Annotated in this window: 50 protein-coding genes; 30 read left to right on the top strand and 20 right to left on the bottom strand. The window is 71.0% G+C overall.

Annotation, left to right across the window (positions count from 1 at the left end; translation table 11 throughout):
* Nucleotides 1–136: 136 nt before the first annotated feature.
* From ACFV20_RS14370 to ACFV20_RS14380, 3 genes are all read right to left on the bottom strand, one after another.
* Nucleotides 137–712, bottom strand: coding sequence for a calcium homeostasis/redox stress adaptation protein (locus ACFV20_RS14370; protein ID WP_385656119.1), 576 nt, complete (start codon nucleotides 710–712; stop codon nucleotides 137–139).
* 147 nt (nucleotides 713–859) lie between these two features.
* The gene (locus tag ACFV20_RS14375; RefSeq protein WP_234845262.1) at nucleotides 860–1,318 is read right to left on the bottom strand and encodes a peroxiredoxin; all 459 of its coding nucleotides are present in this window, start codon (nucleotides 1,316–1,318) and stop codon (nucleotides 860–862) included.
* 109 nt (nucleotides 1,319–1,427) lie between these two features.
* Nucleotides 1,428–1,865, bottom strand: coding sequence for a DUF3052 domain-containing protein (locus tag ACFV20_RS14380; protein ID WP_062926619.1), 438 nt, complete (start codon nucleotides 1,863–1,865; stop codon nucleotides 1,428–1,430).
* Between the two features lie 418 nt (nucleotides 1,866–2,283).
* On the opposite strand from ACFV20_RS14380, the gene aceE reads away from it, so the two are divergent.
* Nucleotides 2,284–5,031: a pyruvate dehydrogenase (acetyl-transferring), homodimeric type gene (gene aceE / locus ACFV20_RS14385; RefSeq protein WP_385656121.1), complete on the top strand. Its 2,748-nt coding sequence runs from the start codon at nucleotides 2,284–2,286 to the stop codon at nucleotides 5,029–5,031.
* A 71-nt stretch (nucleotides 5,032–5,102) separates the two neighbouring features.
* Complete coding sequence (locus tag ACFV20_RS14390; RefSeq protein ID WP_385656123.1) at nucleotides 5,103–5,852, top strand: potassium channel family protein; 750 nt, start codon at nucleotides 5,103–5,105, stop codon at nucleotides 5,850–5,852.
* A gap of 51 nt (nucleotides 5,853–5,903) precedes the next feature.
* Here the strand turns inward: ACFV20_RS14390 and ACFV20_RS14395 are convergent, their stop codons facing one another.
* Both ACFV20_RS14395 and ACFV20_RS14400 read right to left on the bottom strand, forming a co-directional pair.
* On the bottom strand, nucleotides 5,904–6,212 hold the full coding sequence (locus tag ACFV20_RS14395) for a small hydrophobic protein (RefSeq protein ID WP_385656124.1): 309 nt from the start codon (nucleotides 6,210–6,212) through the stop codon (nucleotides 5,904–5,906).
* A 233-nt stretch (nucleotides 6,213–6,445) separates the two neighbouring features.
* The gene (locus ACFV20_RS14400) at nucleotides 6,446–8,065 is read right to left on the bottom strand and encodes an MFS transporter (protein ID WP_385656125.1); all 1,620 of its coding nucleotides are present in this window, start codon (nucleotides 8,063–8,065) and stop codon (nucleotides 6,446–6,448) included.
* Between the two features lie 115 nt (nucleotides 8,066–8,180).
* Here ACFV20_RS14400 and ACFV20_RS14405 point away from each other — a divergent pair, with 115 nt between their 5' ends.
* The 3 genes from ACFV20_RS14405 to ACFV20_RS14415 all read left to right on the top strand — a co-directional run bounded on the left by ACFV20_RS14405 (nucleotide 8,181) and on the right by ACFV20_RS14415 (nucleotide 11,023).
* Nucleotides 8,181–8,813 carry a TetR family transcriptional regulator gene (locus tag ACFV20_RS14405; RefSeq protein WP_385656127.1) on the top strand — a complete coding sequence of 211 codons (633 nt, stop codon included), beginning with the start codon at nucleotides 8,181–8,183 and terminating at the stop codon, nucleotides 8,811–8,813.
* A 73-nt stretch (nucleotides 8,814–8,886) separates the two neighbouring features.
* Nucleotides 8,887–10,095 carry an alpha/beta hydrolase gene (locus ACFV20_RS14410; protein ID WP_385656129.1) on the top strand — a complete coding sequence of 403 codons (1,209 nt, stop codon included), beginning with the start codon at nucleotides 8,887–8,889 and terminating at the stop codon, nucleotides 10,093–10,095.
* Between the two features lie 76 nt (nucleotides 10,096–10,171).
* Nucleotides 10,172–11,023 (top strand): DUF4429 domain-containing protein, encoded by an 852-nt coding sequence (locus ACFV20_RS14415; protein ID WP_385656131.1) that lies wholly within the window; start codon nucleotides 10,172–10,174, stop codon nucleotides 11,021–11,023.
* Nucleotides 11,024–11,101: 78 nt separating this feature from the next.
* Here ACFV20_RS14415 and ACFV20_RS14420 read toward each other — a convergent pair whose 3' ends face one another.
* Nucleotides 11,102–12,118, bottom strand: a complete 1,017-nt coding sequence (locus ACFV20_RS14420; protein ID WP_385656133.1) for an aldo/keto reductase — start codon at nucleotides 12,116–12,118, stop codon at nucleotides 11,102–11,104.
* Entirely contained in the window at nucleotides 12,115–12,579 is a 465-nt protein-coding gene (locus ACFV20_RS14425; protein WP_385656135.1) for a MerR family transcriptional regulator, read from the bottom strand. The genes ACFV20_RS14420 and ACFV20_RS14425 overlap by 4 nt, the downstream gene beginning before the upstream one ends.
* A gap of 98 nt (nucleotides 12,580–12,677) precedes the next feature.
* Here ACFV20_RS14425 and ACFV20_RS14430 point away from each other — a divergent pair, with 98 nt between their 5' ends.
* Nucleotides 12,678–13,148: a GNAT family N-acetyltransferase gene (locus tag ACFV20_RS14430; protein WP_385656137.1), complete on the top strand. Its 471-nt coding sequence runs from the start codon at nucleotides 12,678–12,680 to the stop codon at nucleotides 13,146–13,148.
* Between the two features lie 18 nt (nucleotides 13,149–13,166).
* Entirely contained in the window at nucleotides 13,167–14,000 is an 834-nt protein-coding gene (locus ACFV20_RS14435) for a serine hydrolase domain-containing protein (protein ID WP_385656138.1), read from the top strand.
* Here the strand turns inward: ACFV20_RS14435 and ACFV20_RS14440 are convergent.
* Nucleotides 13,997–14,647, bottom strand: coding sequence for a pirin family protein (locus tag ACFV20_RS14440; protein ID WP_385656140.1), 651 nt, complete (start codon nucleotides 14,645–14,647; stop codon nucleotides 13,997–13,999). The genes ACFV20_RS14435 and ACFV20_RS14440 overlap by 4 nt on opposite strands.
* Before the next feature lie 62 nt (nucleotides 14,648–14,709).
* Between ACFV20_RS14440 and fasR the strand changes: the two genes are divergently transcribed.
* The 5 genes from fasR to fabF all read left to right on the top strand — a co-directional run bounded on the left by fasR (nucleotide 14,710) and on the right by fabF (nucleotide 19,650).
* Nucleotides 14,710–15,915 (top strand): fatty acid biosynthesis transcriptional regulator FasR, encoded by a 1,206-nt coding sequence (gene fasR, locus ACFV20_RS14445; RefSeq protein WP_385656142.1) that lies wholly within the window; start codon nucleotides 14,710–14,712, stop codon nucleotides 15,913–15,915.
* A gap of 89 nt (nucleotides 15,916–16,004) precedes the next feature.
* Nucleotides 16,005–16,934, top strand: a complete 930-nt coding sequence (locus ACFV20_RS14450) for an ACP S-malonyltransferase (RefSeq protein WP_385656143.1) — start codon at nucleotides 16,005–16,007, stop codon at nucleotides 16,932–16,934.
* Nucleotides 16,935–16,959: 25 nt separating this feature from the next.
* Nucleotides 16,960–17,961, top strand: a complete 1,002-nt coding sequence (locus ACFV20_RS14455; protein ID WP_385656145.1) for a ketoacyl-ACP synthase III — start codon at nucleotides 16,960–16,962, stop codon at nucleotides 17,959–17,961.
* 81 nt (nucleotides 17,962–18,042) lie between these two features.
* Nucleotides 18,043–18,291: an acyl carrier protein gene (locus ACFV20_RS14460; RefSeq protein ID WP_003989952.1), complete on the top strand. Its 249-nt coding sequence runs from the start codon at nucleotides 18,043–18,045 to the stop codon at nucleotides 18,289–18,291.
* Between the two features lie 87 nt (nucleotides 18,292–18,378).
* On the top strand, nucleotides 18,379–19,650 hold the full coding sequence (gene fabF / locus ACFV20_RS14465; protein WP_385656148.1) for a beta-ketoacyl-ACP synthase II: 1,272 nt from the start codon (nucleotides 18,379–18,381) through the stop codon (nucleotides 19,648–19,650).
* Nucleotides 19,651–19,778: 128 nt separating this feature from the next.
* On the opposite strand, the gene ACFV20_RS14470 is transcribed toward fabF, so the two are convergent.
* Nucleotides 19,779–20,273, bottom strand: coding sequence for a DUF3145 domain-containing protein (locus tag ACFV20_RS14470; protein WP_385656150.1), 495 nt, complete (start codon nucleotides 20,271–20,273; stop codon nucleotides 19,779–19,781).
* Between the two features lie 259 nt (nucleotides 20,274–20,532).
* Here ACFV20_RS14470 and ACFV20_RS14475 point away from each other — a divergent pair, with 259 nt between their 5' ends.
* From ACFV20_RS14475 to ACFV20_RS14485, 3 genes are all read left to right on the top strand, one after another.
* On the top strand, nucleotides 20,533–21,420 hold the full coding sequence (locus tag ACFV20_RS14475) for an SGNH/GDSL hydrolase family protein (RefSeq protein WP_385656152.1): 888 nt from the start codon (nucleotides 20,533–20,535) through the stop codon (nucleotides 21,418–21,420).
* Nucleotides 21,421–21,435: 15 nt separating this feature from the next.
* Nucleotides 21,436–22,407, top strand: a complete 972-nt coding sequence (locus ACFV20_RS14480) for an aldose epimerase family protein (RefSeq protein ID WP_385656153.1) — start codon at nucleotides 21,436–21,438, stop codon at nucleotides 22,405–22,407.
* 518 nt (nucleotides 22,408–22,925) lie between these two features.
* On the top strand, nucleotides 22,926–24,200 hold the full coding sequence (locus ACFV20_RS14485; RefSeq protein ID WP_385656155.1) for a pyroglutamyl peptidase: 1,275 nt from the start codon (nucleotides 22,926–22,928) through the stop codon (nucleotides 24,198–24,200).
* Here ACFV20_RS14485 and ACFV20_RS14490 read toward each other — a convergent pair.
* Entirely contained in the window at nucleotides 24,151–24,978 is an 828-nt protein-coding gene (locus ACFV20_RS14490) for an EI24 domain-containing protein (protein WP_385656156.1), read from the bottom strand. The two genes, ACFV20_RS14485 and ACFV20_RS14490, sit on opposite strands and share 50 nt — an antisense overlap.
* Before the next feature lie 318 nt (nucleotides 24,979–25,296).
* On the opposite strand from ACFV20_RS14490, the gene ACFV20_RS14495 reads away from it, so the two are divergent.
* Complete coding sequence (locus ACFV20_RS14495; protein ID WP_385656158.1) at nucleotides 25,297–26,442, top strand: serine hydrolase domain-containing protein; 1,146 nt, start codon at nucleotides 25,297–25,299, stop codon at nucleotides 26,440–26,442.
* 80 nt (nucleotides 26,443–26,522) lie between these two features.
* Here ACFV20_RS14495 and ACFV20_RS14500 read toward each other — a convergent pair whose 3' ends face one another.
* Both ACFV20_RS14500 and ACFV20_RS14505 read right to left on the bottom strand, forming a co-directional pair.
* Nucleotides 26,523–26,942 (bottom strand): organic hydroperoxide resistance protein, encoded by a 420-nt coding sequence (locus ACFV20_RS14500; RefSeq protein WP_385656160.1) that lies wholly within the window; start codon nucleotides 26,940–26,942, stop codon nucleotides 26,523–26,525.
* Nucleotides 26,943–27,054: 112 nt separating this feature from the next.
* Entirely contained in the window at nucleotides 27,055–28,077 is a 1,023-nt protein-coding gene (locus tag ACFV20_RS14505) for an NADP-dependent oxidoreductase (protein ID WP_385656161.1), read from the bottom strand.
* Between the two features lie 96 nt (nucleotides 28,078–28,173).
* On the opposite strand from ACFV20_RS14505, the gene ACFV20_RS14510 reads away from it, so the two are divergent.
* Complete coding sequence (locus ACFV20_RS14510) at nucleotides 28,174–28,623, top strand: MarR family winged helix-turn-helix transcriptional regulator (protein ID WP_385656163.1); 450 nt, start codon at nucleotides 28,174–28,176, stop codon at nucleotides 28,621–28,623.
* 72 nt (nucleotides 28,624–28,695) lie between these two features.
* Here the strand turns inward: ACFV20_RS14510 and ACFV20_RS14515 are convergent, their stop codons facing one another.
* Nucleotides 28,696–29,667, bottom strand: a complete 972-nt coding sequence (locus ACFV20_RS14515; protein ID WP_385656165.1) for a hypothetical protein — start codon at nucleotides 29,665–29,667, stop codon at nucleotides 28,696–28,698.
* A gap of 269 nt (nucleotides 29,668–29,936) precedes the next feature.
* Here ACFV20_RS14515 and ACFV20_RS14520 point away from each other — a divergent pair, with 269 nt between their 5' ends.
* The 8 genes from ACFV20_RS14520 to ACFV20_RS14555 all read left to right on the top strand — a co-directional run bounded on the left by ACFV20_RS14520 (nucleotide 29,937) and on the right by ACFV20_RS14555 (nucleotide 40,528).
* Entirely contained in the window at nucleotides 29,937–31,100 is a 1,164-nt protein-coding gene (locus ACFV20_RS14520) for a mandelate racemase/muconate lactonizing enzyme family protein (RefSeq protein WP_385656166.1), read from the top strand.
* A complete protein-coding gene (locus tag ACFV20_RS14525) occupies nucleotides 31,097–32,101 on the top strand; it encodes a zinc-binding dehydrogenase (protein ID WP_385656168.1) in 1,005 nt (334 codons plus the stop codon). Before ACFV20_RS14520 ends, ACFV20_RS14525 begins: the two co-directional genes overlap by 4 nt.
* Nucleotides 32,102–32,212: 111 nt before the next feature.
* A complete protein-coding gene (locus ACFV20_RS14530) occupies nucleotides 32,213–33,181 on the top strand; it encodes a hypothetical protein (protein WP_385656170.1) in 969 nt (322 codons plus the stop codon).
* A gap of 140 nt (nucleotides 33,182–33,321) precedes the next feature.
* Nucleotides 33,322–34,434 carry a multiple monosaccharide ABC transporter substrate-binding protein gene (chvE, locus tag ACFV20_RS14535; protein ID WP_385656171.1) on the top strand — a complete coding sequence of 371 codons (1,113 nt, stop codon included), beginning with the start codon at nucleotides 33,322–33,324 and terminating at the stop codon, nucleotides 34,432–34,434.
* Between the two features lie 47 nt (nucleotides 34,435–34,481).
* Nucleotides 34,482–36,032, top strand: coding sequence for a multiple monosaccharide ABC transporter ATP-binding protein (gene mmsA / locus ACFV20_RS14540; protein WP_385656173.1), 1,551 nt, complete (start codon nucleotides 34,482–34,484; stop codon nucleotides 36,030–36,032).
* The gene (mmsB, locus tag ACFV20_RS14545; RefSeq protein ID WP_385656175.1) at nucleotides 36,029–37,273 is read left to right on the top strand and encodes a multiple monosaccharide ABC transporter permease; all 1,245 of its coding nucleotides are present in this window, start codon (nucleotides 36,029–36,031) and stop codon (nucleotides 37,271–37,273) included. Before mmsA ends, mmsB begins: the two co-directional genes overlap by 4 nt.
* A gap of 54 nt (nucleotides 37,274–37,327) precedes the next feature.
* A complete protein-coding gene (locus ACFV20_RS14550) occupies nucleotides 37,328–38,476 on the top strand; it encodes an aldose epimerase family protein (protein WP_385656177.1) in 1,149 nt (382 codons plus the stop codon).
* A gap of 171 nt (nucleotides 38,477–38,647) precedes the next feature.
* Nucleotides 38,648–40,528 (top strand): pyridoxal phosphate-dependent aminotransferase, encoded by a 1,881-nt coding sequence (locus tag ACFV20_RS14555; RefSeq protein WP_385656179.1) that lies wholly within the window; start codon nucleotides 38,648–38,650, stop codon nucleotides 40,526–40,528.
* Between the two features lie 226 nt (nucleotides 40,529–40,754).
* Here the strand turns inward: ACFV20_RS14555 and ACFV20_RS14560 are convergent, their stop codons facing one another.
* The 3 genes from ACFV20_RS14560 to ACFV20_RS14570 are packed head-to-tail and all read right to left on the bottom strand — an operon-like array spanning nucleotide 40,755 to nucleotide 42,929.
* On the bottom strand, nucleotides 40,755–41,813 hold the full coding sequence (locus tag ACFV20_RS14560; protein ID WP_385656181.1) for a hypothetical protein: 1,059 nt from the start codon (nucleotides 41,811–41,813) through the stop codon (nucleotides 40,755–40,757).
* The gene (locus ACFV20_RS14565; protein ID WP_385656183.1) at nucleotides 41,810–42,322 is read right to left on the bottom strand and encodes a PPOX class F420-dependent oxidoreductase; all 513 of its coding nucleotides are present in this window, start codon (nucleotides 42,320–42,322) and stop codon (nucleotides 41,810–41,812) included. Before ACFV20_RS14565 ends, ACFV20_RS14560 begins: the two co-directional genes overlap by 4 nt.
* A 58-nt stretch (nucleotides 42,323–42,380) precedes the next feature.
* Nucleotides 42,381–42,929: a YciI family protein gene (locus ACFV20_RS14570; RefSeq protein ID WP_385656185.1), complete on the bottom strand. Its 549-nt coding sequence runs from the start codon at nucleotides 42,927–42,929 to the stop codon at nucleotides 42,381–42,383.
* Between the two features lie 64 nt (nucleotides 42,930–42,993).
* Here ACFV20_RS14570 and ACFV20_RS14575 point away from each other — a divergent pair, with 64 nt between their 5' ends.
* A complete protein-coding gene (locus ACFV20_RS14575; RefSeq protein WP_385656187.1) occupies nucleotides 42,994–43,767 on the top strand; it encodes an alpha/beta fold hydrolase in 774 nt (257 codons plus the stop codon).
* An 82-nt stretch (nucleotides 43,768–43,849) separates the two neighbouring features.
* Here the strand turns inward: ACFV20_RS14575 and ACFV20_RS14580 are convergent, their stop codons facing one another.
* The 3 genes from ACFV20_RS14580 to ACFV20_RS14590 form a co-directional block, all read right to left on the bottom strand.
* Complete coding sequence (locus tag ACFV20_RS14580) at nucleotides 43,850–44,404, bottom strand: hypothetical protein (RefSeq protein ID WP_385656189.1); 555 nt, start codon at nucleotides 44,402–44,404, stop codon at nucleotides 43,850–43,852.
* 340 nt (nucleotides 44,405–44,744) lie between these two features.
* Entirely contained in the window at nucleotides 44,745–45,401 is a 657-nt protein-coding gene (locus ACFV20_RS14585; protein ID WP_385656191.1) for a DUF4360 domain-containing protein, read from the bottom strand.
* Between the two features lie 323 nt (nucleotides 45,402–45,724).
* Nucleotides 45,725–46,183, bottom strand: coding sequence for an RrF2 family transcriptional regulator (locus tag ACFV20_RS14590; RefSeq protein WP_385656193.1), 459 nt, complete (start codon nucleotides 46,181–46,183; stop codon nucleotides 45,725–45,727).
* Between the two features lie 131 nt (nucleotides 46,184–46,314).
* Here ACFV20_RS14590 and ACFV20_RS14595 point away from each other — a divergent pair, with 131 nt between their 5' ends.
* Nucleotides 46,315–49,323 (top strand): beta-galactosidase, encoded by a 3,009-nt coding sequence (locus tag ACFV20_RS14595; protein WP_385656195.1) that lies wholly within the window; start codon nucleotides 46,315–46,317, stop codon nucleotides 49,321–49,323.
* A 144-nt stretch (nucleotides 49,324–49,467) separates the two neighbouring features.
* Here the strand turns inward: ACFV20_RS14595 and ACFV20_RS14600 are convergent, their stop codons facing one another.
* Nucleotides 49,468–50,979 carry an alpha-N-arabinofuranosidase gene (locus ACFV20_RS14600; protein ID WP_385656197.1) on the bottom strand — a complete coding sequence of 504 codons (1,512 nt, stop codon included), beginning with the start codon at nucleotides 50,977–50,979 and terminating at the stop codon, nucleotides 49,468–49,470.
* A gap of 268 nt (nucleotides 50,980–51,247) precedes the next feature.
* On the opposite strand from ACFV20_RS14600, the gene ACFV20_RS14605 reads away from it, so the two are divergent.
* From ACFV20_RS14605 to ACFV20_RS14615, 3 genes are all read left to right on the top strand, one after another.
* Entirely contained in the window at nucleotides 51,248–51,859 is a 612-nt protein-coding gene (locus ACFV20_RS14605) for a toxin-antitoxin system, toxin component family protein (RefSeq protein WP_385656199.1), read from the top strand.
* On the top strand, nucleotides 51,856–53,085 hold the full coding sequence (locus tag ACFV20_RS14610) for a DUF6545 domain-containing protein (protein ID WP_385656201.1): 1,230 nt from the start codon (nucleotides 51,856–51,858) through the stop codon (nucleotides 53,083–53,085). Before ACFV20_RS14605 ends, ACFV20_RS14610 begins: the two co-directional genes overlap by 4 nt.
* A 224-nt stretch (nucleotides 53,086–53,309) precedes the next feature.
* Nucleotides 53,310–54,710 (top strand): NAD(P)/FAD-dependent oxidoreductase, encoded by a 1,401-nt coding sequence (locus ACFV20_RS14615; protein WP_385656203.1) that lies wholly within the window; start codon nucleotides 53,310–53,312, stop codon nucleotides 54,708–54,710.
* Nucleotides 54,711–54,974 lie beyond the last annotated feature (264 nt).

Below are 54,974 nucleotides of genomic sequence, written 5' to 3' on the forward strand. Positions count from 1 at the left end.
TGTTGCGCCCCCACCCCTGGGGGCAACAGGCCGTTGGGTTTTACGGTGGTGGTCCTGCCCGCCGGGCGCCGCACGTAAACCGTGCGGCGCCGGACGAGAAGACCTTCGGGCCCCGGCGTCGGGGCCCGCGCGGTGATCAGACGTTCACACCGAAGTCCTGCGCGATGCCGCGCAGGCCCGAGGCGTAGCCCTGGCCGATGGCACGGAACTTCCACTCCGCGCCGTGCCGGTAGAGCTCACCGAAGACCATGGCGGTCTCGGTGGAGGCGTCCTCGCTCAGGTCGTAGCGGGCGATCTCCGTCTCGCCGGCCTGGTTCACGACGCGGATGAAGGCGTTGCGGACCTGGCCGAAGGACTGCTGGCGGGTCTCGGCGTCGTAGATCGAGACCGGGAAGACGATCTTCTCGATGTCGGCCGGGACCGCCGCGAGGTTGACCTTGATCTGCTCGTCGTCGCCCTCGCCCTCACCGGTGATGTTGTCACCGGTGTGCTCGACGGAGCCGTCCGGGCTCTTGAGGTTGTTGAAGAAGATGAAGTGCTGGTCGCTGCCGACCTTGCCGGAGCTGTTCAGCAGCAGCGCGCTGGCGTCCAGGTCGAAGTCCGTGCCGGTCGTGGTGCGGACGTCCCACCCCAGACCGATGATGACCGCGGTCAGGCCCGGCGCCTCCTTGGTCAGCGATACGTTGCCGCCCTTGCTGAGGCTGACTCCCACGAGTCCTCCATTGGTGTCCAGGGGCGGGATGCCCCGTTGTGCTCGGATGTCGGATCAACGAGTCGATCCTAGTGACGGGTTCCCGCCCCACCCAGGCCCTGAGGCCCCGAATTCGGCGGGTGTCGGGCGCGTGCCGCCCGACCGGCGTCACAGGGAGTCGAGCGCCTTCACGTAGTCGTTCAGGTCGCGCGCGTCCGGCAGGCCGTTGACGACGGTCCACCGCACGACGCCCTCCTTGTCGATGACGAAGGTGCCGCGCACCGCGCAGCCCTTGTCCTCGTCGAAGACGCCGTAGGCGCGCGAGACGTTGCCGTGCGGCCAGAAGTCCGACAGCAGCGGGTACTCCAGGTTCTCCTGCTCGGCGAAGACGCGCAGGGTGTGGATGGAGTCGTTGGAGACGGCGAGCAGCTGGGTGTCGCGGTCGGAGAACTGCGGCAGGTTGTCGCGCAGCTCGCACAGCTCGCCGGTGCACACGCCGGTGAAGGCGAAGGGGTAGAAGAGCAGCACGACGTTCTTCCGGCCCCGGAAGTCGGACAGCCGCACGGGCGCGCCGTGGTTGTCCTTGAGCTCGAAGTCGGGGGCCTTCTCGCCGACCTGGATCGCCATCGCTGTGGGTGTCCCTTCGTGGGGCTTTTCGGGTGGGACCACCCTACGCAGGCACCGGTACAGACCGGTGGGCGGGCCGACAGCGCCGGCCCGCCGCACCGCCGTACGGCTAACGCTTGGACTTGGCGGCCTTGGGCGTCGCCAGCCGGCTGCCGCTCCAGTCCTTGCCGACGCTGACGCTCTTGGACGCCGTCAGACCCGCCGTGGTGGCGGCTTCCGAGATGTCGCTCGGCTCCACGTACCCCGAACGGCCGGTCTTCGGCGTCAGGAGCAGGATCGCGCCGCCCTCTTCGATGTACGTGGTGGCATCCACCAGCGCATCCGTCAGGTCGCCGTCGTCGTCACGGAACCACAGCACAACGGCATCGGCCACGTCGTCGTAGTCCTCGTCCACCAGGTCGGCCTCGATGATGCCCTCGATGGCCTTGCGGAGCTCCTGGTCCACGTCGTCGTCGTAGCCGATCTCCTGGACCACCTGCCCGGGCTGGAACCCCAGCCTGGCGGCAGGGTTCGTCCGCTCCTCCGCGTGGTCCGCGGTCGCGCTCACGGGTTGCCTCCTGATCATGTCTTGGGAATAACTCAGCCACGCGCGTGCGCGAAGCATTGGCCGTAGTCCACACGGGCGGGACGGATCGCGCAAGTACCCGGCCGTTCAGACCGCCGAAACGGTGACGATCCTGGCCGTGTCACCGCAACTCCAGGCACACCATCATGGTCCGAGGTGATGCACACCACACCTTTCTGCCCTGTTTGGGCGTTTGGGAATCGTCTGTGGGTACGAGACTCGAAGGTATTCGCCCCCCAGGTCACGGAGTCGACCTCACGTCTGGGTTACCGGTCGGTAGAGATGACGTTTCCCGGCCGCGAGGTGGACCATGGACAGCGGCGCGCCCCCCAGCGACGACGCCCCGGCGACGACAGCGAAACAGCGGCCCTCGCAGGCCCTCTGACAGGTAAGGAACAGCGTGGCTTCCGCATCCGATCGCAACCCGATCATCATTGGCGGCCTTCCGAGTCAGGTTCCTGACTTCGACCCCGAAGAGACCCAGGAGTGGCTCGACTCCCTCGACGCCGCCGTCGACGAACGCGGCCGGGAGCGCGCCCGCTACCTGATGCTGCGCCTGATCGAGCGGGCCCGCGAGAAGCGCGTGGCCGTGCCGGAGATGCGCAGCACGGACTACGTCAACACCATCCCCACCAAGAGCGAGCCGTTCTTCCCGGGCAACGAGGAGATCGAGCGCAAGGTCCTGAACGCCACCCGCTGGAACGCCGCGGTGATGGTCTCCCGGGCCCAGCGCCCCGGCATCGGCGTCGGCGGCCACATCGCCACGTTCGCGTCCTCGGCGTCCCTCTACGACGTCGGCTTCAACCACTTCTTCCGCGGCAAGGACGACGGTCGCGGCGGCGACCAGGTCTTCTTCCAGGGGCACGCCTCGCCGGGCATCTACGCCCGCGCCTTCCTGCTGGACCGGCTCAGCGAGCAGCACCTGGACGGCTTCCGCCAGGAGAAGTCCAAGGCGCCGTACGCGCTGTCGTCGTACCCGCACCCGCGGTCGATGCCGGACTTCTGGGAGTTCCCGACGGTGTCGATGGGCCTCGGCCCGATCGGCGCGATCTACCAGGCGCGGATGAACCGCTACATGGAGGCGCGCGGGATCGCCGACACCTCGGCGTCGCACGTCTGGGCGTTCCTCGGCGACGGCGAGATGGACGAGCCGGAGTCGCTGGGACAGCTGTCCATCGCCGCCCGTGAGGGCCTGGACAACCTGACCTTCGTCGTCAACTGCAACCTCCAGCGCCTCGACGGCCCGGTGCGCGGCAACGGCAAGATCATCCAGGAGCTGGAGTCGATCTTCCGCGGCGCCGGCTGGAACGTGATCAAGCTGGTCTGGGACCGCAGCTGGGACCCGCTGCTCGCCCAGGACCGCGACGGCGTGCTGGTCAACCGGATGAACACCACACCGGACGGGCAGTTCCAGACGTACGCCACGGAGACCGGCGCGTACATCCGCGACCACTTCTTCGGTGACGACCACCGGCTGCGCGCGATGGTCGAGGGCATGACCGACGACCAGATCCTGCACCTGGGCCGGGGCGGTCACGACCACCGGAAGATCTTCGCGGCGTACAAGGCGGCCGTGGAGCACAAGGGCCAGCCGACGGTGATCCTCGCCAAGACGATCAAGGGCTGGACGCTGGGCCCGAACTTCGAGGGCCGCAACGCCACGCACCAGATGAAGAAGCTGACGGTCGACGACCTCAAGCGCTTCCGCGACCGTCTGCACCTGCCGATCCCGGACAAGGAGCTGGAGTCCGGCGCGCCGCCGTACTACCACCCGGGCCGGGACTCGGAGGAGATCCAGTACATGCACGACCGCCGCAAGGGTCTCGGCGGTTACGTGCCCACGCGCGTGGTCCGCTCCAAGCCGCTGGCGCTGCCCGAGGACAAGACGTACGCGACCGTGAAGAAGGGCTCGGGCCACCAGTCCATCGCGACGACGATGGCGTTCGTCCGGCTCCTCAAGGACCTCATGCGGGACAAGGAGATCGGCAAACGGTTCGTGCTGATCGCGCCCGACGAGTACCGCACGTTCGGCATGGACTCGTTCTTCCCGAGTGCGAAGATCTACAACCCGCTGGGCCAGCAGTACGAGTCGGTCGACCGTGACCTGCTGCTCGCCTACAAGGAGTCGCCGAACGGCCAGATGCTGCACGACGGCATCTCGGAGGCGGGCTGCACGGCCTCGCTGATCGCCGCCGGCTCGGCCTACGCCACGCACGGCGAGCCGCTCATCCCGGTCTACGTCTTCTACTCGATGTTCGGTTTCCAGCGCACCGGCGACCAGTTCTGGCAGATGGCCGACCAGCTGGCGCGCGGTTTCGTCCTGGGCGCGACCGCCGGCCGCACGACCCTGACCGGTGAGGGTCTCCAGCACGCGGACGGCCACTCCCAGCTGCTGGCCTCCACGAACCCGGGCTGCGTGGCGTACGACCCGGCGTTCGGCTTCGAGATCGCGCACATCGTCAAGGACGGTCTGCGCCGGATGTACGGCGCCTCCGAGGAGCACCCGCACGGCGAGGACGTCTTCTACTACCTGACCGTCTACAACGAGCCGATCCAGCACCCGGCCGAGCCGGAGAATGTGGACGTCGACGGCATCCTCAAGGGCCTCTACCGCTTCAGCGAGGGCACGGCCGGCTCGATCCCGGCGCAGATCCTGGCGTCCGGCGTCGCGCTCCCCTGGGCGATCGAGGCGCAGAAGATCCTGGCCGAGGACTGGAACGTCAAGGCGGACGTCTGGTCGGCGACCTCCTGGAACGAGCTGCGGCGCGAGGCCGTGGCCTGCGAGGAGCACAACCTGCTGCACCCCGAGGAGGAGCAGCGGGTGCCGTACGTGACGCGCAAGCTCGCGGACGCGCAGGGGCCGGTCGTGGCCGTGTCCGACTGGATGCGGGCGGTCCCGGACCAGATCGCGCGCTGGGTGCCGCAGACGTACCAGTCGCTCGGCGCGGACGGCTTCGGCTTCGCCGACACCCGGGGCGCGGCCCGGCGGTTCTTCCACATCGACGCGCAGTCGATCGTGGTGGGTGTGCTGACCGAGCTGGCCCGTGAGGGCAAGGTCGACCGCTCCCTGCTCAAGCAGGCGATCGACCGGTACCAGCTGCTCGACGTCTCGGCCGCCGACCCGGGGGCCGCGGGCGGCGACGCGTAGGGGCACCGAGGACCGCGTCCGTGGGGCGGCACCCGAGGGGTGCCGCCCCACGCGTTCCCTACCATGCTTCCATGACGCTCCCGATGACCGCCTCGACCACGCTGGCCCGTTGGGAACGGCGCACCCAGGGCCCGCTGCTGGCGCTGGCCGTGCTCTTCGCGATCGCCTACGCCATACCGATCGTGGCCCCGAGGGCTCCGCAGGACCTCCTGACCGCATGCCATGTCACCAACTGGGCGGTGTGGGCCGCTTTCGCCGCCGACTATCTGGTCCGCCTGTGGCTGGCCGAGGACCGGCTGCGGTTCGTGCGCGGCAATCCGCTGGCGCTGCTGGCCGTGGTTGTGCCCCTGGCTCAGCCGCTGCGGCTGCTGAAGCTGGTGTCGATGCTGTTCCTCGCCGGGCAGCGGGCGCGGATGGCGTCGCAGGTACGGGTCACCACGTACGTCGCGGGATCGTGCCTCGGACTGCTCGTCTTCGGTGCGCTGGCTGTGCTGGAGGTGGAACGGGACGAGCCCGGTGCCTCCATTCACACCCTGGGCGACGCGGTCTGGTGGGCGTTCACCACGATGACCACGGTGGGGTACGGGGACATGGCGCCGACCACCGGGCTGGGGCGGATGCTGGCGGTCGGGCTGATGCTGTCCGGGATCGCGCTGCTGGGTGTGGTGACGGCGAACATCGCCGCCTGGTTCATCGCCCGGTTCGAGAAGGACGACGTCGAGGAGCGGCGGCAGACCGAGGCGATCCGGGAGCTGACGGAGGAGGTCCGGGCGCTGCGGGGCGAGTTGGCGGCGCTGAAGAGGACCTCGGTGGAGCCATGAGAGGGCCCCCGGCCGGACAGGCCGGGGGCTCTTCCCACATCTTCACCCGGGTCAGAACATGCCCACACCCGGTGTGGCCGCTCCGGACAGCCAGATGACGGCCAGGAGCGTGTCGATGGCGCCCAGGACCAGGGCGATCACGGCCGCGGTGGGGCGGGACCCCGACCAGGTGCGGCCCATGGCGAGCCAGCCGCAGACCATCGCGGCGGGACCGAGGACGATCCCCAGCACGAAGAAGCCCGCTACGGCGCAGATGACTCCGATGAGTCCGAGTGTCGCGCGATCCGTCCCGGCCCGTGACCACGTCCGGCCACGTGAGCGGGGGTGCCTGCGCGTACCGTGTCCGAAGCTCGCCATCATCGACTCCCGTAAACCCTCGGTCGGTTGGGGTTCTCTTCGGTGTGACATGGCGGGTACCCCGTCGGCACGCTTCAATGCCGCTGCCTGCGCGCTGCCCCCCTCCGGCAGCGCGCCGCAGCGTCCGTCCTCCATGCCCTGCGGAGGACTTGACCCACTGTGACCTGCGGCATGCGCCGGAGGGGAGGTTCGGCGGCTTCGTTCACCCTGATGAGCGAACGGGCCGCCGGAGAGCGTCAGATGTGCGCGGCGCCCGCACCGGCCTCGGCGTTCTCGCCGCGCTTGGTGAGGAAGGCGACGAACACGGCCACGGCCGCCACGCCCGCGGCGGTCAGGGAGGCCAGGCTCATGCCGTCGATGAACGTGCTGTGCGCGACCTCGGCGATCTTCGCGGCGATCTGCTCGGGGGTGCCCGGGGGCACCGGGGCGACACCCTGCTGCACGGCCAACGCGGCCTGTTCGGACTGGGCCGGGGTGAGCGGCGGCAGCCCCGCGTCCGCCCAGTTGCCCGCGAACTCGTGGTCGACCTTGGAGGCCATCACGGCGCCCAGCACGGCCGTACCGAGGCTGCCGCCGATCTGCATGGCGGCCTGCTGGAGACCGCCCGCGACGCCCGACAGCTCCATCGGGGCGTTGCCGACGATGACTTCGGTGGCACCGACCATGACCGGCGCGAGACCGAGGCCCAGCAGGGCGAACCAGACGGACATGACGCCGCTGCCCGTGTGCGCGTCCAGCGTCGACATGCCGTACATGGCGATCGCGGTGCACGCCATGCCGCCGGCCAGCGGGACGCGGGGGCCGAGCTTGGTGATCAGCACGCCGGCGAGCGGGGAGCCGACGATCATCATGCCGGTGAGCGGCAGCAGGTGCAGACCGGCGTCGATCGGGCTCATCCCGTGCACGTTCTGAAGGTAGAACGTCACGAAGAACAGGCCGCCCATGAAGGCGATGGCCATCAGGACCATGAGGACGACTCCCGCCGACAGCGGGACCGAGCGGAAGAGCGCCAGCGGGATCAGCGGCTCCTTCACCTTCGTCTCCCAGACGGCGAAGAGCCCGAACCCGACGAGCGAAGCGATGATGAACGCCCAGGTCTTCAGGTCGCCCCAGCCCCACTCGGGGGCCTTGATCAATGCCCAGACGAGGCAGAACATCGCGCCGGACAACAGGGCGATGCCCAGGAGGTCGAAGGAGCGCGGGGCGTTCTCGGCGCGGTGGTCGACCAGGATCAGCACACCGAGGACGACGGCGAGGACACCGACCGGCACGTTGATGAAGAACACCGACTGCCAGTTGACGTGTTCGACGAGCACACCGCCGAGGATCGGGCCGCCCGCGGTGGACGCGCCGATGACCATGCCCCAGATGCCGATGGCCATGTTCAGCTTCTCGGCCGGGAACGTGGCCCGCAGCAGGCCGAGCGCGGCCGGCATCAGCAGCGCGCCGAACAGGCCCTGGAAGACGCGGAAGACGATGACCGCCGTGATGCCCTGGGACAGCCCGATGGCGCACGAGGAGGCGGCGAAGCCCGCCACACCGATGAGGAAGGTCTGCCGGTGACCGAAGCGGTCACCGAGCTTTCCGGCGGTGATGAGGGAGACGGCGAGGGCGAGGAAGTAGGCGTTGGTGATCCACTGGAGATCCGACCAGGAGGCGCCCAGGTCCTTGCCGATCGCGGGGTTGGCGATGGCCACGATGGTGCCGTCGAGGGCCACCATCATGACCCCCACAGCGACGGTGATGAGGGTGAGCCAGGGGTGCCCTCGCAGCCCCTTGCCCGGCGTCGCGTCCGACGGACCCGCCGGTGTTTTGCCCCCCGACCCCGTCGTGTCGATGGTGGTCTGACTAGTCATACCGGGAGGCTAGTGACAGCCACTGACAGTTGACAAACCAATTCACCAGTCGGTCACTGACACGACATCTCCGTATAGCCTGAGCTGGGCAAACACCGAGGACGAGAGGCACGTTGTGAACCTGCGCGAACGCAAGAAGCGGCGCACCCGGGACGCACTGCTGCGGGCCGCGCTGGAGCTCTTCGCCACGCGCGGGTACGAGGAGACGACCGTCGACGACATCGCCGCCGCCGTGGACGTCTCGCAGCGCACCTTCTTCCGCTACTTCGCCGGCAAGGAGGAGACGGCGTTCTTCGTGCCGCGCCTCGCGGAGACGCTCGTCGTCGAGGCCCTGCGCACCCGCCCGCCGGACGAGGCGCCGCTGGAGGCGCTGCGCCGGGCCGTGCTGGAGAGCTGGGACACGATCAACGAGGCCGTGGAAGAGCTCGTGCCGATCGAGCTCCACATGCGCGTGTACCGGGTGATCGAGTCGACGCCCGCACTGCTCGCCGCCCATCTGCGGCGTTCGGCGGAGCTGGAGGAGCAGCTCGCGTGCATCATCGCCGAGCGCGAGGGGCTCGACGTGGACCTGGACCCCCGGCCGAGGATCGTCGTCGCCCTGTTCGGCGGGGTGATTCGCGTCACCGAACGCTTGTGGTCCGCGGGGGACGACGTCACCCTCGACGGAATGCGCCGACTCACCACCACATACCTGGATCAGGTGGGTCCCGCACTGGCCGGGAACTGGCGTGCGGGGCAGTCCCCTTAACAGATCCACCGAAACGTGATCCCGGTCACTTGGTTAACGCGAGACCCTCTCGTTCTCCTAGTGTGTCCTTTCAGTGACTTCCTTCGACACCTCCCCGCAACTGAACGTCTGGCGCGCACTGCTCGCGCTGGCCGTCGTGTTCGTGATGCTGGCGACCACCGGCTGGACGGCCCTGCGCAACCAGCGGGGCGACACGCCGCTCCAGGCCTCGCTCTCCGCCTGGGAGCACGGCCGGGTCGGCGGGCACCGGCTGCCGGACCCGCAGTCCGAGCCGGCGAAGCTGGCCCGCTTCTTCTCCTCGCTGACCGAGCAGGACCGTTCGGCCCTGGTCCGCACGTACTCGCTCGCGGTGGGCAACATGAACGGCGCGCCGGTCGAGCTGCGCTACCGCGCCAACCGTCTCGCCCTCGCCGAGGCGCGCCAGGTCGAGCGGGAGCGCATGCACGACGAGCGCCTCACCGCGGCCGGACAGCACGAGGCGGGCCGCAGGATGCACCGCTTCGAGGACCTCATGGAGCCGGGCCGGAAGATCCTGGCCTTCGACCCCGAGGGCTCGGGCCGGGTCGCGGAGGTCTTCGGCAACCTGCGCAGGGCGGAGCGGGTCTCGGTCGTCGTCCCCGGCGTCGACACCGACCTGCTCACCTTCCAGCGCACCCAGCGCAAGTACTCCGCGCCCGTCGGCATGGCCAAGTCCCTGTACGCGGCCGAGCGGCAGGTGAGCCCGTCGACCCGCACGGCCGTCATCGCCTGGGCCGACTACACGGCGCCCAGCGGACTCGGCATCGACTCGGCCACGGCGATGCGCGCCGAGGACGGTGCCGTGCGGCTGGACGCGCTGGTGCGTGCGCTGCCGGGCCGCTCGCCGGTCTCGCTGTTCTGCCACAGCTACGGATCCGTGGTGTGCGGGGTCGCGGCGCACACACTGCCGGACCGGGTGGCCGACATCGCGGTCGCGGGCAGCCCCGGCATGCGGGTCGAGAAGGCGGCGCAGCTGCGGACCGGCGCCCGGGTGTGGGCCATGCGGGACTCCGACGACTGGATCCAGGACGTGCCCTACCTGGAGCTCGGCGGACTGGGCCACGGCGCGGACCCGGTGTCCTCCGGGTTCGGCGCACGGGTGCTGTCGGCAGCGGGCGCGAAGGGTCACGCGGGCTACTTCGAGCCCGGAACGGCAAGTCTGTTCAATTTCGCAGAGATCGGCGTCGGCGCATACCGCTCGGTGCACTGCGCGCACGAAGACGGCGTCTGCCGTACCGGTTTGTCCGGCACGGCAGCGGCCTGACGCGCGTAGAGCCCGAAGAAATTGCGGTCTGCTCGGGAGGGGGACGGAGGAGCGCGTGCCGCATACGATGAGCCGCATGGGTGACGTACTGGCCGGATTGCATGCCGTCTGGGAGTTCGAGTCCGACTCCGTGCTCATCCGTTACGAACGGGGGATTCGAACACCCAAGCTCTTCCAGGCCCTCGGGGAGCGTCGTGTGCCCCTGGAGGCGATAGCGGGAGTCACCTTGACCCGGGGGAAGCGCGGCGCGGTCGTGCTGCGGGTCGAGCCACGCCCCGGGGCGGATCCGTTGATGGAGGCGGCCGCCGGGCAGCTGAAGGAGAACGTCGACCCCTACCGGCTGGTGCTGCCCGCCGAGCGCGAGGTCCTCGCGGAGTACTACGCCGACGAACTGCGGGGCCTGCTGACGGAGTCCGGGCCCGCGGACCGTTTCCTCGTGAAGCCGCCCGAGGGGCCGCTGTCGTTCAAGGCGTACGACGGCAAGGCGACGTTCGACGGACGCACCGTGAACTTCCGGTGGTTCTGGACGGGGGCGTCGTCGGCGAAGTGGAAGGCGGGCGACCAGACCTTCTCCGTCGGAGAGCTGAACGGGGTGGAGTGGCGGTCGCCGGAGGTCTTCGAGGGGCATTTGCGGCTTTTGCGCCGAGATGCACCGGTGGCGGCGCCGAGCCAGGCCGATCTGGATCCCGCCGCGGTGGTGTTCGGACTGGGGTACGGCCCCGTGCACGAGTCGTTGCCGTTCGCGGCGGCGGTGCTGGCCGCGGTGCGGACGTCCAGTCCGGTGCCGGCCGTGCCGGCCGGCGGGCCGCGGCGTGATCCCGCGGACATCGCCGAGCGGATTCGCCACCTGGGCGAGTTGCATCAGGCCGGCTTGGTGACGGATGAGGAGTTTTCGGTCAAAAAGGCCGAGTTGCTGGCGGAGCTCTAGCGTCCGCCGGGTCTCGCCGTGGGCGGGCGCGGGTGCGTGCGCGGGTGCCCGCGCAGTTCCCCGCACCCCGGGGAGGCTCTACTCACGGCCCGCCGACGTGAACGCCATGTCCGCATACCGCGTGCCCGCCACCTGGGCCGCGATGCCGTCCAGGAGGTCCAACTCCTCGTCGGTCAGGACGATCCTGGTCGCCGCCGTGTTCTCCTCGACCCTGGAGGGCTTGCGGGTGCCGGGGATCGGGATGACCGGGAGGCCGTGGACCGTCGCCTGCTGCTGCGCCCAGGCCAGGGCGATCTGACCGAGGGTCGCGTCGTGCGCCTTCGCCACCGCGCGGATCAGCTCCAGCAGGGTCGCGTTCGCCGTGGCGTTGTCGCCCGTGAAGCGGGGCTGCTGGCGGCGGAAGTCACCCTCGCTCAGGTCCTGGTCGGCGTTCCGGAAGGAGCCGGTGAGGAAGCCCCGGCCGAGCGGCGAGTACGCGACGAGGGCCACGCCCAGCTCACGGGCCGCGGGGACGACGTGCTCCTCGATGTCCCGGCTGAACAGCGACCACTCCGACTGCACGGCGGCGATGGGGTGGACGGCGTGGGCGGCGCGCAGTTCCCCGGCCGTGGCCTCGCTCAGGCCGAGGTGCTTGACCTTGCCCTCGCGGACCAGGTCGGCCATGGTGCCGACGCTCTCCTCGATCGGCACGTTCACATCGCGCCGGTGCATGTAGTAGAGGTCGATGGCGTCGACGTCCAGGCGCTTCAGGCTCGCCTCGACGGCCTCGCGGATGTAGGGCGGGTCGTTGCGGACGATCCGGCGCGTGGGGTCGTCCGGGGGGATCGACAGGGCGAACTTGGTGGCGATGACGACCTCGTCGCGGTGGGCCCTGAAGAACGGCGACAGGAACCGCTCGTTCTCACCGGCTCCGTACGCGTCGGCCGTGTCGTAGAGGGTGACGCCCAGTTCGAGCGCCCGCTCCAGCGTGGCCCGGGACGCGTCCGCGTCCGCCGGGCCGTAGCCGAAACTCATGCCCATGCAGCCCAGGCCCTGGACGCTCACCTCGGGACCGTGGTCGCCGAGCTTCGCCGTCGTGATCCTGTCGTCCGTCATCGGGACCTCTCCGACGCCAGGGCACGCCCGGCGTCCGCGTAGAAACTGATCTTCCGGTCGAGCACGGCGAGCGTGCCGCGGAGTTCGTCGATCCGGGCCAGGACGTCCTCGCGGGTCGTCTTCAGCAGCTCGAAGCGCTCGGCATAGGTGTGGTCGCCCTCGCGCACCAGTTCCGCGTACCTGACCATGTCCGCGACCGGCATGCCCGTGAGGCGGAGCTTGCCGACCAGGTCGAGCCAGTCGAGGTCGCGGTTGGTGTAGCGGCGCTGACCGGTGTGGGAGCGGTCGATGTGCGGCATCAGGCCGATGCGCTCGTACCAGCGCAGGGTATGAGCCGTCAGGCCCGTCAGGGCGACGACCTCGCTGATCGTGTAGCGGTCCTGGCCGTCCGGACGCCGGTTCTGCTGCGGCGGGCCGGCACAGGTGTCGGTCCCGGTCGCCGTGGTCTCCATCACCGTCATGGCCCCCACGCTAGAACCTTGGAGTGCGCTCCAAGCAAGCGCCGACGGTAAGAAATCGGCAGGACGTCTCCTGAACCGGCTGGTTAGCGTACGGACTCATGAGTGCTGTTCGTCGCGCCCTGCCCGAGGACGCCGAAGAAGTCCTGCGGCTGCGCCAGATCATGATCGACTCGCTGTTCGCCTCCGATCCCTCGATCGCCTGGCACGCGGAGTCCCTTCCCACGCTGAGGGCCAAACTGGGCGAGCCCGACGGGGACTTCGTGGCGTTCGTCGTGGAGCACCCCGAGCGGCCGGGGGCGCTGGCCTGCCTGGTGGCCGGGACGATCGACTACCGCATCGGCAAGGCGGCCGACCCGCAGGGCATGGTGGGCTTCGTGTTCAGCGTCGCCACCGACCCGGACGCCCGGCGCCGCGGGTACGCGCGCGCGTGCATGACCACGCTGCTGGAGTGGTTCCGTGAGCGCGGTGCCCGGCGGGTGCAGCTGACCGCGTCACCGCAGGCCGAGCCGCTGTACGTCTCCCTCGGCTTCCGTCCCAAGCCCGACCCTTTGCTGGAGCTCACGCTCTGAGCGCATAGGCTCGCACGCATGTCGCTGAAGAGCCTCGCCTTGATCGAGAACTGGCCGGTTCCCACCGCCGCCGCGGGTGCCGTACGAGCCGACGGCACCGTCCTCGGCCTCCACGGGCCGGCCGGACAGCGGTTCCCGCTCGCGTCGGTGACCAAGCCGCTGGCCGCCTACGCGGTGCTCGTCGCGTACGAGGAGGGGGCGGTCGAGTTCGACGAGCCGGCGGGTCCCCCCGGATCGACGGTCCGGCACCTGCTCGCGCACACCTCGGGCCTGGCCTTCGACGAGCACAAGGTCACGGCCCCGCCCGGGGAGCGGCGGCTGTACTCCAACGCCGGCTTCGAGCAGCTGGGCGACCATGTGGCGAAGGTCACCGACATCCCCTTCGCCGAGTATCTGCGGCAGGCCGTGCTGGAGCCGCTGGGCATGACCTCGACGACCCTGGAGGGCTCCCCGGCCAAGGACGCGGTGTCGACGGTGGAGGACCTGCTGCGGTTCGCGGCCGAGGTGCAGGCGCCGCGGCTGCTGGACCCCCGTACGGTCGCCGAGGCGATGAGCGTGCAGTACCCGGGCACCAAGGGCGTCCTGCCGGGGTACGGCCACCAGAACCCGAACGACTGGGGGCTGGGCTTCGAGATCCGCGACTCCAAGTCGCCGCACTGGACGGGCTCGTCGTCCTCACCGCGCACGTTCGGGCACTTCGGGCAGTCCGGGACGTTCCTCTGGATCGACCCCGACGCCGGCGCGGCCTGTGTGGCGCTGACGGACCGGGCGTTCGGGCCGTGGGCGATCGAGGCGTGGCCGCCGTTCACCGACGCGGTGCTGGCGGACCTCCAGGGGGTCCGAGCCCCCTAGGTCATCTCCCAGATCAGCAGCTCCGCGTCGGTCACGCCCTCGGCCTCCAGGCCCTTGGCGTCCGTGATCCGGGCCGCGTCGCCCGCGGCCAGTTCCTCGCCGTCCAGGCGTACGGCACCGCGCACGACGTGGACGTACGCGTACGCCCCGTCGGGCACCGCCGTCCGCTCCCCCGCCCCGAGGCGCCGCACGTGCAGCATCGCGCCCGCCTCCGGGACGGCGTACGGCGTCGAGTCGGCGATGCCGCGGACGACCTCGTAGGACGGGTCGCCGCCGGGCTCTCGCGGGGCCAGCCACATCTGGACGAAGGTCAGGGGCCCGGGGCCGTCGTTGCGCTCCACGTGCCGTACCCCGCCCGCCGAGCTGAGCCGCTGCACGTCGCCGTGGCGCACGACCGACTCGTGCCCGGCGGAGTCCCGGTGGGTCAGCTCGCCCTCGACCACCCAGGTCACGATCTCGGTGTGGCTGTGCGGATGCTCGTCGAAGCCGGCCCCGGGCGCCAGCCGCTCCTCGTTGCACGCGAGCACCGCACCGAAGCGGAGGTTGTCGGGATCGTAGTGCGGCCCGAAGGAGAAGGCGTGCCACGACTCGATCCCGGCGGCCGCGTCCCCTCCGGGGTAGCGCTCGTCCGCGCGCCTGACGTCCATCACGCGCTCCACCGTAGACCCGGCGGCCCACCTTCCCGTCCGGATAAGGCAGTCTTGTCCCCGTGCCCGAACCCGAAACCAGCAAGAACGAAGCCGCAGCCCATGACGTCCATCCGCATGCCGCGACGCTGAAGCGGCTGGAGAAGTCGTCCGGTTCGCTCGCCGCGCAGGCCATCGCGCGGATGGACGACACGCTGCCCTGGTACCGGGCCATGCCCCCGGAGAACCGTTCCTGGATCGGTCTGGTCGCCCAGGCGGGTATCGCCGCGTTCACCGAGTGGTTCCGGCATCCGGACGCCCCGCAGGCCATCTCCACCGATGTGTTCGGCACCGCGCCGCGCGAACTGACCAGGGCGATCACCCTGCGCCAGACCGTGGAGATGGTGCGCACCACCATCGAGGTCATGGAGAGCGCGATCGACGAGGTCGCGGCCCCCGGCGACGAGCGCGTGCTGCGCGAGGCGCTGCTCGTCTACGCCCGGGAGATCGCCTTCGCGACGGCCCAGGTGTACGCGCAGGCCGCCGAGGCACGCGGTGCCTGGGACGCCCGGCTGGAGTCCCTGGTGGTGAACGCCGTGCTCAGCGGCGAGGCCGACGAGGGGGCCGTGTCCCGGGCCGCGGCCCTGGGCTGGAACTCCCCGGAGCACGTGTGCGTGGTGCTCGGCACGGCACCCGACGGCGACTCCGAACTGACCGTGGAGGCGATCCGGCGGGCCGCCCGGCACGCCAAGCTCCAGGTGCTCACCGGCGTGCTCGGCGACCGCCTGGTGGTCATCGCGGGCGGCAGCGACAACCCGCTGGCCGTCGCCAAGTCGCTCATCGGCCCGTTCGCGGCCGGGCCGGTCGTCGCCGGCCCGGTGGTGGCGGACCTGCTGGCCGCGACCCGGTCCGCGCAGGCCGCGGCCGCCGGGCTGAAGGCGTGTTCCGCCTGGCAGGACGCCCCGCGCCCGGTCCTGGCCGACGATCTGCTCCCGGAGCGGGCGATGGCCGGTGACCCCTCGGCCCGCGAGCAGTTGGTGGAGGAGATCTACAGACCGCTGGAGGAGGCCGGTGCCGCCCTCCTGGAGACCCTCAGCGTCTACCTCGAGCAGGCGAGCAGCCTGGAGGGGGCGGCGAGGATGCTGTTCGTCCATCCCAACACCGTCCGCTACCGGCTTCGACGTGTGACTGACGTCACCGGATGGTCACCCTCCGATGTACGCTCTGCCTTCACCCTGCGGATCGCGCTGATCCTGGGGCGTCTGGTCGATGGAGATCCTCAGTCCTAAGGTTTTGTCGAGGCTCGACAAAACCCCTCCGTGTTCTTCGTCCCTGTCCCCACGGGCGGTTGTGCCCGTCCCCAAGAGAGAGTGTGAGAGTGCTCGTACTCGTCGCTCCCGGCCAGGGCGCTCAGACGCCCGGCTTCCTGACCGAATGGCTCGACCTCCCCGGTGTTCGCGGTGCCCTCGAGGCCTGGTCCGACGCCGCGGGGATCGACCTGATCCGTTACGGCACCGAGGCCGACGCGGAGGAGATCCGCGACACCGCGGTGGCGCAGCCGCTGCTGGTCGCGGCCGGACTCGCGTCCGCGAACCTGCTGTTCGACGACCCGGCCGAGCTGGCGCAGAAGGCCGGCGCGATCGCCGGTCACAGCGTCGGTGAGATCACCGCCGCGTCGCTCGCCGGGGTGCTCCCGCACGAGGAGGCGCTCCGCCTGGTCCGCACCCGCGGGCTCGGCATGGCCGAGGCCGCCGCCGTCACGGAGACCGGCATGGCGGCGCTGCTGGGCGGCGACCCCGCCGTCACGGTCCCGCACCTGGAGAAGCTGGGTCTGACCCCGGCGAACATCAACGGCGCGGGCCAGATCGTCGCGGCCGGCACCAAGGAGCAGCTCGCCGCGCTGGAGGCGGACAAGCCCGAGGGCGTGCGCAAGGTCGTCGCGCTGAAGGTCGCCGGCGCGTTCCACACGCACCACATGGCACCGGCGGTCGACACGCTGGCGAAGGCCGCCGAGGCCCTGGCCCCCGGCGACCCGAAGGTCGCCTACGTCTCCAACAAGGACGGGCGGACCGTCGCGGGCGGCGCCGAGGTGCTGGAGCGCCTGGTCGGCCAGGTCGCCAACCCGGTCCGCTGGGACCTGTGCATGGAGACCTTCAAGGAGCTCGGTGTCACGGCCCTGCTGGAGCTGTGCCCCGGTGGCACCCTCACCGGCCTGGCCAAGCGGGCCCTGCCCGGCGTGCAGACGCTGGCCCTGAAGTCCCCCGCCGACCTCGACGCGGCTCGCGAGCTCATCGCCGAGCACGCCTGACCGCCGCCCCCAAGGAGCCGACCGCATGGCGAAGATCAAGCCCAGCAAGGGCGCCCCGTACGCGCGCATCCTCGGCGTCGGCGGCTACCGCCCGACCCGGGTCGTGCCGAACGAGGTGATCCTCGAGACGATCGACTCGTCCGACGAGTGGATCCGCTCGCGCTCCGGCATCCAGACGCGGCACTGGGCGAACGACGAGGAGACCGTCGCCGCGATGTCGATCGAGGCGTCCGGCAAGGCGATCGCCGACGCCGGGATCTCCGCCGAGCAGATCGGCGGCGTGATCGTCTCGACCGTCTCGCACTTCAAGCAGACCCCGGCCGTCGCCACCGAGATCGCCGACAAGCTCGGCACGAACAAGGCCGCCGCGTTCGACATCTCGGCGGGCTGCGCGGGCTTCGGCTACGGCCTCACCCTCGCCAAGGGCATGATCGTCGAGGGCTCGGCCGAGTACGTGCTGGTGATCGGCGTGGAGCGGCTGAGCGACCTGACCGACCTGGAGGACCGCGCGACGGCCTTCCTCTTCGGTGACGGCGCCGGCGCGGTCGTGGTCGGCCCGGCCCAGGAGCCCGCGATCGGCCCCACCGTCTGGGGCTCCGAGGGCGACAAGTCCGAGACCATCAAGCAGACCGTGCCGTGGACGGACTACCGTTCCGGCGAGGTCGCCAAGTTCCCCGCCATCACGCAGGAGGGCCAGGCGGTGTTCCGCTGGGCCGTCTTCGAGATGGCGAAGGTCGCCAAGGAGGCGCTGGACGCCGCCGGCATCTCCGCGGACGACCTGGACGTCTTCATTCCGCACCAGGCCAACGAGCGGATCATCGACTCGATGGTGAAGACACTCAAGCTGCCGGAGTCCGTCACGGTCGCCCGTGACGTACGCACCACCGGCAACACCTCGGCCGCCTCGATCCCGCTCGCCATGGAGCGGCTCCTGGCGACCGGCGAGGCGAAGAGCGGCGACACCGCGCTCGTCATCGGCTTCGGGGCGGGTCTCGTGTACGCCGCGACTGTCGTTACCCTCCCCTAGGCACTCCGTGCCGGATCATGCGATCCGGGGCGCGAGGAAACACCTGCCACACCCTCTGGATATCTACGAAGGAGCGCCAACATGGCCGCCACTCAGGAAGAGATCGTCGCCGGTCTCGCCGAGATCGTGAACGAGATCGCCGGCATCCCGGTTGAGGACGTCCAGCTGGACAAGTCCTTCACCGACGACCTGGACGTCGACTCGCTGTCCATGGTCGAGGTCGTCGTCGCCGCCGAGGAGCGCTTCGACGTCAAGATCCCCGACGAGGACGTCAAGAACCTCAAGACCGTCGGCGACGCGACCGACTACATCCTCAAGCACCAGGGCTGATCAGCCGATCCGGCCCTGTGGGCTGACTGCCCCGCCACCCGGCGGTGGCGCCGCTTAATCCTCGTGACCGTTGGAGAGAGAATTCCCGTGAGCCCGACCAATCGCACCGTGGTCGTCACCGGTATCGGCGCAACCACACCGCTGGGTGGCGACGCAGCCTCTACCTGGGAGGGCCTGATCGCCGGCAAGTCCGGCGTCAAGCCCCTGGAGCAGGACTGGGCGGCCGACCAGGCCGTCAAGATCGCGGCCCCGGTCGCCGTGGAGCCGACCGAGGTCATCCCGCGGCCGCAGGCCCGCCGACTGGACCGCTCGGCGCAGTTCGCGCTGATCGCGGCCAAGGAGGCCTGGGCCGACGCCGGTTTCGAGGCGAAGGCCGGCGAGGACCAGAACATCGACCCCGACCGGCTCGGCGCGGTCATCGCCTCCGGCATCGGCGGCGTGACCACCCTGCTCGACCAGTACGACGTGCTGAAGGAGAAGGGCGTCCGCCGCGTCTCCCCGCACACCGTGCCCATGCTGATGCCCAACAGCCCCTCGGCCAACGTGGGTCTGGCCGTGGGCGCCCGGGCGGGCGTGCACACGCCGGTCTCCGCCTGCGCCTCCGGCGCCGAGGCCATCGGCTACGCCATCGAGATGATCCGCACCGGCCGCGCCGACGTCGTCGTCGCGGGTGGCACGGAGGCGGCGATCCACCCGCTGCCCATCGCCGCGTTCGGCAACATGATGGCGATGTCCAAGAACAACGACGACCCGCAGGGTGCCTCGCGCCCCTACGACGTCGCCCGCGACGGTTTCGTCCTCGGTGAGGGCGCCGGTGTCGTGGTCCTGGAGTCCGCCGAGCACGCCGCGAAGCGCGGGGCCCGGGTGTACGCCGAGGCGGTCGGCCAGGGCATCTCCGCCGACGCGCACGACATCGTGCAGCCGGAGCCGGAAGGGCGGGGCATCTCGCACGCCCTGCAGAACCTGCTGGACCGCACCGACCTGAACCCGGCCGAGATCGTGCACGTCAACGCGCACGCGACGTCGACGCCGGCGGGTGACATCGCCGAGCTGAAGGCGCTGCGGAAGGTGTTCGGGGACGACGCCGATCACTTCGCGGTGTCCGCGACGAAGTCGATGACCGGGCATCTGCTGGGCGGTGCGGGCGGTGTCGAGACGGTGGCGACCGTGCTCGCGCTGTACCACCGGGTGGCGCCGCCGACGATCAACGTGGAGAACCTCGACCCCGAGGCCGAGGCGAACGCGGATGTCGTGCGGGGTGAGGCTCGGAAGCTGCCCGTGGAAGGCCGCATCGCCGCGCTGAACGACTCGTTCGGGTTCGGTGGGCACAACGTGGTGCTGGCGTTCCGGACGGTTTGATCGCTGAGCGTTGAATGGCCCGAACTCCCTGGGTGGGGGTTCGGGCCATTCGCCGTTTTGTGTCGCGTTGCCTGCCGGGTGCGGGCGGGTGGGGGCTGGTCGCGCAGTTCCCCGCGCCCCTAAAAGACTCATACCACCTGGTGGAGCCAGCGGACCGGGGCGCCTTCGCCCGCGTAGCGGAAGGGTTCCAGTTCGTCGTCCCAGGGCTTGCCGAGCAGCTTGTCGAGGTCGGCTTCCAGGTCCGTCTCCCCCTGGCGGCTGCGCTGGAGGGCCGCTCTGAGCCGGTCCTCGGGGATGAGGATGTCGCCGTGGATGCCGGTGACGGCGTGGTAGATGCCGAGGTCGGGGGTGCAGCTGTAGCGCTCGCCCTCGGCGGTGGGGCAGGGTTCCGCGGTGACCTCGAAGCGCAGCAGGTGCCAGCCCCGGAGCGCGGAGGCGAGTTTGGACGCCGTGCCCGCCTGGCCCTGCCAGGAGAACTCCGAGCGCCAGGTGCCCGGGGCGGCCGGCTGGCGGATCCAGTCCAGGCTGACGCGTGTGCCGAGCACCCCGGCGACGGCCCACTCGACGTGCGGGCACAGCGCGCGCGGCGCGGAGTGCACGTACAGAACTCCACGTGTCGTCACCGGAACCTCCGGGCAGAGCGGGACATGGTGCAAACGGGCGGAACGGCTGTGACCGGGCGGGTCACGTTGATGGCGAGGCTACCGTGCGGTGGCGCAAGGAGTGTGACGTACGGTCGGTCCAGGTGCCGGGAAACGCCCGCCATTCACCCAGGGGGACGCTTGTACGGGTGTGAGCCGTTGCACCTGATCGGCCGGGAACCCTCGTGCGTTGTCATGGGTGGGGGAGACAGGCACGGCGTGGCGAGGGGATGGACCAGGGATGCGGATGCGGGGCCGGCGTACACGGGGCGTGGTGGCCGTGGTCGCGGCGGCCGTGCTGGGCGTCGCCGGCTGTGATGCCGTGGGGGGTGATGAGGCCGCGCCGTCGGAGCGTGCGAAGCCGTCACCGAAGCCCACTCCCCTGTGGGACCGCAGCCCGGCGTCCGTCGCGGCCGTCGGGGACTCCATCACCCGCGGGTTCGACGCCTGTGACGTGCTGTCGGACTGCCCGGAGGCGTCCTGGGCGACCGGTGCCAGCCCCGAGGTCGACTCGCTGGCGGTGCGGCTGCTGGGCAGGGCCGGGGCCGCCGAGCGGAGCTGGAACTACGCCGTGACCGGGGCGCGGATGGCCGATCTGCCCGGGCAGGTGGCCCGGGCGGTGCGGCGCGGGCCCCAGTTGGTGACGGTGATGGTGGGGGCCAACGACGCCTGCCGGTCCACGCCCTCGGCGATGACGCCGGTCTCGGCCTTCCGCGCCGACTTCGAGGACTCGCTGAAGTCCCTGCGCAAGGCGCTGCCGAAGGCGCAGGTGTTCGTGGCGAGCGTGCCGAATCTGAAGCGGCTGTGGTCACAGGGCCGTACCAGCCCCTTGGGCAAGCAGGTGTGGAAGCTGGGCATCTGCCCGTCGATGCTGGGCGACGCGGACGCCCTGGACTCGGCGGCGACCCTGCGGCGGGACACGGTGCAGAAGCGGGTGGAGGACTACAACAAGGTCCTCGAGGAGGTCTGCGCCACGGACGAGCGCTGCCGTTACGACGGGGGCGCGGTGCACGACTACCGCTTCGGCACGGCCCAGTTGAGCCGCTGGGACTACTTCCACCCCAGTGTGAACGGACAGGCCCGCCTGGCGGAGATCGCGTACCGCACCGTCACCGCGAAAGGCCCCTGACCTAGAGTTCCGCACATGAACGAACTCTTCGGAACACTTTCCGACGGGACCCCGGTGCACCGCTGGACCCTGGCGAGGGCGGGCGTACGGGTGCGGGTGCTGACGTACGGCGGGATCGTGCAGTGCGTTCAGGTGCCGGACCGGGAGGGCCGGGCCGGTGACGTGGTGCTGGGGTTCCCGGACCTCGACGGGTACCTGGCCCACCCGGAGCCGTACCTGGGCGCCCTGGTCGGGAGGTACGCCAACCGGATCGCCGGCGCCCGGTTCACCCTGGACGGCCGGACGTACGCGCTGGAACCGAACAACGGGCCGAACTCGCTGCACGGCGGGAGGCGCGGTTTCGACCAGCGGGTGTGGGAGGCGGAGCCCGTGGAGAACGGGGTGCGGCTGACCCGGATCAGTCCGCACGGCGAGGAGGGGTTCCCGGGGCGCCTGGAGGTCTCGGCGACGTACACGCTCGACGAGAGCGGGGCGCTGCGGATCGGGTACGAGGCGGTGACGGACGCGCCGACCGTGGTGAACCTGACGAACCACAGCTACTTCAACCTGGCCGGTTCCGGTGACGCGGGCGGCCACGAGCTGCGGCTGGCCGCCTCCCGGTACACGCCGGTGGACGCGGAGCTGATTCCCGCCGGCGGTCCCGAAGAAGTGGCCGGTACGCGCTTCGACTTCCGGGAGGCACGCAAGACCCGCTCCGGGTACGACCACAACTTCGTGCTCGACAAGGGGGTGACGGACACCGCGGTCGAGGTCGCCGAGCTGCACGACCCGGCGTCCGGGCGGGTGCTGACGGTGTCGACCACCGAGCCCGGTCTCCAGCTGTACACCGCCGACCACCTGGGCGAGCCCTTCGCACCCGGGGACGGCGTCGCGCTGGAGACCCAGCACTTCCCCGACTCGCCGAACCGGCCGGACTTCCCGACGACCGTGCTGCGGCCGGGCGAGGTGTTCCGCTCGGAGACGGTGTACGGGTTCGCCACCCGCTGAGCCATCGTTGGCAGACCACGAGCCCCGGCCCGGAGGTCAGGTCCCGGACCGGGGCTGCCTGGTGGGGAACGTGTCCCGTACCAGACGTTAATCGTCGCCGTGACCCTGCGGTCCGTGATCGAGCGTCCGGCCCGGTTCTCGTACGAACCCTTCACAAACGCCCACGATCCGGTCGCCCCGTCCCAGATCCCGAGGGCGCGGCGTGGGAGGTCGGTGTTGATGTCGGTGTTGATGTCGGTGTCGGTGTCCTGCCTCGGCGGCGGGCGAGGTACTCATGACCGCGACCACCGATGCGACGCGATGTGGTGGCGGGCGGACGGCCGAGCAGGGCCGTGTGGCTGCCGCGCAGGGCCGTGCGGTCGCCGGGCCCGGGCTCGGAGTGCCCCTCGTACCGGCGCTTGCGGGGAGCCGGGCTGCATCGATGGCTGAGCCCCACCCATGGCGTGGCCCCCACCCGTCACGCGATACTGCGGCCGTCCGGCACCGACCCCCCACCGCGACGGAAGGCCTGAACCCCCTTGACACGCATACGCGTTCGCCTCGGCCTGCTCGGTCTCGCCCTGCTGACCGGCTTCGCCACCCCGACGGCCGCGAGTGCCGCCCCGGCGGCCCCCTCCCCCACCGTCGAGGAGCAGCGGCTCGACCGGGCCGCGCCCCAGGAGATCCTGCGCCGCTCCGGATTCGACGTCCTCGCCCCGCGGTTGGCGCGAGCTCTCGACTCGGCCCGTTCCTACGGGGAGGCCCGCCGGGCGGTGGCACGCGAGGGCTCGGGGCTGTGGCGGCTCGCCGTCGACCGGGCACAGGGGCGTGGCCCGGCCGCATATCGCGAAGCGCTTCCCTGGAAGGGTGATGGTGGGCGACGGGCGGGCCTGAGCCGGGACGACGACCGGCCTCTGTACTGGGCGCGGCTCGGTATGACGCGTGAGGTGCGCACGTGGGAGCCGCGGTTCGGCCTGACGGGCGGGCAGCGGTCCGCACTGCTCGCGGAGTTGGAGCGCAGCTCGCGCGGTCAGGACTCCGTCCGGTATCCGCACGGCAAGGGCCTGAAGCGGATCCTGCTCACCGGCTTCGACCCGTTCACCCTGGACCGGGACATCCGTATCTCCAACCCGTCCGGCGCCGCCGCGCTGGCCCTCGACGGCACGGTGCTCGAGACGGCGGACGGCCCGGCCCGGATCGAGACGGTGGTGTTCCCGGTGCGCTGGCAGGACTTCACCGACGGCACGGTGGAACGGGCCCTGCGACCGCACCTGCCGCGGACCGACCTGTTCACGACGGTGAGCCAGGGACGGGTCGGGCGGTTCGACATCGAGCGGACCAACGGGGCCTGGCGGGGCGGCTTCGGGGACAACGACAACATCGGCCGCACCGAGACCGTGCCCGTCTCCGACCCGGCCTCGCAGCCGCAGTGGACGACGACGACGCTCCCGCACGCGGCGATCGTCGCCGCCGGCACCGGCCGCTTCCCGGTGTACGACAACACCGCCGTCACCGAGATCCCGGCCGGCGGCTCCCAGCCCGTCGTCCGCCCCGACGGGCCGACGCCCGGTTCCACCGCACGCGCGGGCGGCGGCGGGGACTACCTCTCCAACGAGATCGCCTACCGGGCGACGCTGCTGCGCGACCGGCTGGGGCTGCACGACACGCTCCCGGGCGGGCATGTGCACACGCCGGTGCTGCAGTTCGGCGCCGGGAACACCACCGAGGTCACCGATCCGGAGTTCGTGCGCAACCGGCTGGACATCATCGCCCAGGTGAGGGCCATTCTGAGGGTGGCTGCGGAAGCGTCGTGACGGCCTGGTCGTCCTCCTCGCCGCCCTCACGGATGTCCTCGCCCAGCAGGTCGCGCGCCATGAGGGTGGCGCCCGCCACCGCGCCCGGCATCAGGAACACCGCGACGAACGGCACCAGGAACGCCACGGCGAGCGGTGTGCCGAAGCCCCAGACGAGGGTCCTGCGGGAGCGCAGCAGCGTGAGGCGGGTGCGCAGTTCGACGCTGCGGCGCTGGAGGGCGACGGCGGTCAGTTCCTCGGTGAGGAAGAACCCGGTGACGAAGAACCCGATCACGGGGACGACCGTCTGCCCGGCCACCGGGATGAAGCCGCACGCGAAGAGCAGCACACCCCACAGGGCGGCCCGCACCACGATCCGGAGGCTGTCCCGGGCGGAGATCCACAGTTCGCGCCAGAGCGGCAGCCCCGACTCGGGGGCGTGCCCGTCCGGGGAGACGTCCCGGTCGACCCGCTCCGAGAGGTTCTCGTAGAAGGGCTGCCCGATCAGCAGGGTCACCGCGGTGAAGGTCACGACGGAGAGGAGCAGGCCGAGGGCGAACAGCACGGCGGTCAGGAAGCCGCGGAAGAGTCCGAGCCACGGGCGGGACCAGTCGTCCGCGAACGGCGTCGCCCAGCCCACGAGGTCCTCGCCCCACAGGGCCAGCGCGACGAGCGCGGCCGCGTAGAGGACGAGGGTGATCAGCCCCGGGAGCAGCCCGAAACCGTAGCTCCTGCCGTGCCGGGCCACCCATCGCTGGCCCTTCAGGAGGTACCGGAAACCCGTCCCTAGATCGCGCATGGGGAAACCCTATCCGGGCCCGTGTCGCGTCCTTGACGCGCTCCGGTCACACCGCTGTCACAGGCCGCACGGGGGCGCCGTTGAGTCGAACCGGTCCACCTCGCCGTACCGATCCCGGGAAGACCCGGGAGGAGGGAGGTGTGCGCACCGAGAGAACCGTTGCTGCGAGACCGTGGCCGACCGCCGCCCTCCCCGGCACCGGCAGGCTCGCCGATGCGGCGTCGAACCACTCTTCCGGGACCCTCCCGGAGAGGAATTCCCGCAGGTGGCAGGGGAAATGATCACAGTGGCACAGAGCGCTTCAGTCAAGGAGAGCGGATGACGCAGGAGATCCACGGCGATGTGGCGGACGGTTTCGAGGCGGTGCGCGAGGAGTTCGCCGCGTTCGTCGCCGGGGAGCGGGCCGACTACGAGGGGCAGCTGTGCGCCTACGTCCGCGGCCGGAAGGTCGTCGACCTGTGGGCGGGGACCGAGGCCGACGCCCTCTACGGTGTGTTCTCGTCCACGAAGGGCGCCGCCTACCTGGTCGTGGCTCTGCTCGTCCAGGACGGCACGCTCGAACTGGACCGCAAGGTGACGTACTACTGGCCGGAGTTCGCGGCCGAGGGCAAGGGCGTCCTGACGCTGCGGGACCTGCTGGCGCACCGGGCGGGGGTGGTCGGTACCGACACCGGCTTCACGCTCGCGGAGCTGGCCGACGACCGTCAGCTCGCGGAGCGCCTCGCCGACCAGCGGCCGTTCTGGCGCCCCGGTACGGCCTTCGGCTACCACGCGCTGGTCGCCGGCGCCCTGGTCGGCGAGGTCGTACGCCGGGCGACCGGCCGGCCGCTCCAGGAGGTCTACCAGGAGCGCGTCAGGCTCCCGTACGGGCTGGACTTCCATCTGGGGCTGTCCGCGTCCGAGGAGCCACGCTTCCGCAGCACCCAGCCGATGGAGCCGACCGACGAGCAGCGGGCCGTGCTCGACGCCACGCCCACGGGACCGCACGCTCTGGCCTCGATCGCGTTCAACCGCAACGCGGCGGAGCCGACCGACCTCGCCTCCCTCCCCAACATGCCGCTGGTCCGGGCGAAGGGCCCGGCATCGGTGGGCGGGGTGGCGTCCGCGCGGGGGCTGGCGCGGATGTACGCGGCGGCGATCAGCGAAGTGGGCGAACAGCCGGCGCTGCTGAAGCCGGACACCGTCGCGGAGTTCGGGCAGTTCCACTCGGCCGGCTACGACCTGGTGGCCCGGGCCCACAAGTCGTTCGGGCTCGGCTTCCAGACGACGGCTGACACGTGGCACCCGTTCCTCGGCGCGGGGACGATCGGGCACAGCGGCGCGGGCGGCTCCCAGGCCTTCGCGGACCCGTGGAGCGGCCTGGCCTACGGCTACACGCGCCGCCGGTTCGCCTTCCCGGGCGGTGCGGCCCCGGAGAACGACCGGCTGGCCCGCTCGGTCCACACGGCGGCGCTGGCTCTCTAGGGGTGGCGGGCGGCCCGGGCACGGGCGGAGGCCGCACCCCACGTCCAAGGGTGCGGCCTCCGCGTAGGCAACGAGCGTGGTCAGACCAGCGTCACGGTGATGTTGCCGCGGGTCGCCTTCGAGTACGGGCAGACCTCGTGGGCCTTCTCGACCAGGGACCGGGCGGTCCCCCGGTCCACCTTCGGGATGTCCGCCGAGATCTCGACGATGATCCCGAAGCCGTCCCCGTTCTTGCCGAGGCCGACCTTCGCGGTGACGGTCGAACCGGAGAGGTCGGCCCCCTCCTGACGGGCGACGACACCGAGAGCCCCCTGGAAGCAGGCGCTGTACCCGGCGGCGAACAGCTGCTCCGGGTTGGTGCCGGCGCCGCTTCCGCCCATCTCCTTCGGCGGGTTGACGACGACGTCGAGCCTGCCGTCGTCGGTGGCGACCCGGCCGTCGCGCCCGTTCTCGGCGGTGGCGACGGCGGTGTACAGGACGTCGGACTGCTGGATCGGCATGCGGTTGTGTTCCTTAGGTCGTCCGCCGCGGCTCGCGCCCGGGCCGGGACGGATTCGGAAACAAGTTACCGCATGCCGGAATCCACAAGGAAGGCGTCCGGGGTTGACGGCGTCAGAGCTTGACGATCATCTTCCCGGTGTTGTCGCCGCGCAGCACGCCGAGGAACGCCTCCAGGTTGTTCTCGATGCCCTCGACGACGGTCTCGCGGTACTTCAGCTCGCCGGAGGCGACCCAGGGGGCGACCTCCTGGACGAACTGCGGCTGCAGGTCGTAGTGGTCACCGACCAGGAAGCCCTCGATACGGCCGCGGGTCGCGATCAGGCGGGCGAGGTTCCTCGGGCCCGGGGCGGGCTCGGTGTCGTTGTAGACGGAGATCATGCCGCAGACGGCGATCCGGCCGCCCTCGTTGAGGGAACCGATGGCCGCCTCCAGGTGGTCACCGCCGACGTTGTCGAAGTAGACGTCGATGCCGTCGGGGGCGGCGGCGCGCAGCTGCTGGGCGACGGGCCCGTCCTTGTAGTTGAAGGCGGCGTCGAAGCCGTACTCCTCCTTGAGAAGCTTCACCTTCTCGTCCGAACCGGCGGAGCCGACGACCCGGGCGGCGCCCTTCAGCTTGGCGATCTGGCCGACCTGGCCGCCCACGGCTCCGGCGGCGCCGGACACGAAGACGGTGTCGCCCTCCTTGAAGGCGGCGGTCCGCAGCAGACCCGCGTAGGCGGTGAGGCCGGTCATGCCCAGCACACCGAGGTACGTCGACAGCGGCGCGGCGTCCGGGTCCACCTTCACGGCGTTCTTGGCGCCGACGACCGCGTACTCCCGCCATCCGAGGAAGTGCAGGACGTGGTCCCCGACGGACAGCCCCTCGGCGTTCGACGCCACGACCTCGCCGACGGCGCCGCCCTGCATGACCTTGCCCAGCTCGAAGGGGGCGACGTAGGACTTCGCGTCGCTCATGCGGCCACGCATGTACGGGTCCACGGAGAGGTACTTGTTCCGGACGAGGACCTGGCCCTCACCCGGCTGCGGTACGTCCACCTCGACGAAGGCGAAGTCCTCGGGCTTGGGCCAGCCGACGGGACGGCTCGACAGGTGCCACTCGCGGCTGACGGCGGGGAGGGCGGGGGTGTCGGTCATGGTGCGCCTTACCTCACTGACTCGATGTTTCAGTACCTGAAACAACCATGCTCCTGAAAATTTCAGGTTGTCAAATAACCGGGTACCCTCGACGGCATGGCCTCCACCACGTCGACACCCCAGGACATGACCGGACACCCGGATCCGCTGACCCTCGAGGTCGTCGAGCTGATCGGGGAGGTCGTGGCCCGGTTCCACGAGGACTACGAGTCGGCTGCGGCGGAGCACTCCCTCACCGGCGCGCAGGCACGGCTGCTCAGTCTGCTGTGTCTCGAACCGCTGCCGATGCGGAGGCTGGCCCAGCAACTGAAGTGCGAGCCGTCGAACGTCACGGGGATCGTGGACCGGCTGGAGGCCCGGGGCCTGGTCGAGCGCCGGCCCGCCCCGGCCGACCGCCGGGTGAAGGTGGCGGCGGCGACGGCCGAGGGGCGCGAGGTGGCCCGGAGCCTGCGGGAGTCCCTGCGCTTCGCCCGCGAACCCCTGGCCGGGCTCTCGGAGGAGGAGCGGGTGGCGTTGCGGGACACACTACGGCGCATGCTGGACTGAGCCGGGGCCGCTTCAGGGTCCCCGTCCGGTGATCTCTGTGTCGGTGACCTCGTAAGGCCGGCCGGGTGAACGTTAGGTGCACCACCACAGGAACCGCTTGCACGGCTCGGAAGCGGAGGGTTCCGGTTCGGGGGCGCGGGTGGTGGGGTCCGAGGTCGGTTCGGGGCCCGGGCCGGAGGTCGGCGGGGCCGCCGTGGGAGAGGGTGCCTGGCCGGTGGGGGCGGCTCCCGACGCCGACTCGGGGTCCTTCGACGGCGCGTCGGCGTCCGGGGACTCCGACTTCTCGTCCTTGGGGGATCCGGAAGCGGACGGCGAGTCGGACGCGGTCGGTGAAGCGGAGCCTGACGGGCCCTCGGCGTCCGCACCCTTCCCGTCCGCACCGCGGCCCGGTTCACCGGTCTCCGGCGCGGCGTCCCCGTCGGCCGACTCGCCCCCGGCCGCGGCAGGCCTGGGTGTCGAACTCGGGGCGTCCATGCCGAGTTCCGCGAGGCTCAGGCCCCCGGCCGCCAGCACGAACCCGGCGGCCACGAACAGGGTCCGGCGCCGGCGGCGGCGGTGGGCCGCGGCCTTGCGGTCACGGCGGCTCGACCCGCCCGGGCCGTCGGCGGACAGGCCACGCCCGCGCCCACGCCGCCGGGCCGCACGCCCCACGTGCTCGCCCTCGCCCTCTTCGTCGCCGTACGCGTCACCGTCACCGTCACGGCTGGACGCGTCACCGTCATCATCGTCGCCGTACGCGTCACCGTCATCGTCACGGCTGGACGCGTCACCGTCATCGGCGTACGCGTCGCGGTCATCGGCGTACGCGTCGCGGTCATCGGCGTACGCGTCGCCCTCGGTGTCGTCGCCACGCGCCGCGCCGCCTGCGCCGTACGCCTCGCCGCCGTCATAGGCGTAGCCGACCTCGCCGTACGCCTCGGCGGGTCCGTGGGCGTGCCCGGCGTGGACCGGGTCGCGTCGGCGCAGCGTTGGGGCGGAGGTGCCGCACCCCGGGCAGGCGAGGGCGCCGTTGAGGTGCCGTCGGCACGGGTCGCAGTAGTCCATGACGCGGGAAGATTAAGTTCCGCGCCGGTCACGTTCCTAGATCCCGCTGTGAAGGTTCTGTAGGGACCCGTCGGACGAGTGGTTTCGAAACTGTCGAAACCGTTATGCGCGCGACCCATTGACACCCCCGGCGCCCGATCCTTACTGTCACGCCAGCATTTCGAACGCATGCCGAAATCTCGAACAGGCGAGGTGCCGGAACGCGTGCGGGACGCTGACGGAACAGACTGAGAAGAACCGAGCCGACGAAGCAGCGAGGGACAACCGCCGTGCGCATCACCGGAATCAGCACACACGTGGTCGGGACGCCGTGGCGCAACCTGACGTACGTCCAGGTGCACACCGACGAGGGGCTCACCGGAGTCGGCGAGACCCGGATGCTGGGACACACCGACGCCCTTCTCGGTTACCTGAGGGAGGCCGAGGCCAACCACATCCTCGGCTCGGACCCCTTCGCCGTCGAGGACCTCGTCAAGCGCATGAAGTACGGCGACTACGGCCGGGCGGGCGAGATCGTCATGTCCGGTATCGCCGTGATCGAGATGGCCTGCTGGGACATCAAGGGCAAGGCCCTGGGGGTCCCCGTCTGGCAGCTGCTGGGCGGCAAGGTCACCGACAAGGTCAAGGCGTACGCCAACGGCTGGTACACCACCGAGCGCACCCCGGAGGCCTACCACAAGGCCGCCCAGGGCGTGATGGAGCGCGGCTACCGGGCGCTGAAGATCGACCCCTTCGGCACCGGCCACTACGAGCTGGACCACGAGCAGACCCTGTACGCGGTCTCCCTGATCGAGGCCGTGCGCGACGCCATCGGCCCCGAGGCCGAGCTGATGCTGGAGATGCACGGCCGGTTCTCGCCGTCGACCGCGGTCCGTCTCGCCAAGGAGCTCGCGCCCTTCAAGCCGGCCTGGCTGGAGGAGCCGGTCCCGCCGGAGAACCTGAAGGCGCTGGAGAAGGTCGCGGCCAAGGTCGACATGCCGGTCGCCACCGGTGAGCGCATCCACGACCGGATCGAGTTCCGCGAGCTGTTCGAGAGCCAGGCCGTCGACATCATCCAGCCCGACGTCGGCCACATCGGCGGCATCTGGGAGACCAGGAAGCTCGCGGCGACCGCCGAGACGCACTACATGCTGGTGGCTCCGCACAACGTGGGCGGTTCGGTGCTGACCGCCGCGTCCCTCCAGGTCGGATTCACCTCCCCGAACTTCAAGATCCTTGAGCACTTCAACGACTTCGCGGACGCGGAGATCAAGAAGGTGGTCAAGGGCGCCCCGCAGGTGAACCCGGAGGACGGCTGCTTCCACCTCTGCGACGCCCCCGGCCTCGGTGTGGAGCTGGACGTCGACGCCGCCGCCGAATTCCCCCAGCAGCAGGCCCGGTTCGACCTCTGGGCGGAGGGCTGGGAACAGCGCAAGCCGAAGGGCTCGCAGTGAGCACCGCGGTCGTCGTCGACGCCCCGGGCGAGCACCGTCTCGTCCCGCACGAGCCCCGGCGGCCCGAGGCCGGCGAGGCCCTGGTGCGGGTGCACGCCACCGGGATCTGCGGCAGCGACCGCGAGGTCTACCAGGGCAACCGGCCCGAGGGCTACGTGCGCTATCCGCTGACCCCGGGCCACGAGTGGTCCGGGACGGTCGAGGCCGTGGGCGCCGGTGTCCCCACCTCCCTCGTGGGCCGCAAGGTGGTCGGTGAGGGCTTTCGGAACTGTCAGGTCTGCGACCGCTGCCACGCGGGCGACACGACCCTGTGCACGGCCGGCTACGAGGAGACCGGGTTCACCCAGCCGGGCGCGATGGCGGCCACGCTGACCCTCCCGGCCCGTCTCCTGCACGTCCTCCCGGACGACTGCGACCTGACGGCCGCGGCCCTCCTGGAGCCCGCCGCGTGCATCGCGGCCGCCGCCCTGAAGGGCAACGCGCAGCCCGGCGAGCGCGTCGCCGTGGTCGGCACCGGCACGCTCGGCATGTTCGCCGTGCAGTTCCTGAAGGCGAACTCACCGGCCGAGCTGCTGGTCGTCGGCACCCGCCGGGACCGTGAGGCCCTGTCACGCCGGTACGGCGCGACGGACTTCCGGACGAAGGACCAGCAACTCCCGGACGACTTCGACGTGGTGATCGAGACGGCCGGGTCCGCGGACGCCGCCCGGATCTCGGCCGGCCTGCTCAGGCGGGGCGGGCGGCTGGTCCTGACCGGCATCCCGGCACCGGACGCCGACGGCCTCGACCCGACCGGCCTCGTCGTACGGCAGCTGGAGGTGCACACCGTCTTCGGTGCGCCGCCGGACGCCTGGGCGCACACGGTGCGGGTGTTCGCCGCCGGTCTGCTCGACCCGCTGCCGCTGGTGACGCACGAGGTGCCCCTCACCGAGTTCTCGCAGGCCATCGAGCTGGTCGGGGCCGGCGATCCCAAGGTGGGCAAGGTCCTGCTCCGCCCCTAGCCGTACGCCGGTACGGGGGCGACCTGACGGCCCCCGTACCGGCGTACACCCAGCCTTGTCCTACCCAGGGCCGCGAACCTCGTCCGAAATATCGAACCGAAGGACATTCCTGTGACCGACGCTTCCGCCACGGCAGCCCGCCGGCCCGGTGAGCCGGCCCTCGCCGCACTGGGCCTGAGCGCACCCGATCCCGATCCCGCCGACACCTCCGCCCACTCCTTCCCCGGCGGCGGCCGCTGGCGCACCGAGATCCCCTCCTGCGAGGGCCCCGAGGCACTCGCGGTGGTACTGAAGGAGGCCTCGCGGCTGGACGTGCCGATCCACCGGATCAGCCAGGGCAGCGGCGTGTGGATGCTGTCCGACGCCGAGATCACCGAGATGGTCGAGTCGACCGGTGAACGCGACATCGAGCTCTGCCTGTTCACCGGCCCGCGCGGCACCTGGGACATCGGCGGGTCCACCCGCACCGACTCGCGGGGGGCCGGTCTGCGCGCCCGCGGCCACGACGCCGTGGCCGGCTGTGTCGAAGACGCCGTCCGGGCGACCGAGTTGGGCGTCAAGTGCCTGCTCGTCGCCGACGAGGGCGTGCTGTGGACGCTGCACCGGGCACGGGTCGCGGGGATCATCCCGGCCGACACGACCCTCAAGGTCTCCGCGCTCATCGGGCCGGTCAACCCGGCGGCCTACGCGGTGTACGAGCGCCTCGGCGCCGACTCGGTCAACGTGCCCAGCGACCTGACGCTCGATCACCTCACCGAGATCCGCCGGGTGTCGGGCGCGCCGATGGACATGTACATCGAGGCACCGGACGACCTCGGCGGCTACGTCCGCATGTACGAGGTGGCCGAACTCATCAGACGCGGGGCCCCGTTGTACCTGAAGTTCGGCCTCTCCAAGTCCCCCGGGATCTACCCGTACGGGCACCACTTGCGGGAGTTGACCCTGGCCACGGCCAAGGAGCGGGTGCGGCGCGGACGGCTCGCCCTGGACCTCCTGGCCCGCCACGGAGCGGACGGCGACATGGCGCCACTGGGGTCGCGCCTGCCGGGCGAACTGCAACGTTTCGAAACCTCGTCATAACGTTCCGGCTACTCGGCTTCACAGAACAAGACAGAGCCAACCAGAATCCACCACATCTCTTCTCGGTCTTTCCGGCACGACCACCCGGAGCGACTTCGCGCCCTCAGACCGAGCCCTGCCACAGATCAAGGATGATGATCATGCGTATCCGCAGAGCCGCAGTCACCGCCATAGCCGGAGCCGCTTCCCTCGCCCTGACCCTGTCCGCCTGCGGCCAGAGCGGCGAGGGCGGCAGCAAGCAGGGCGAAGGGGACACCAAGGGCGCGACCATCGGCATCGCGATGCCGACCAAGTCCTCCGAGCGCTGGATCCTCGACGGCGACTACGTCAAGAAGAACCTGGAGGCCAAGGGCTACAAGCCCAAGCTGGTCTACGGCGAGGACGACCCGGACCAGCAGGTCTCTCAGGTCGAGAACCTGATCACGCAGGGCGTCAAGGCGCTGATCATCGCCGCCATCGACAACAAGTCGATGAACAACGTGCTCCAGCAGGCCAAGGACGCCAATATCCCGGTCATCTCCTACGACCGCCTGATCCTCGGCACGAAGGACGTCGACTACTACGCCTCCTTCGACAACGAGAAGGTCGGCGAGCTCCAGGGCACCTACATCGCCGAGAAGCTGGGCCTGAAGGACGGCTCCAAGAAGGGCCCCTTCAACATCGAGCTGTTCGCCGGCTCCAACGACGACAACAACACGCGCTACTTCTTCGGCGGCGCGATGAAGGTCCTGCAGCCGTACATCGACAAGAAGCAGCTCGTCGTCCGCTCCGGCCAGACCAAGCTCAACCAGGTCACCACCCTGCGCTGGGACGGCGGCACCGCCCAGAAGCGCATGGACGACATCCTGACCTCGGCCTACAAGACCGAGCGCGTCGACGCCGTCCTCTCCCCCTACGACGGCATCTCCATCGGCATCCTGTCCGCGCTGAAGTCCGACGACTACGGCTCCAAGAGCAAGCCCCTGCCGGTCGTCACCGGCCAGGACGCCGAGGTCGCCTCCCTGAAGTCGATCGAAGCGGGCCAGCAGACCCAGACGGTCTTCAAGGACACCCGCGAACTCGCCAAGGTGGCCACGAACATGGTCGACGCCGCGCTGAACGACAAGAAGCCGGAGCTCAACGACACCAAGACCTACGACAACGGCGTGAAGGTCGTGCCCGCGTACCTGCTGAAGCCCGTGAGCGTCGACAAGTCCAACTACCAGAAGGTCGTCATCGACTCCGGCTACCACACGGCAGCCGACCTCAAGTAGGCCCCCGCCACCGACCGACGACTCACCACTGATTGGAAGGCACGACCATGGCGGGACCCGTCCTGGAAATGCGCTCGATCGTCAAGACCTTTCCCGGCGTCAAGGCGCTGTCGAACGTCACCCTGACCGTCCGCCAGGGCGAGGTCCACGCCATCTGCGGGGAGAACGGCGCCGGCAAGTCGACCCTGATGAAGGTCCTCTCCGGCGTCCACCCGCACGGCACGTACGAGGGCGACATCCTCTTCGAGGGAGAGGTCTGCCGGTTCAAGGACATCCGGGCCAGCGAGGAACGCGGCATCGTGATCATCCACCAGGAACTGGCCCTGGTGCCCTACCTCTCCCTCGCCGAGAACATCTTCCTCGGCAACGAGCACGCCACCCGGGGGATCATCAGCTGGACCGAGACCCTGCGGCACGCCTCCGAACTGCTGCGCCGGGTGGGGCTCGGTGACCACCCCGACACCCGCGTCGCCGACATCGGCGTGGGCAAGCAGCAGCTCGTGGAGATCGCGAAGGCCCTGTCGAAGCGGGTGAAGCTGCTCATCCTGGATGAGCCGACCGCCGCCCTGAACGACGAGGACAGCGGCAAACTCCTTGATCTCATCCTGGAGTTGAAGAAGCAGGGCATCACCTCGATCATCATCTCCCACAAGCTCAACGAGATCCGCAAGGTCGCCGACTCGGTGACGATCCTGCGCGACGGCCAGACCATCGAGACCCTCGACGTGAAGGCCCCGGAGACCACCGAGGACCGGATCATCAGCGGCATGGTCGGCCGGGACCTGGAGAACCGCTTCCCGGACCGGTCGCCGCACGAGCCCGAGGAGGGCGCGGCCCCGGCCCTGGAGATCCGCGGCTGGACCGTGCACCACCCCATCGACCAGCAGCGCAAGGTGTGCGACGACGTCTCGCTCCACGTGCGGCGCGGGGAGATCGTCGGCATCGCGGGCCTGATGGGCGCCGGCCGCACCGAACTCGCGATGAGCGTCTTCGGCCGGACCTACGGCCGGTACGCGCGCGGCACGGTCCTCAAGGACGGCAAGGAGATCCGCACCAAGACCGTCCCCGAGGCGGTCAAGCACGGCATCGCGTACGTCACCGAGGACCGCAAGCACTACGGCCTCAACCTCATCGACACCATCAACCGGAACATCTCGCTGAGCGCCCTGGGCAAGGTCGCGAGGCGCGGTGTGGTCGACGAGCACGAGGAGCGGCAGGTCGCCGAGGGCTTCCGCACGTCCATGAACATCAAGGCGCCGACGGTGTTCGAACCGGTGGGCAAGCTCTCCGGCGGCAACCAGCAGAAGGTCGTCCTCAGCAAGTGGATCTTCTCGGGTCCGGACGTGCTGATCCTGGACGAGCCGACGCGGGGTATCGACGTCGGCGCCAAGTACGAGATCTACACGGTCATCGACCAGCTGGCCGCCCAGGGCAAGGCGGTCGTCTTCATCTCCTCCGAGCTGCCCGAGCTGCTCGGCATGTGCGACCGCATCTACACGATGGCCGCGGGGCGGCTGACGGGTGAGTTCTCGCGGGCCGAGGCCTCCCAGGAATCGCTGATGCGTCAGATGACGAAGGACAAAGAGGTAACCCGATGAGCACGGACGTGACCGCCAAGAGCCCGGCCCCCGCGCCGCCGGGCAAGAGCGGAGGGGCCGCGGGCGACGGCCTGTTGCAGCTGGTGCTGGACGGCATGCGCCGCAACATGCGGCAGTACGGCATGCTGATCGCGCTGGGCCTGATCGTGGTCCTGTTCGCCGTCTGGACCGACGGTGACCTGCTGCTCCCGCGCAACGTCTCCAACCTGGTGCTGCAGAACAGCTACATCCTGATCCTCGCGATCGGCATGATGCTGGTCATCATCGCCGGCCACATCGACCTCTCGGTCGGCTCACTGACGGCGTTCGTCGGATCGATGGCCGCGGTGTTCATGGTCAAACAGGATCTGCCGTGGCCGCTCGCCGTGGTGCTGTGCCTGGCCGTGGGCGCGGTCGCGGGTGCCGTCCAGGGGTTCTTCATCGCGTACGGCGGCATACCGTCGTTCATCGTGACCCTGGCGGGCATGCTGATCTTCCGTGGTCTGACGGAGATCTTCCTGGAGGGCCAGACCCTCGGCCCCTTCCCGGACGGGCTGCAGAAGGTCGCCAACGGGTTCCTGCCCGAGGTCGGCCCGAACACGAACTACCACAACCTCACCCTGCTGCTGGGCTTCGCGATGATCGCCTTCGTGATCTTCCAGGAGGTCCGTGACCGCAAGCGGCAGCAGGAGTTCGACCTGGACGTCCCGCCCGCCAAGCTGTTCCTGCTGAAGCTGGTCGCGATCGGCGCCGCGGTGCTGACGCTCACCCTGCTGCTGGCCAGCTACAAGGGCGCCCCGATCGTGCTGCTCATCCTGGGCGTGCTGCTCGTCGGCTTCGGCTACGTGATGCGCAACGCGATCATCGGCCGCCACATCTACGCGATCGGCGGCAACCTCCCGGCGGCCAAGCTGTCGGGTGTGAAGGACAAGAAGGTCACCTTCCTGGTCTTCCTGAACATGGGCATGCTCGCGGCCCTGGCGGGTCTGGTCTTCGCCGCCCGCTTCAACGCGGCCTCTCCCAAGGCCGGCCTCAACTTCGAACTGGAGGCGATCGCGGCCTCGTTCATCGGCGGTGCGTCGATGAGCGGCGGTGTCGGCACCGTGCTCGGCGCGATCATCGGTGGCCTGGTCCTGGGCGTGCTGAACAACGGTATGAACCTCGTCGGCATCGGCACCGACTGGCAGCAGGTCATCAAGGGCCTGGTGCTGCTGGCGGCGGTCGGGTTCGACGTGTGGAACAAGCGCAAGGTCGGTTCGTAAGTCAGATCGGGCCCCGCCGGGAAGGCGGGGCCCTCTCCTTATCGGGAGCCGCACATGGAACTGAACAGACGCACGGTCATCGCGGGAGCGGCGGCAGCGGGCGTGGCCGCCACCACGCTCGGCGGCCCGGCGCACGCCACGGGAGGCAGGAAGCCGGTGAAGAAGCTCTTCGGCAAGCTCGCCGACGGCACCAAGGTCCACAGCTGGTCGCTGGAGAACGGCGGCACCCGGCTGAAGGTCCTCTCCTACGGCGGCATCGTGCAGTCCCTGGAGATCCCCGACCGCCGCGGCCGCTACGCCAACGTCAGCGCCGGCTTCGACAACCTCGACGACTACGTCGCCAAGAGCCCGTACTTCGGTGCTCTGATCGGCCGTTACGGCAACCGCATCGGCAAGGGCACGTTCACCCTGGACGGCAAGGACTACCAGCTGTCCGTCAACGACGGTGAGCAGAGCCTGCACGGTGGTGCCAAGGGCTTCGACAAGCGCGTGTGGGACGTCGAACCGTTCACCAAGGGCTCCGACGTCGGCCTGCACCTGTACTACACGTCCGTCGACGGCGAGATGGGCTACCCGGGCACGCTCAGGACGAAGGTGACGTACACGCTCACCCGGCACGGCGACTGGCGCATCGACTACGAGGCCACCACCGACAAGGCCACCGTGGTCAACCTGACCAGCCACGTGTACTGGAACCTGGCCGGTGAGGGCAGCGGCACGATCGAGGACCACGAGCTGCAGATCGCCGCGTCCCGCTACACGCCCACCGACGCGGGTCTGATCCCCACGGGCGAGCTGGCCGAGGTCGCGGGCACGCCCTTCGACTTCCGCCGGGCCAAGCCGATCGGCCGGGACATCCGCACCTCCCACCCGCAGCTGGTCACCGCCAAGGGCTTCGACCACAACTGGGTGCTGGACAAGGGCATCACCGCCCGGCCCGAGCACGTCGCGACCCTGCGCGACCCGGCCTCCGGCCGGTCCTTGAAGATCGCCACGAACGAGCCGGGCCTGCAGTTCTACTCCGGCAACTTCCTCGACGGCACCCTGACCGGCCCGTCCGGCCGCACCTACCGGCAGGGCGACGCGCTGTGCCTGGAGACGCAGCACTTCCCGGACGCGCCGAACAAGCCGAAGTTCCCCTCGACGGTGCTGCGACCGGGGCAGACGTACCGGACGACGACGATCCACACGTTCGGCTGCTGAGACCGCCGACAGACCTCCGCGGTCCGGGCACATGTTCCGACCGTTCTCCCGACGGTTGAACAGTGTGACCGTGGTCTCCGTATGAAGGGGCGGCCCGCGCTCCCCCGCGCGGGCCGCCCTTAAACGTCGGGTCCGTCCGTCCCCAACGGGTCCGCCCCATACGGAGGTTCCATGGCCGACAACGTCACGTCGCTGTTCCGCAGTACCGCGGCACACAGCCCGTCGATGGCGGCTCTGACACGTGAGGGCGGCGAGGGAGCCGGCCCCGTGGACTTCTGTATCCCCTGCAACCCGTACTTCCCGACCCCGGCCATGTTCGAGGACATGGCGGCCCGGCTGCGCGACATCATCACGTACTACCCGAGCAGCGCCGACACCATCACGGCCGAGCTGTGCAGCCTGCTCCAGCTCCCGCCGCAGTGCGTGGCCATGGGCAACGGCTCGACCGAGCTCATCACCTGGATCGACCACCTGCTGGTCCGCGAGTCGCTCGCCGTCCCCGTCCCCACCTTCGGGCGCTGGACCGACCAGCCCATGGAGACCGGCAAGCGGGTCGACATGTTCCCGCTCCAGGAGTCCAGCGGCTTCGCCCTCGACCTCGCCCAGTACGCCGAGTTCATCCGGGCCCGCGGCACCCGCGTCGCGGTGATCTGCAACCCCAACAACCCCGACGGCGGCTTCCTGCACAAGCACGCCATCGTGCAGTTCATGGACGCCATGGCCGACCTCGACCTGGTCGTCATCGACGAGTCGTTCCTGGAGTTCGCGGACGCCGAGGCCGAGCCGTCCGTCGTCCAGGAGGCGATGCTGCGGCCCAACGTGGTCGTGCTGCGCAGCCTCGGCAAGAACTTCGGCCTGCACGGCATCCGCTTCGGCTACCTCGTCGCCAACCCGGCGCTCGCGGGCCGCATCCGCTCGATGCTGCCGAAGTGGAACCTCAACTCCTTCGCCGAGCACGTCGTCTTCATGCTCAAGGAGCACGGCGCCGAGTACGCGCAGAGCCTGCAGCAGGTGCGCCGCGACCGGCTCGACATGGCCGGCCAGCTGTCCTCCCTGCCCGGTCTGACGGTCTACCCGTCGCAGGGCAACTTCCTCTTCGTGCGCCTCCCCGTGGGCGCCGAGGGCACCGTGGTGAGGGACCGCATGCTCACCGAGCACCGGATCCTGGTCCGCGAATGCGGCAACAAGATCGGTTCGTCCAGCCGCTTCCTGCGTCTCGTGGTGCGCCCCCAGGTGGACGTGCGTCGCCTGGTGTCCGGCCTGGAACAGGTGCTCTACGGGACGTCCAGGAGGGGAGCCGCCGTACCCGAGCTGGGCAATGGGACCAGCTACAGCTCGGGTACGGCGGCCGTGGACCGGCTGGTGAGCGAGACGAACGGGGCGGGCGTACGGGGGCTCGCGGCACAGGCCATGGGGTCGGCGCCGGCGCCGGCTGCCGCGGCGAGGGCCGGGGGGCCGGGACTCGTCGCGGCCCCGGCGGCCGCCGCGGGCACCGGGACGGGCGGCCAGGGGTTCACCGCCGCGCCGGCGCCCCTGCCCGCCGCCGCGAGTGCCGCCCCCGTCGGCGGGCCGGGACCGGCCCCCGCTCCGGCCACCGGCATCGGCATGCCGCTCCCCGCCGCCGCGTCCGCCGCACCGGCGGGTACGGGCGGCGGGATGCCGATGCCGGCCGCGGCCCAGATGCCGCAGCCGCAGATCCCCCAGCAGATCCCCCAGCAGGTGCCGCAATCCGTGCCGCAGTCCGTGCCCCAGTCCGTGCCCCAGCCGATGGCCGCCCCGGCCCCGCCGCTGGCCCCCGCGGCCCAGGCCTCCGTACCGCCGCCGGCCCCCGCGGCCCAAGCCCCGGCGCCGGTCCCTGCTCCGGCGCCGGCTCCTGCACCGTCGCCCCTGGCGGCTCCGTTCACCGGGCCCACGCCGCCCGGCGTCCCCGCCCGCGGCGGCCTGACGGCCGCGCAGGTACGGGGCACGAACGGCCTGACTCCGGCTCCGGCCACGGGGTGGCCCGCGGCCCAGAGCTGGCCCAACGCGGCAGGGATGGGGCAGGCCGGATAGTCCGGCGGGCGCCGGCGGGGGGCGGCTCGTCGCGCGGTTCTCCGCGACCCTGGGCACCCGGGCCGCTGTCAGGCCGGTGGGCGACCGGCCGTCCACTGCTCCGGATCAGGGTGCCGAGCTCGGGTGTGCCGTGCGCACGAAGCCTTGGCGCGTCATCGGTTCGCGCGGCAACCACCGCGCCCCGGGGCGGGGTTCCCACCCCGGGGCTGTCGTCGTTCTGTGTGCGTCAGCCGGTGCGCAGGCCCAGCCCGTAGTACGTCACGTGGTAGCCGTCCACGTACTCCGCTTCGCCGCCGAGGATCAGATCGGTCGGTTCACTCACCCCCGCCGCCCTGGCCGTCGCCACGAGCATCTCGGCGAGGGCGCGGCCCTTGGGTTCGCCGGGACCACCCGCGTCGACCCGCCAGACCGGATCGTCGTCGCTCCAGACCGAGGCCGTGCCCGGATGCTCGGCGACGGTGCCCCAGCCGAGCGAGGCCGCGTCGACATCGTCCGGCGCGAAGCAGCCGATCGACAGCCGTTCCCCGCACGTCACGTCGAAGAGGAGCGGCGCGCTGCCGCGGGCCCGCCCGTAGAACGGCATTCCGAAGCTGACGCCGAGGGCGACGGCCTCGGCGGGCAGGGCCTCCAGGACATCGCCCAGCGACCGGGTGACGGTCTCCCAGCTGTGGGCGGTCCAGCCGCCGGGGAAGCCGAGGCCGGCGTTGGCCGGGTCGCGGTTGCTGCCGAAGAAGCCGCTGATCGCGTGCTCTTCGCCGTGGCCCTGCCGCCAGAACCAGTCCTCGGCCGGGTCGGTGGGTTGCAGGACCAGCTCCGGCCCGGCCTTCCCGGCGCGCAGCTCCAGGGTGTCCGTCCTGCCACGCCAGCGCAGGAAGGGGGCGCCCCAGAGGGGTCCACTCTCGTAGAAGGGGCCCAGCCCTCCGTGCGAACCCATGACGGACGGCCGCCCCAGGGCCTCGGTGAGTTCCTCCCGGGCGGCGCGGAAGGCGGCGGCCTGTGCCGCGGCGTCGGGTGCCGCGATCGCCACCGGTACGGCGAGTTCCACGTAGGACTCGCCGTTGACGTGCCGCTCTTCGTACCGGCCGACCGGGCGCAGGCGGGCGTCTCCCGCGGCCCGGCCGGTGATCAGGACGGGCTGGTCGGCGGTGCCGCCCCGGGCCCAGCCGAGCCCGTCCGCCATGGCCCGCACCCCCTCCGGCGACCAGCCGCCGGTGTCCACCGCGCGAAGTCGGCGGGCGAGGTCCGCGAGTGTGTGTGCGTCGGTGCTGCCCCGTTGTGTGTTCATGCGCTCATCGTGCCGCAGTCCTGTCCCTCGCAGTCCTGTCCCTCGCAGTCCTGTCCCTCGATGTCGAGCGCGGTCCCGTAGAGCCGGTCCACCTTCAGCCTGATGACGACCCGTCGCTCGTCGACGAGGTGCCGCAGGAAGGCGTCCTCGTCCTCCGGTTCGGCGTCCGGCGGAAGCATCGCGAGCAGTTCCCGGCCGACCGGGTCGCCGGGGACCTTCGTGACATCGGAGACCTCGGCGTCCCCCTCGGCGACGGCGAACGACCAGACGTCCCCGCCCTGCACATGCAGTGCCGCGTGCGGGTCGCGCCGCAGGTGCCTGAGCTTGACGCGGTCGGCCGTCGTGGAGAACCGCACGATCCGGGACTCGGGGTCCCAGCTGTACAGCATGGTGGTCAGATGCGGGTGGCCACTGCGCTTGACGGTGGCGAGCGTGCCGAACCGCTGCGCACCGAGCAGGTCGGAGAGGGCCGCGTCGGACAGTGGGCGAGGTGCCGGTCTCTGCGTCATGTCCTCACCAACACCGTTGCGGGGCAGATCATTTCGGAGCGCCGGGGAGAACTCCCGGTCACCTTCGCCCGCCGAACTCCCAGTCGTGCACCTCGATGTCGGCGTACCGCTCGCCGGTCAGCAGGGCTCGCGCCGTCTCCGCGTCCGGCGCCCGCAGCAGTGCCGCCGTACCCAGCCACACGGCGCCGTCGTCGGACAACAGCGGGCCGTATGCGATCAGTTCGTCGCGGCAGGGCGGTACGTCGAGGTCGGCGGGCGGACCGTCGCCGAGGCCGAGTACCAGGAAGCGGTGTCCTCCCGTACGGCCGCCGGGGAAGTCCCACATGGTGCGGCCCAGGAGGTTGCGCCACCGGCGCAGCAGGACGTCCCGGTACGCCCCGGCCTGGTAGGTGGGCTCGTCGAAGGCGAACGCGCGGGCCGCCGCGGGATCCGGCAGGTCGACGATGTGCACGCTGCCGGTGGGCGTCTCCCCGTCCGCGGCGAAGGTCGGGCCACGGGCGATCAGCTCCGCCTCGAAGCGGTCCATGTAGGCCCAGTGCGCCTCCCCCAGTTCCTCGCGCAGTGCGAGGGAGCCGGGCCGGTCCCGGTGATAGCAGAAGAACTCCATGGCGCAGAAGGCTACTGTTGACCGTCCACCGACACCGTTGTCCCGCCCGGAGGAGATGCCGACCGTGCGCAGCGCCGCCGTAACGCCCGAGGGCGACCGTATCCGCTGGGTCGAACTGCCGGGGCGGCAGCCGCCGCGCGTCTACGTGCACGGGCTGGGTGCCACGTCACCGGCCTACTTCACGGAGGTCGCGGTCGACCCGGGACTCTCCGGCCGCCGCTCCCTGCTGGTCGACCTGCTGGGCCACGGCATCAGCGACCGCCCCGCGCACTTCGACTACACCCTGGAGTCCCATGCCGACGCGCTCGCCGGCGCCCTGACGGCGGCGGACGTCTCGGCCGCCGAACTGATCGCCCACAGCATGGGCGGCTCGGTGGCCGTGGTCCTCGCGGCCCGTCACCCCCACCTGGTCTCCCGCCTGGTCCTGATCGACGCGAACCTGGACCCGGTCCCGCGCGCACCCGGTTCCCCGGGCAGCAGCGGCATCGCCGCCTACTCGGAGGAGGAGTTCCTGGCGGGCGGCTGGGCGGAGGTCCGCGACCGGGTCGGCCCGCACTGGTGGTCCACGATGCGTCTGGCCGGCCGCGAGGCCCTGCACCGCAGCGCGGTGCACCTGACGCGTGGCACGGACCCCACCATGCGGGAGCTGTTGCTGGAGCTGAAGATTCCCCGCACCTTCCTGCTCCCCGCCTCCGACGGCCCGTTTCCCGGGGCCGACGCGCTGACCGAGGCCGGAGTGTCCGTCGTCGCGATCCCTGACTGCGGCCACAACATCATGCTGGACAACCCGGAGGCCTTCGTGAGCGCGACAGCCGCGGCCCTGGCGACGCGGGACTGACGCCCTCTCACCTGCCGCGGCTCGGACCCGAGGCAGTGCCGCGCCCGCACGACGCGGGCGCGGCACTGTCGTGAGGTGAGCGTCAGTTGCAGGCACCCACGGTGAGGATGTTGTCGACGACGACCCTGCTGCCGACCTTCATGTAGGAGTACGCCTCGCCGCAGTAGCCGCGGTTCTGGTAGACGGGCCCGGCGTAGGTGCTGAAGGTGCCGAAGTCTTCCTTGTGGGGCGTGTCGGTGTAGTTGTCCTTCAGCCGGATCCCCATGTAGTGGGCCGCGCCGGTGTCGTTGAAGAACACGGCGCAGATCGGCTTGTCGTAGTACCGGTCGCCCGTGGTCTTGCCGTTGGTCCACGTGTACGTGGTGCCATAGGTCCCGTAGCGGGCGGCCCCGGTGGAGATGGTGTAGCCGGATCCGCACACGTTGGCGGCGGCCGCGGCGACTCCGGCCTTGGCCTCGATGATCCGCTTGGTCTCGGCCGACGCCTCCTTGGCGACCTTGACACCCTTGATGTCCACGGTCTGGATCGCCGCGCCCGCCTTCGGGCCGGCCTGGTCGACGGCCGACGCGGTGGGCGTCATCACGGTCGCGGCGAGCAGGACGGCACAGACGCCACCCAGACGCATTCCAGTCTTCACAGTTCCCCCTATGAGTGACAGTCAGATGATCGTGTCGCACAGACCGTAGCGCATCGCACACGCAAGCGGGCAAAGGTTTTTGCACGCCAGCCCGAGGGGGCGGGAACCAGCCAACCTGTCGAGCCCCACCCTCCGGTCCGCGTGCCCGCTCCTCGGAAGGTTCACAGTTCAGCAAACGGCGCTCCCTGGAGCGCGCCCCGTGGCACCTGAGGGACCGGCCATCCCGTGGTCGCCGCCCGCACACATCCGTGGGCCCCAGCCGGGCGGTGCTCTCCGGAGACCACGAAGGGGTGGCCTCACCGGGACCGCCGGTCCGGTGAGGCCACCCCCGTTCACGGCGTCACGACTTCTTCGGGGGGCACTGCTTCCACGCCAGGTGGTAGACCGTGCTGATGTCCCCGTCCGTGGAGTCCATCGTCATGAAGCTGACCTTGTTGGCCGACTGGGAACCGGCGTTGACCCGGAGCTCGGTGTTGATGTTGAAGTTGCGCTGGACTCCGCAGGGCGCGTAGACCAGTTGGGCCCAGTCCGTCTCGTCGGTGGCCTGCCAGTTGTCGTTGTAGGGGCCGCTGAAGGGGTGGTTCTTGTAGACCGTGCTGGGCGAGCCCTGGAAGTAGTACGAGGCCCGCTGGGAGCCGCTCGCGCCGGGCTGGAGGGAGGCGAAGCCCCGGTAGTCGGCGCTCGCGATGGCGTAGGTGAATCCCCCGGGCACGTGGACGATCAGGCTGAGCTGGCAGTTCCTGCGGAACGCGGTCGGGTCGGAGCCGCCGCCGGCCTGGGCGAGGTAGTCGCTGTAGGTCACCGTGAACGCCGTGTTGTCCTCGGAGACGGCGACCGCTGCCGTGCCCTGCGGACAGCCGGAGCCGTTCACCGTGGCGACCTTGATGATGATCTTGTCCGGGGGCGGGTCGTCGAACCCGGAGGACGGGGATTGCGCGGGAAGTGCACTGGTGAGCAACGCGGCGATCGCGCCACTCAGGAGCAGGCCACCGGCCATGGTTCTCCCATCCGTACGTGGGGGGTGGAACGCGCGATAGACATGAGCATGTCAAAGCGACAGCGCATGCGCCCCCGGCCTGTGACCGTTCCATGAAGGAGCTGTGAAGGCCGGGAGCGGTCGCATCGTACGCAGGGCGGCAGGAGCGGGCCAGGTAGCTGTCCGGCCATTCACACTGGCGGGAATTCACCCGGCCTCCGGAGGGCGCATAAGGTGCGTTGCACCACCCGGACGTCAGACCGGGGACATCCCACGGACGACCCGAAGACATCCCGAGGACGGAAATGAGGATCACGCACCGCGCCGCGCACGGCCGCCGCCCCTCAGGGGTTCTCCCAGGCCGCCGGTTCCGCCGCCAGCCGCTCCACCGGCTCCGGCAGCGCCCCGGCCGCGAGGTCGGCGACCGTCACGCCCTCCAGGATCCTGCGCACATTGGCCCGCAGGGCGATCCAGAGCGGCAGCAGTGGCTCGGCGGTGCCGGAGTAGGCGAGGCCGGTCGGCCGCTCGCCGCGCACCGAGACGATCGGACCGTCCACGGCGCGGATCACGTCCGCGACGGTGATCCGCGAGGCCTCCCGGGCCAGCCGGTAGCCGCCGCCCCCGCCGCGCCGGCTGTCGACAACCCCGCCCCGGCGCAGATCGCCGAGGATGCCCTCCAGGAACTTGTGGGGAATGTCCTGCGCGGTGGCGACGGCCTCCGCCTTGACCGGCCCCTCCCCCTGCCGGACGGCCAGCTCCACGACCGCTCGTACCGCGTAGTCCGCACGTGCCGAGATCCTCATAGGACCATTGTCGCGGTCACCCTGTAGACATTGACCACACGCACCGCGCTCCTCAGCGAGCACACCCGCCCCGTACGACAAGCACACGCACCGCGCACCACCTATCGCATGGCACACCAGGAGGCGCTCCCTTGGAGCTCAGCAGGCGCACCTTCCACGCTCTGGCCGGCACGGCGGCGCTCGGCTTCGCGCTGACCGGCAGCGGGTCGCCGACCTCCGCCAACCCGGCCCGCACCGCACCCACCGGCCCGCCGCCCCCGGTGCCGAGCGCGGACGGCCGGCCGCACGAGGTCGGCTTCGACCGCCACTCGCTGATCGTCGACGGCCGTCGTCTGATGCTGTGGTCGGGCGAGATGCACCCCTTCCGGCTGCCGAGCCCGTCGCTGTGGCGGGACGTCCTGGAGAAGATGCGTGCGCACGGCTACAACGCCGTCAGCGTGTACGTCGCCTGGAACCACCACTCCCCCGCACCCGGCCGCTACGACTTCACCGGCGTGCGCGACCTGGACCTGTTCCTGCGGACCGCCGCCGAAACGGGGATGTACGTCATCCTGCGGCCCGGGCCGTACATCAACGCGGAGGTCGACGCCGGCGGCTTCCCCGGCTGGCTGACCGCCACCGACGGACGGGCCCGGACCTCCGACCCGACCTATCTGCGCTATGTCGACGAGTGGCTGACCGCGGTCAACGCCGTCGTCGCGGGGCGCCTGTTCACCCGGGGCACCGGCACGGTCCTGCTCTACCAGATCGAGAACGAGTACGACGCACACGTCGACGAGCCCTCGGGCCGCGCCTACATGGCGTACCTGTACGACAAGGTCAGGGCCGACGGCATCGACGTGCCGCTGTTCCACAACGACAAGGGGCGCAACGGCGCCTGGACGCCCGGGTCGTTCGGCACCGGCGGCGAGAAGGGCCGCTGGCTGTACGGGTTCGACGGCTACCCGGAGCCGGACCACGTGCCGCCGGACTGGGGGTCGTTCGGGGCCGGCGGACAAAAGGGCGGGGCGACGGCCAGCCCGCGCACGCCCGGGTTCGTGCCCGAGTCCGGCGGCGGCTGGTTCGACCCGTGGGGCGGGTCCACGTTCGACGGCAAGGGGTACGCCGAAGCGCGCCGGACCCGGGACGCGGCGTACGAACGGCGCTTCTATCTCACCCACCTCGCCAACGGCATCACCCTGCACAACGTCTACATGACGTACGGCGGCACCTCCTGGGGCTGGCTGCCCGCGCCGGCGGTGTACACCTCGTACGACTACGGCGCCGCGTTCGACGAGGCGCGCAACGCCACCCCGAAGCTCGCCCCGATGCACCAGATCGGGCAGTTGCTGCGGTCCGTGCCCGACCTCGCCAGGCTGCACCGGGCGAAGACGGTGCGGGCGACCGACGAGCGGATGAAGGTCTACCACCTGACCAACCCCGACACCGGCGCCCACTTCTACGTCCTGCGCAACGACACCGGCAAGGCCGTCGCCGCGACGCTGCCGGACGCCGGGATCGACGTGCCGGTCACCGTCCCGGCCCGGGACGCCAAGCTGATCGCCGCCAACCTCCGGCTCGGCAAGCGGACACTGGTGCACTCCACCGTGCAGCCCATGGTGAGCCTGACCGCCGGACGGCAGGACATCGCCGTGTTCGCGGGCCGCCGGGGCGAGATGGCGCAGGTCGTCCTGGAGTGCGCGGACGAGCCGACGCCCATGCGGCTGGACGCGGAGCCCGCCTGGGCCTACAACCTGGGCAAGCTGAACATCACCGCCCCGCTCGGCGCCGGCGGGCTCAGCCGGGTGCGGGTCGAGGGCGACGGCGTGGACACACCGATGCTGGTGCTGTTCGCCGACGACGCCACCTCACTGCGGCTGTGGCCCTACGAGACCCCGTCCGGCCCGCTCCTCGTCTACGGCCCCGCCCTGCTGCGGTCGGCCGAACTGCGCGGCTCGACGGTCCATCTGCGCGGCGACACCATCGGGCAGACCGGCCTGGAGGTGTGGGGGCCGCGCGGCATCACCCACGTCACCTGGAACGGGCGCCCGGTCGCCACCCGGATCAGCGCCTCCGGCAGCCTGCTGGCGCTGCGGCCGCTGCCCGGCGTGGCCCGACCGGCCCTGCCCGCGCTGGAAGGCTGGCGGCGGCGGGCCGGGAACCCGGAGTCCGAGCCGGACTTCGACGACTCGGAGTGGACGACGGCCGACAAGGAGACGACGTTCAGCAGCACGCCCGTGCCCGCCGGGCAGCCCGTCCTGTTCGCCGACGACTACGGCTTCCACTACGGCGACGTCTGGTACCGCGGCGAGTGGAGCGGCGACGGCGGCATCGAGTCCGTGTCCCTCGCCTACAGCACGGGCACGCAGGGCCTGCTGATGGCCTGGCTGGACGGCGAGCCGCTGGGCACGCACCGGATGCCGGTGCCGGACAAGGACCGGGCGCGACAGGGGACGTGGACCGCGAAGGCCGGCTTCGAGCTGCCGGAGAAGCTGCGGGAGAGATTCCGCGAGGAGCGGGAGCAGGAACGGGAACCGGGGCGGGAGCAGGACCGGAAGGGTGAGCGGCACGTGCTGTCCGTGCTCGTGCGGCGGATGCAGCACGACATGGACGGCGAGGCCCTCGACACGCACAAGGCCGCGCGGGGCCTGACGGCCGTCACCTTCGAGGGCGGTTCCCCCGAGGTGAAGTGGCGTGTCCAGGGCGCCGCCGCACCCGACCCCGTGCGCGGGCCGATGAACACCGGCGGGCTGCACGGCGAGCGCGAGGGCTGGCACCTGCCCGAGTACGACGACGGCGACTGGAAGGCCGCCGAACTGCCCCGGTCCGACCGGCGGCAGGGCGTCACCTGGTACCGGACGGACTTCCGGCTGGACGTCGACCCCGGTGTGGACGCCTCGGTCGGTCTCGTCCTGGACGACGACCCGGAGCGGGCCTACCGCGTCCAGATCTTCCTCAACGGCTGGAACATGGGCCAGTACATCAACGATGTAGGTCCACAGCACACCTTCGTGTTGCCGAACGGGGTCCTGCGCACACGGGGTGCCAACACACTGGCGTTGGCGGTGTTGTCCGACGGGACCACACCGGCCGGGCCCGGTGAGGTGCGGCTGACGCTGCTGGGCGCGGCGGCGGGTGGCGTGCCGGTCACTCCGGTGTGACCGGACCGGGCCGTCCTCGGGGCCTGTGCCCGTTCGGTGTGGGCGATCGGCACCGACACGGCCGGGGCCACGCATCTGCTCGCGTGGCACGGCGGAACCTGGCGGGAGAACGACGCGCATCGAGCGCTGACCGGGTCCCGGGCCTCACCCCAGCCGGATCACGTTCCAGGACAGCGGCTCCAGGACGGCGCTCAGCGTGCCGTCCCGCAGGGCCGTGCCGTCGACGGGGTGGGGGGCGACCCGCTCGGGGTCGTCGAGGGTGTTGCGGGCGTCGGGGTCGGTGTCCGCGAGGGCGCTGTGCTCGACGACCCGCGTCAGGTCGAGGCCGTTCAGGGCGACGTCGAGCGGCAGGGCGTCGGTGCGGCTGCGGTTGACGGCGAAGACGGTGACGGTGCCGTCCTCGGCGCGCACGGCGGTGGCGTGCAGCAGGTCGGTCTCGCCGTACTTCCTCGTCGCGTACGTCGGGGAGTCCACGCGGACGTCCAGGACCCGGCCGCGGCCGTACCGCGCCGCCTGGGCGAACGGGAAGAACGTGGTCTGCCGCCAGGCCGGGCCGCCGGGCTCGGTCATGATCGGGGCGATGACGTTGACGAGCTGGGCGAGGCAGGCGACCGTGACACGGTCGGCGTGCCGGAGCAGGGCGATGAGGAGCGAGCCGAACACGACGGCGTCCGTGACGCTGTAGTTGTCCTCCAGCAGGCGCGGGGCCTCGGCCCACTCCCGCGCGCCGGAGTTCTCGATCTCGTGCCACTGCGCCATGTACCAGACGTTCCACTCGTCGAAGGAGAGGTTGATCTTCTTCTTCGACTTCAGCTTCGCGCCGATGTGGTCGGCGGTGGCGACCACGTTCTCGATGAAGGACTCCATGTCGACGGCTGAGGCCAGGAAGGAGTCGACGTCACCGTCCTCGGGCTGGTAGTAGGCGTGCAGGGAGATGTGGTCGACGAGGTCGTAGGTCTCCTCCAGGACCGTCGCCTCCCACGCGGCGAACGTCGGCATGGACTGGCTGGAGGAGCCGCAGGCGACGAGTTCGACGCCGGGGTCCATCTGGCGCATGGCCCGGGCCGTCTCGGCGGCGAGGCGACCGTACTCCTCGGCCGTCTTGTGGCCGGTCTGCCAGGGGCCGTCCATCTCGTTGCCGAGGCACCACAGCCGGATGCCGAAGGGGTCCTTGTCGCCGTGGGAGACACGGAGGTCGGACAGGGCCGTGCCGACGGGGTGGTTGGCGTACTCCTGGAGTTCGAGGGCCTCGGCGACACCCCGGGTGCCGAGGTTGAGGGCCATCATGGGCTCGGCCCGGGGCCCGATCTTCTTCAGGAAGGCGATGAACTCGGAGAGGCCGAAGCGGTTGGTCTCGGTGGAGCGCCAGGCGAGGTCGAGACGGCGGGGGCGGTCCTCGACGGGGCCGACGGAGTCCTCCCACCGGTAGCCGGAGACGAAGTTGCCGCCGGGGTAGCGGACGGTGGTGACGCCGAGTTCGCGGACGAGGTCCAGGACGTCCCGGCGCAGGCCCTGGTCGTCGGCGGTGGGGTGGTCGGGTTCGAAGATGCCGGTGTAGACGCAGCGGCCGAGGTGTTCCACGAAGCTGCCGAAGAGGCGGGGGTTGACGTCGCCGACGGTGAAGGCGGGGTCGAGGGTGAAGCGGGCGGTGTGCATGGTCGCCTTTCGGGGGTGGTGGTGCGGATGCGGTCGCGGCCGCCCCTACTGTTCGGTATTTCGGATTGCGCTCGTTACCTCGAACGGGACCGTAAATTCGTGGCGTCGGCACGTCAATGGTCCGGCTCGGCTTCGGTCAGGATTTTCCGGACAGGAACGGTCGTTTCCCGGTGAACATCGGACGCCGGATCGCATGACGCGCACACTTTCCGGCGCGTAGTCTCGGACGGGCCGGCAGGCCGTAGGCCGGCGGTGAGAAGGGGGAGCGATGGACATCGCGGGCGCGCGGACCAGGGCCGCCCGAGTCGCCGCCGCGCTCAGGCGCTCACGCAGTGGCCCGGCCATGCGCGGCCTGGCCGCCGAGCTCGCCACCGCGGTCCGGAAGAGACCCCGGCGGCCCACCGACGTACGGTCGCTGTGCCGGGCGCTGTGCGAGGAGATGAGCGCGCGGCGCGGCGGACGGCCCGTGGAGCTGCGGTTCGAGCGCTTCCCCGACGAAATAGAAGTGACCGGCCTGTGGGTCGAGTTCCAGGACTTCGACCTCGTCATCGTCGAGGAACGGGCCGAGGCCGTGCAGCAGTTGGTCATCCTCGGACATGAGCTGTGGCACCTGCACGCGGGGCACGGACATCACCACGGGGCGGGCGCGGCGGCGGCCCACGCGTTCGCCGACCGGCCGGGCTGGGAGGACGTCGCCCTCGCGGTGGCCGCCCGCCACGGCTCCCGGGAACGCGACGAGGCGGAGGCCGACGCGTTCGGGCACCGGCTGGCGGCGGGGTGCCGGGCGCTGCTGCCCGGCGGACGCGAACCCGAGGTGCCCCTCGAACCCGTGCAGCGGTCCCTGTACTACCGGGGGCCGCGAGGAGGTGCGGCACCGTGACGACGGTGGCGCTGACCCCGGCCGAGTTCGTCAACCAGTTCTACCCGAACTTCTGGTGGATCCCCGCGGGGGTCCTGGCCGCCGCCCTGGCCATCAAGCTGCCGAGCATCATCCGGCTGTGGAAGGACCCGATGCTGCGCGCGGTCGGCGGGCTGCTGCTGCTCGCCTGCGCGGTGTTCGTCTTCGTGGCGCCGTCGACGATCGCCCGGGTCAACCGGCTCACCGGGGTGGCGAACTTCTCCGGACCCTGGGTCTACTCGCTGCTCACCGCGTTCTGCGCCTTCTGCCTGCTGCTGATCATCTCCTGGCGCAACGGCCTGTCCGACCGCTCGGAGCGCACCCGGCGGGCGATGCGCGGGGTCGTGGCCGTCTACTCGGGTGTGATCGTCGCGATGTGGGTGCTGTTCGCCCTCGCGGACGTGCCGGTGGAGCGGCTGCGGGACCTCGACACGTACTACGCGAACACCCCGTACATGCGCGAGGTGATCGTGCTGTACCTGCTCGCGCACACCGTGGCCGCGCTGGTCACCAACGGGCTGATCTGGAACTGGGTCCGCACGGACGGGCTGGACTCGCTGCTGCGCTGGGGGCTGAAGTTCCTCGGCGTGGGCTACGCGGCGCAGTTGCTCTTCGACGCCGCCAAGATCAGTGCCGTGGTGGCCCGTTGGTCCGGGCGGGACCTGGACTGGCTCAGCACGGCCGTCGCCCCGCCCCTCGCCTGCCTGTCCGCCGTCCTCATAGCGGTCGGCTTCATCCTGCCGCACGCCGGACAGTACCTGCACGGCCGCTGGCACGTCCGGCTGGCCCTGCACGAACTGCGGCCGCTGTACCTGCTGATGAGGACGGTCAACGGCTCCGGGGTCCCGTTCCTGCTGCGTGCGACGCCGGAACTGCGGCTGGTCCGCCGGGAGACGTTCATCCGCGACGTGCTGCTGCCGCTCGCCCGGCACATCGACGAGGACCGGCGCGAACGGTTCCACGACGCCGCCCTGGCCCTCGGCCACCCGCCGGACCGGGCGAAGGCACTCGCCGCCACCGCGGCGATCCTGGACGCGGCCGACGCCAGGCACCTCACACGGGACGACGAGGGCACCGGTGCCCGTGACACCACGGACCTGCTGCGCGAGATCGGCGCCGTGTCCCGCGCCCTGCGCCGCACGGAGGACCTGCGGGCGATCCGCGCCCTCGCCCGTGACCACACGGACGGCAAGTCGCTCACCGGCTGATCCCGCCGCCCCGGGGGCCGGCCCGGCCGAATACCCGGGCGAGACCCGCACGGAAGGCCGCGCGCACGGAACGTGAAGGTACGGTGAGAGCTGTCCGGAACGAGGCCCGTATGGCTCGAAACCGGTGCCGGTGGACGGGTGTTGTGCGCCGCACCGCTGCGGCCGGACGCCGGGGAGTGCCCTCAGGGGCGAAGGAGCCTTCATGGCTGAGTGCGAGGAGTCGCATGTCGCGTAGAGCTGTCGTCATCGGTGCGGGTCTGGCCGGCATGCTGGCCGCGGCGGCCCTGTCCGCCGTCGCGGACGAGGTGATCGTGCTCGACCGGGACGATCTGCCCGAGGGGCCGGAGCACCGCAAGGGGCTGCCGCAGGGACGTCACGCGCATCTCCTCATGGCCGGTGGGCTGGCCCCCATGGAGGACCTGGTGCCGGGCGTGAGCATGCGCAAGCATCTGCTCGCCGCCGGGGCGCACGAGATCCCGCTCGGCTCGGGCATGGTCGCCCTCACCCCCGAGGGCTGGCTGCGGCGCTGGCGGCACCCCGGCCCGAGCATGCTGACCTGCACGCGGGCCCTGCTCGACTGGGCGGTGCGGGGTGCGGTGCTGGACAGCACCGCGGTGGTGATCCGCAAGGCGCGGGTGCTGGAGCTGACCGGGTCGCCGCAGCGGGTGAGCGGGGTGCGCCTGTCGACCGCCGGCGGGGAGGAGGAACTCGCCGCCGACTTCGTGGTGGACGCGAGCGGGCGCGGCTCGCGGATCGTGACCTGGCTGGCCGCGCTGGGCGTCCACGACGTGCGCGAGAAGACGGTGGACGCCGGCCTGGTGAACGCCACCCGCCTCTACCGCACCCCCGAGGGCGCCGAGCGTTTCCCCCTGACGATGGTGCAGGCCGATCCGTACCAGGGGCGGCCCGGCCGCAGCGGCATGGTGCTGCCGATCGAGGGCGACCGCTGGATGGTCAGCCTCGCCGGTACGCGGGGCGGTGGCGAACCGCCGTCCGACCCGGACGCGTTCCACCGGTACACCCTGGATCTGCCCGACCCGATCGTGGGCCGGCTGATCTCCGGCGCGGAACCGCTCACCGACGTCCACGTCAGCCGCAGCACCAGCAACCACCGCCGGTACCTGGAGAAGGTCCGCTCCTGGCCCGAGCGCCTCGTCGTCCTCGGGGACGCGCTGGCCACGTTCAACCCCGCCTATGGACAGGGCATGTCGGTGGCCGCGCTGGGCGCCCGTGAGCTGGGCCGGGAGCTGCGGCGCTCCGGTCTCGGCGAGCCGGGGCTGGCCCGGCGGGTGCAGCGGCGGGCGGCGAGGCCGGTGGAGTCCGCGTGGACGATGGCGGTGAGCCAGGACGTCTGGTACCCCGGGACGCGGGGCGGTTCGCCCGGTGCCGCCGACCGTCTGGTCACCGCCTACACGCGCCGCATGATCCGCACGGCGACCGGCTCGTACACCGCGGCGTCGGCCCTCTGGGACGTGATGAGCATGACGACCGGGCCGACGCGGCTGCTCCGGCCGTCGACGGTGCTGGCGACGCTGAGCGGGCCGCCGCTGCCCTCGGCGGTGGGTGCGCCGCTGACGGACGACGAGCGGGCGATCCTGCGACGGCTGGACCGGACAGGCCGCTGAGGCACCGCACGGAACGCGGGAACAAGGGCGGGGGCACGGGCACCGCACGGGACGCCGGAACACGGGCAAGGACACCGGCCCCGGCGTGGACCCACCGGGCCGGGGCACCGCACGGGACACCGGAACACGGGCAAGGACACCGGCCCCGGCGTGGACCCACCGGGCCGGGGCACCGCACCGGCCCCCGCGTGGACCCACCGGGCCGGGGCACCGGACCGGTCGGGGCCGCCCGGGGGGTTTGGTCCGTGCCCCCGCGGCGCGGCA

This window comes from Streptomyces sp. NPDC059696 (genome assembly GCF_042733745.1).
Lineage (GTDB): Bacteria > Actinomycetota > Actinomycetes > Streptomycetales > Streptomycetaceae > Streptomyces.

What these genes read in the sequence shown, in the direction of transcription:
- ACFV20_RS14375 (WP_234845262.1), bottom strand. Translation starts at nt 1,318, where the DNA reads ATGGCGATCCAGGTCGGCGAGAAGGCCCCCGACTTCGAGCTCAAGGAC.
- ACFV20_RS14390 (WP_385656123.1), top strand. Translation starts at nt 5,103, where the DNA reads ATGACGCTCCCGATGACCGCCTCGACCACGCTGGCCCGTTGGGAACGG.
- ACFV20_RS14395 (WP_385656124.1), bottom strand. Translation starts at nt 6,212, where the DNA reads ATGATGGCGAGCTTCGGACACGGTACGCGCAGGCACCCCCGCTCACGT.
- ACFV20_RS14400 (WP_385656125.1), bottom strand. Translation starts at nt 8,065, where the DNA reads ATGACTAGTCAGACCACCATCGACACGACGGGGTCGGGGGGCAAAACA.
- ACFV20_RS14415 (WP_385656131.1), top strand. Translation starts at nt 10,172, where the DNA reads ATGGGTGACGTACTGGCCGGATTGCATGCCGTCTGGGAGTTCGAGTCC.
- ACFV20_RS14420 (WP_385656133.1), bottom strand. Translation starts at nt 12,118, where the DNA reads ATGACGGACGACAGGATCACGACGGCGAAGCTCGGCGACCACGGTCCC.
- ACFV20_RS14425 (WP_385656135.1), bottom strand. Translation starts at nt 12,579, where the DNA reads ATGACGGTGATGGAGACCACGGCGACCGGGACCGACACCTGTGCCGGC.
- ACFV20_RS14430 (WP_385656137.1), top strand. Translation starts at nt 12,678, where the DNA reads ATGAGTGCTGTTCGTCGCGCCCTGCCCGAGGACGCCGAAGAAGTCCTG.
- ACFV20_RS14435 (WP_385656138.1), top strand. Translation starts at nt 13,167, where the DNA reads ATGTCGCTGAAGAGCCTCGCCTTGATCGAGAACTGGCCGGTTCCCACC.
- ACFV20_RS14440 (WP_385656140.1), bottom strand. Translation starts at nt 14,647, where the DNA reads ATGGACGTCAGGCGCGCGGACGAGCGCTACCCCGGAGGGGACGCGGCC.
- ACFV20_RS14455 (WP_385656145.1), top strand. Translation starts at nt 16,960, where the DNA reads ATGGCGAAGATCAAGCCCAGCAAGGGCGCCCCGTACGCGCGCATCCTC.
- ACFV20_RS14460 (WP_003989952.1), top strand. Translation starts at nt 18,043, where the DNA reads ATGGCCGCCACTCAGGAAGAGATCGTCGCCGGTCTCGCCGAGATCGTG.
- ACFV20_RS14475 (WP_385656152.1), top strand. Translation starts at nt 20,533, where the DNA reads ATGCGGATGCGGGGCCGGCGTACACGGGGCGTGGTGGCCGTGGTCGCG.
- ACFV20_RS14480 (WP_385656153.1), top strand. Translation starts at nt 21,436, where the DNA reads ATGAACGAACTCTTCGGAACACTTTCCGACGGGACCCCGGTGCACCGC.
- ACFV20_RS14490 (WP_385656156.1), bottom strand. Translation starts at nt 24,978, where the DNA reads ATGCGCGATCTAGGGACGGGTTTCCGGTACCTCCTGAAGGGCCAGCGA.
- ACFV20_RS14495 (WP_385656158.1), top strand. Translation starts at nt 25,297, where the DNA reads ATGACGCAGGAGATCCACGGCGATGTGGCGGACGGTTTCGAGGCGGTG.
- ACFV20_RS14500 (WP_385656160.1), bottom strand. Translation starts at nt 26,942, where the DNA reads ATGCCGATCCAGCAGTCCGACGTCCTGTACACCGCCGTCGCCACCGCC.
- ACFV20_RS14505 (WP_385656161.1), bottom strand. Translation starts at nt 28,077, where the DNA reads ATGACCGACACCCCCGCCCTCCCCGCCGTCAGCCGCGAGTGGCACCTG.
- ACFV20_RS14510 (WP_385656163.1), top strand. Translation starts at nt 28,174, where the DNA reads ATGGCCTCCACCACGTCGACACCCCAGGACATGACCGGACACCCGGAT.
- ACFV20_RS14515 (WP_385656165.1), bottom strand. Translation starts at nt 29,667, where the DNA reads ATGGACTACTGCGACCCGTGCCGACGGCACCTCAACGGCGCCCTCGCC.
- chvE (WP_385656171.1), top strand. Translation starts at nt 33,322, where the DNA reads ATGCGTATCCGCAGAGCCGCAGTCACCGCCATAGCCGGAGCCGCTTCC.
- mmsA (WP_385656173.1), top strand. Translation starts at nt 34,482, where the DNA reads ATGGCGGGACCCGTCCTGGAAATGCGCTCGATCGTCAAGACCTTTCCC.
- mmsB (WP_385656175.1), top strand. Translation starts at nt 36,029, where the DNA reads ATGAGCACGGACGTGACCGCCAAGAGCCCGGCCCCCGCGCCGCCGGGC.
- ACFV20_RS14550 (WP_385656177.1), top strand. Translation starts at nt 37,328, where the DNA reads ATGGAACTGAACAGACGCACGGTCATCGCGGGAGCGGCGGCAGCGGGC.
- ACFV20_RS14555 (WP_385656179.1), top strand. Translation starts at nt 38,648, where the DNA reads ATGGCCGACAACGTCACGTCGCTGTTCCGCAGTACCGCGGCACACAGC.
- ACFV20_RS14560 (WP_385656181.1), bottom strand. Translation starts at nt 41,813, where the DNA reads ATGAACACACAACGGGGCAGCACCGACGCACACACACTCGCGGACCTC.
- ACFV20_RS14565 (WP_385656183.1), bottom strand. Translation starts at nt 42,322, where the DNA reads ATGACGCAGAGACCGGCACCTCGCCCACTGTCCGACGCGGCCCTCTCC.
- ACFV20_RS14570 (WP_385656185.1), bottom strand. Translation starts at nt 42,929, where the DNA reads ATGGAGTTCTTCTGCTATCACCGGGACCGGCCCGGCTCCCTCGCACTG.
- ACFV20_RS14585 (WP_385656191.1), bottom strand. Translation starts at nt 45,401, where the DNA reads ATGGCCGGTGGCCTGCTCCTGAGTGGCGCGATCGCCGCGTTGCTCACC.
- ACFV20_RS14590 (WP_385656193.1), bottom strand. Translation starts at nt 46,183, where the DNA reads ATGAGGATCTCGGCACGTGCGGACTACGCGGTACGAGCGGTCGTGGAG.
- ACFV20_RS14600 (WP_385656197.1), bottom strand. Translation starts at nt 50,979, where the DNA reads ATGCACACCGCCCGCTTCACCCTCGACCCCGCCTTCACCGTCGGCGAC.
- ACFV20_RS14605 (WP_385656199.1), top strand. Translation starts at nt 51,248, where the DNA reads ATGGACATCGCGGGCGCGCGGACCAGGGCCGCCCGAGTCGCCGCCGCG.
- ACFV20_RS14615 (WP_385656203.1), top strand. Translation starts at nt 53,310, where the DNA reads ATGTCGCGTAGAGCTGTCGTCATCGGTGCGGGTCTGGCCGGCATGCTG.